Source organism: Burkholderia sp. B10, assembly GCF_004368385.1.
In the GTDB taxonomy this organism is placed as follows: Bacteria; Pseudomonadota; Gammaproteobacteria; order Burkholderiales; family Burkholderiaceae; genus Burkholderia; species Burkholderia vietnamiensis.
The window spans coordinates 1-56,278 of the sequence record NZ_PQMX01000043.1; the positions used below are offsets into that span (position 1 = coordinate 1).

The 56,278-nt window shown below is 67.1% G+C and carries 52 protein-coding genes, 1 tRNA gene and 2 pseudogenes; 21 read left to right on the forward strand and 34 right to left on the reverse strand.

Annotated features, from left to right (window positions below):
• The 3 genes and pseudogenes from C3Y15_RS20625 to C3Y15_RS20635 all read right to left on the reverse strand — a co-directional run.
• A pseudogene (locus tag C3Y15_RS20625) lies at nt 1-235 on the reverse strand (multidrug transporter); the annotation flags it as partial.
• Nucleotides 235-3,435 (reverse strand): efflux RND transporter permease BpeB, encoded by a 3,201-nt coding sequence (gene bpeB / locus C3Y15_RS20630; protein ID WP_011885889.1) that lies wholly within the window; start codon nt 3,433-3,435, stop codon nt 235-237. The gene bpeB and the pseudogene C3Y15_RS20625, both read right to left, overlap by 1 nt.
• A gap of 15 nt (nt 3,436-3,450) precedes the next feature.
• Complete coding sequence (locus C3Y15_RS20635; protein ID WP_011885890.1) at nt 3,451-4,707, reverse strand: efflux RND transporter periplasmic adaptor subunit; 1,257 nt, start codon at nt 4,705-4,707, stop codon at nt 3,451-3,453.
• A gap of 403 nt (nt 4,708-5,110) precedes the next feature.
• Between C3Y15_RS20635 and C3Y15_RS20640 the strand changes: the two genes are divergently transcribed.
• Nucleotides 5,111-5,752, forward strand: coding sequence for a TetR family transcriptional regulator (locus C3Y15_RS20640; protein ID WP_011885891.1), 642 nt, complete (start codon nt 5,111-5,113; stop codon nt 5,750-5,752).
• Between the two features lie 116 nt (nt 5,753-5,868).
• Here the strand turns inward: C3Y15_RS20640 and C3Y15_RS20645 are convergent, their stop codons facing one another.
• The gene (locus C3Y15_RS20645) at nt 5,869-6,528 is read right to left on the reverse strand and encodes a cysteine hydrolase family protein (protein ID WP_059475766.1); all 660 of its coding nucleotides are present in this window, start codon (nt 6,526-6,528) and stop codon (nt 5,869-5,871) included.
• Nucleotides 6,529-6,680: 152 nt separating this feature from the next.
• On the opposite strand from C3Y15_RS20645, the gene C3Y15_RS20650 reads away from it, so the two are divergent.
• On the forward strand, nt 6,681-7,682 hold the full coding sequence (locus C3Y15_RS20650) for a helix-turn-helix domain-containing protein (protein ID WP_011885893.1): 1,002 nt from the start codon (nt 6,681-6,683) through the stop codon (nt 7,680-7,682).
• On the opposite strand, the gene C3Y15_RS20655 is transcribed toward C3Y15_RS20650, so the two are convergent.
• From C3Y15_RS20655 to C3Y15_RS20685, 7 genes are all read right to left on the reverse strand, one after another.
• Nucleotides 7,637-7,900, reverse strand: coding sequence for a hypothetical protein (locus C3Y15_RS20655; protein ID WP_059461454.1), 264 nt, complete (start codon nt 7,898-7,900; stop codon nt 7,637-7,639). The genes C3Y15_RS20650 and C3Y15_RS20655 overlap by 46 nt on opposite strands.
• Before the next feature lie 126 nt (nt 7,901-8,026).
• Nucleotides 8,027-8,719 carry an SRPBCC domain-containing protein gene (locus C3Y15_RS20660; RefSeq protein WP_014723561.1) on the reverse strand — a complete coding sequence of 231 codons (693 nt, stop codon included), beginning with the start codon at nt 8,717-8,719 and terminating at the stop codon, nt 8,027-8,029.
• 28 nt (nt 8,720-8,747) lie between these two features.
• Complete coding sequence (locus C3Y15_RS20665; protein WP_011885896.1) at nt 8,748-9,107, reverse strand: DUF427 domain-containing protein; 360 nt, start codon at nt 9,105-9,107, stop codon at nt 8,748-8,750.
• A gap of 129 nt (nt 9,108-9,236) precedes the next feature.
• Nucleotides 9,237-9,674 carry a carboxypeptidase-like regulatory domain-containing protein gene (locus tag C3Y15_RS20670; protein ID WP_011885897.1) on the reverse strand — a complete coding sequence of 146 codons (438 nt, stop codon included), beginning with the start codon at nt 9,672-9,674 and terminating at the stop codon, nt 9,237-9,239.
• Nucleotides 9,675-9,782: 108 nt separating this feature from the next.
• Nucleotides 9,783-11,267 (reverse strand): DegQ family serine endoprotease, encoded by a 1,485-nt coding sequence (locus tag C3Y15_RS20675; RefSeq protein ID WP_011885898.1) that lies wholly within the window; start codon nt 11,265-11,267, stop codon nt 9,783-9,785.
• Nucleotides 11,268-11,367: 100 nt separating this feature from the next.
• The gene (locus tag C3Y15_RS20680) at nt 11,368-12,708 is read right to left on the reverse strand and encodes an ATP-binding protein (protein ID WP_011885899.1); all 1,341 of its coding nucleotides are present in this window, start codon (nt 12,706-12,708) and stop codon (nt 11,368-11,370) included.
• Nucleotides 12,709-12,711: 3 nt separating this feature from the next.
• Complete coding sequence (locus C3Y15_RS20685; RefSeq protein WP_011885900.1) at nt 12,712-13,374, reverse strand: response regulator; 663 nt, start codon at nt 13,372-13,374, stop codon at nt 12,712-12,714.
• A 183-nt stretch (nt 13,375-13,557) separates the two neighbouring features.
• Here C3Y15_RS20685 and dacB point away from each other — a divergent pair, with 183 nt between their 5' ends.
• From dacB to C3Y15_RS20700, 3 genes are all read left to right on the forward strand, one after another.
• On the forward strand, nt 13,558-15,099 hold the full coding sequence (gene dacB, locus C3Y15_RS20690) for a D-alanyl-D-alanine carboxypeptidase/D-alanyl-D-alanine-endopeptidase (RefSeq protein ID WP_011885901.1): 1,542 nt from the start codon (nt 13,558-13,560) through the stop codon (nt 15,097-15,099).
• Between the two features lie 576 nt (nt 15,100-15,675).
• Nucleotides 15,676-16,590, forward strand: coding sequence for a sterol desaturase family protein (locus C3Y15_RS20695; protein WP_011885902.1), 915 nt, complete (start codon nt 15,676-15,678; stop codon nt 16,588-16,590).
• A gap of 95 nt (nt 16,591-16,685) precedes the next feature.
• Nucleotides 16,686-17,822: an SGNH/GDSL hydrolase family protein gene (locus tag C3Y15_RS20700; protein ID WP_014723565.1), complete on the forward strand. Its 1,137-nt coding sequence runs from the start codon at nt 16,686-16,688 to the stop codon at nt 17,820-17,822.
• Between the two features lie 99 nt (nt 17,823-17,921).
• On the opposite strand, the gene C3Y15_RS20705 is transcribed toward C3Y15_RS20700, so the two are convergent.
• From C3Y15_RS20705 to pyk, 6 genes are all read right to left on the reverse strand, one after another.
• On the reverse strand, nt 17,922-18,959 hold the full coding sequence (locus C3Y15_RS20705) for an L-threonylcarbamoyladenylate synthase (RefSeq protein ID WP_011885904.1): 1,038 nt from the start codon (nt 18,957-18,959) through the stop codon (nt 17,922-17,924).
• Nucleotides 18,960-18,970: 11 nt separating this feature from the next.
• Nucleotides 18,971-20,167: a 5-(carboxyamino)imidazole ribonucleotide synthase gene (locus tag C3Y15_RS20710; protein ID WP_011885905.1), complete on the reverse strand. Its 1,197-nt coding sequence runs from the start codon at nt 20,165-20,167 to the stop codon at nt 18,971-18,973.
• A gap of 84 nt (nt 20,168-20,251) precedes the next feature.
• Nucleotides 20,252-20,773, reverse strand: a complete 522-nt coding sequence (gene purE, locus C3Y15_RS20715) for a 5-(carboxyamino)imidazole ribonucleotide mutase (RefSeq protein WP_011885906.1) — start codon at nt 20,771-20,773, stop codon at nt 20,252-20,254.
• 16 nt (nt 20,774-20,789) lie between these two features.
• Nucleotides 20,790-21,680, reverse strand: a complete 891-nt coding sequence (locus C3Y15_RS20720) for a phosphoribosylaminoimidazolesuccinocarboxamide synthase (RefSeq protein WP_014723567.1) — start codon at nt 21,678-21,680, stop codon at nt 20,790-20,792.
• Nucleotides 21,681-21,909: 229 nt separating this feature from the next.
• The gene (gene fba, locus C3Y15_RS20725) at nt 21,910-22,974 is read right to left on the reverse strand and encodes a class II fructose-bisphosphate aldolase (RefSeq protein ID WP_014723568.1); all 1,065 of its coding nucleotides are present in this window, start codon (nt 22,972-22,974) and stop codon (nt 21,910-21,912) included.
• A 297-nt stretch (nt 22,975-23,271) separates the two neighbouring features.
• Nucleotides 23,272-24,708, reverse strand: a complete 1,437-nt coding sequence (gene pyk / locus C3Y15_RS20730; protein ID WP_069246311.1) for a pyruvate kinase — start codon at nt 24,706-24,708, stop codon at nt 23,272-23,274.
• Between pyk and C3Y15_RS32555 the strand changes: the two genes are divergently transcribed.
• A complete protein-coding gene (locus C3Y15_RS32555) occupies nt 24,707-24,835 on the forward strand; it encodes a hypothetical protein (RefSeq protein WP_257785811.1) in 129 nt (42 codons plus the stop codon). The genes pyk and C3Y15_RS32555 overlap by 2 nt on opposite strands.
• Before the next feature lie 157 nt (nt 24,836-24,992).
• Here the strand turns inward: C3Y15_RS32555 and C3Y15_RS20735 are convergent, their stop codons facing one another.
• The 3 genes from C3Y15_RS20735 to C3Y15_RS20745 form a co-directional block, all read right to left on the reverse strand.
• On the reverse strand, nt 24,993-26,189 hold the full coding sequence (locus tag C3Y15_RS20735) for a phosphoglycerate kinase (protein WP_011885910.1): 1,197 nt from the start codon (nt 26,187-26,189) through the stop codon (nt 24,993-24,995).
• Nucleotides 26,190-26,468: 279 nt separating this feature from the next.
• Nucleotides 26,469-26,792 carry an AzlD domain-containing protein gene (locus C3Y15_RS20740; protein WP_011885911.1) on the reverse strand — a complete coding sequence of 108 codons (324 nt, stop codon included), beginning with the start codon at nt 26,790-26,792 and terminating at the stop codon, nt 26,469-26,471.
• Nucleotides 26,789-27,544 (reverse strand): AzlC family ABC transporter permease, encoded by a 756-nt coding sequence (locus C3Y15_RS20745; RefSeq protein ID WP_011885912.1) that lies wholly within the window; start codon nt 27,542-27,544, stop codon nt 26,789-26,791. The genes C3Y15_RS20740 and C3Y15_RS20745 overlap by 4 nt, the downstream gene beginning before the upstream one ends.
• A 207-nt stretch (nt 27,545-27,751) precedes the next feature.
• Here C3Y15_RS20745 and C3Y15_RS20750 point away from each other — a divergent pair, with 207 nt between their 5' ends.
• From C3Y15_RS20750 to C3Y15_RS20775, 6 genes are all read left to right on the forward strand, one after another.
• Complete coding sequence (locus C3Y15_RS20750; protein WP_034192665.1) at nt 27,752-28,675, forward strand: branched-chain amino acid transaminase; 924 nt, start codon at nt 27,752-27,754, stop codon at nt 28,673-28,675.
• A 50-nt stretch (nt 28,676-28,725) separates the two neighbouring features.
• The gene (locus tag C3Y15_RS20755; RefSeq protein ID WP_006749970.1) at nt 28,726-28,920 is read left to right on the forward strand and encodes a zinc-finger domain-containing protein; all 195 of its coding nucleotides are present in this window, start codon (nt 28,726-28,728) and stop codon (nt 28,918-28,920) included.
• 139 nt (nt 28,921-29,059) lie between these two features.
• Nucleotides 29,060-30,097, forward strand: coding sequence for a lipopolysaccharide heptosyltransferase II (waaF, locus tag C3Y15_RS20760; RefSeq protein WP_011885914.1), 1,038 nt, complete (start codon nt 29,060-29,062; stop codon nt 30,095-30,097).
• A gap of 115 nt (nt 30,098-30,212) precedes the next feature.
• The gene (locus tag C3Y15_RS20765; RefSeq protein ID WP_006749968.1) at nt 30,213-30,659 is read left to right on the forward strand and encodes a nuclear transport factor 2 family protein; all 447 of its coding nucleotides are present in this window, start codon (nt 30,213-30,215) and stop codon (nt 30,657-30,659) included.
• 34 nt (nt 30,660-30,693) lie between these two features.
• Entirely contained in the window at nt 30,694-31,731 is a 1,038-nt protein-coding gene (locus C3Y15_RS20770; RefSeq protein ID WP_069246312.1) for a hydrolase, read from the forward strand.
• The gene (locus C3Y15_RS20775; RefSeq protein WP_011885916.1) at nt 31,724-32,353 is read left to right on the forward strand and encodes a DUF2946 family protein; all 630 of its coding nucleotides are present in this window, start codon (nt 31,724-31,726) and stop codon (nt 32,351-32,353) included. The genes C3Y15_RS20770 and C3Y15_RS20775 overlap by 8 nt, the downstream gene beginning before the upstream one ends.
• A gap of 30 nt (nt 32,354-32,383) precedes the next feature.
• Here C3Y15_RS20775 and C3Y15_RS20780 read toward each other — a convergent pair whose 3' ends face one another.
• Nucleotides 32,384-34,078, reverse strand: a complete 1,695-nt coding sequence (locus C3Y15_RS20780; protein ID WP_014723571.1) for a M48 family metalloprotease — start codon at nt 34,076-34,078, stop codon at nt 32,384-32,386.
• 333 nt (nt 34,079-34,411) lie between these two features.
• Between C3Y15_RS20780 and moaC the strand changes: the two genes are divergently transcribed.
• The 4 genes from moaC (at nt 34,412) to C3Y15_RS20800 (ending at nt 39,891) form a co-directional block, all read left to right on the forward strand.
• Nucleotides 34,412-34,900: a cyclic pyranopterin monophosphate synthase MoaC gene (gene moaC, locus C3Y15_RS20785; protein ID WP_034192668.1), complete on the forward strand. Its 489-nt coding sequence runs from the start codon at nt 34,412-34,414 to the stop codon at nt 34,898-34,900.
• A gap of 117 nt (nt 34,901-35,017) precedes the next feature.
• Entirely contained in the window at nt 35,018-37,705 is a 2,688-nt protein-coding gene (locus C3Y15_RS20790) for a type VI secretion system Vgr family protein (RefSeq protein ID WP_045578817.1), read from the forward strand.
• Nucleotides 37,698-38,645 (forward strand): hypothetical protein, encoded by a 948-nt coding sequence (locus C3Y15_RS20795; protein WP_034192670.1) that lies wholly within the window; start codon nt 37,698-37,700, stop codon nt 38,643-38,645. Before C3Y15_RS20790 ends, C3Y15_RS20795 begins: the two co-directional genes overlap by 8 nt.
• 79 nt (nt 38,646-38,724) lie before the next feature.
• Nucleotides 38,725-39,891: a hypothetical protein gene (locus C3Y15_RS20800; protein WP_060091530.1), complete on the forward strand. Its 1,167-nt coding sequence runs from the start codon at nt 38,725-38,727 to the stop codon at nt 39,889-39,891.
• A gap of 170 nt (nt 39,892-40,061) precedes the next feature.
• On the opposite strand, the gene C3Y15_RS20805 is transcribed toward C3Y15_RS20800, so the two are convergent.
• From C3Y15_RS20805 to recA, 9 genes are all read right to left on the reverse strand, one after another.
• Nucleotides 40,062-40,412 carry a TonB family protein gene (locus C3Y15_RS20805; RefSeq protein ID WP_041493884.1) on the reverse strand — a complete coding sequence of 117 codons (351 nt, stop codon included), beginning with the start codon at nt 40,410-40,412 and terminating at the stop codon, nt 40,062-40,064.
• Nucleotides 40,413-40,821: 409 nt separating this feature from the next.
• Nucleotides 40,822-42,600, reverse strand: a complete 1,779-nt coding sequence (locus tag C3Y15_RS20810; protein ID WP_060081130.1) for a Wzy polymerase domain-containing protein — start codon at nt 42,598-42,600, stop codon at nt 40,822-40,824.
• Between the two features lie 153 nt (nt 42,601-42,753).
• The gene (locus C3Y15_RS20815; protein ID WP_011885922.1) at nt 42,754-43,350 is read right to left on the reverse strand and encodes a pilin; all 597 of its coding nucleotides are present in this window, start codon (nt 43,348-43,350) and stop codon (nt 42,754-42,756) included.
• Nucleotides 43,351-43,448: 98 nt separating this feature from the next.
• Complete coding sequence (locus C3Y15_RS20820) at nt 43,449-44,153, reverse strand: TerC family protein (protein ID WP_059458264.1); 705 nt, start codon at nt 44,151-44,153, stop codon at nt 43,449-43,451.
• 159 nt (nt 44,154-44,312) lie between these two features.
• A complete protein-coding gene (gene sucD, locus C3Y15_RS20825; RefSeq protein WP_010090788.1) occupies nt 44,313-45,194 on the reverse strand; it encodes a succinate--CoA ligase subunit alpha in 882 nt (293 codons plus the stop codon).
• A gap of 68 nt (nt 45,195-45,262) precedes the next feature.
• Nucleotides 45,263-46,429: an ADP-forming succinate--CoA ligase subunit beta gene (gene sucC, locus C3Y15_RS20830; RefSeq protein WP_011885925.1), complete on the reverse strand. Its 1,167-nt coding sequence runs from the start codon at nt 46,427-46,429 to the stop codon at nt 45,263-45,265.
• A 68-nt stretch (nt 46,430-46,497) separates the two neighbouring features.
• Nucleotides 46,498-47,106: a DUF2889 domain-containing protein gene (locus C3Y15_RS20835; RefSeq protein ID WP_011885926.1), complete on the reverse strand. Its 609-nt coding sequence runs from the start codon at nt 47,104-47,106 to the stop codon at nt 46,498-46,500.
• A 146-nt stretch (nt 47,107-47,252) separates the two neighbouring features.
• Nucleotides 47,253-48,110, reverse strand: coding sequence for a recombination regulator RecX (gene recX / locus C3Y15_RS20840; RefSeq protein ID WP_045578815.1), 858 nt, complete (start codon nt 48,108-48,110; stop codon nt 47,253-47,255).
• Entirely contained in the window at nt 48,110-49,180 is a 1,071-nt protein-coding gene (gene recA / locus C3Y15_RS20845) for a recombinase RecA (RefSeq protein WP_011885928.1), read from the reverse strand. The genes recX and recA overlap by 1 nt, the downstream gene beginning before the upstream one ends.
• Nucleotides 49,181-49,368: 188 nt before the next feature.
• Here recA and C3Y15_RS20850 point away from each other — a divergent pair, with 188 nt between their 5' ends.
• The 4 genes from C3Y15_RS20850 to C3Y15_RS20865 all read left to right on the forward strand — a co-directional run bounded on the left by C3Y15_RS20850 (nt 49,369) and on the right by C3Y15_RS20865 (nt 53,745).
• Nucleotides 49,369-50,100 (forward strand): response regulator transcription factor, encoded by a 732-nt coding sequence (locus tag C3Y15_RS20850; RefSeq protein ID WP_011885929.1) that lies wholly within the window; start codon nt 49,369-49,371, stop codon nt 50,098-50,100.
• A 17-nt stretch (nt 50,101-50,117) separates the two neighbouring features.
• Nucleotides 50,118-51,665 (forward strand): sensor histidine kinase, encoded by a 1,548-nt coding sequence (locus C3Y15_RS20855; protein ID WP_014723583.1) that lies wholly within the window; start codon nt 50,118-50,120, stop codon nt 51,663-51,665.
• Nucleotides 51,666-51,881: 216 nt separating this feature from the next.
• Nucleotides 51,882-53,540 (forward strand): MFS transporter, encoded by a 1,659-nt coding sequence (locus C3Y15_RS20860; protein WP_059458261.1) that lies wholly within the window; start codon nt 51,882-51,884, stop codon nt 53,538-53,540.
• A 128-nt stretch (nt 53,541-53,668) separates the two neighbouring features.
• Nucleotides 53,669-53,745, forward strand: a tRNA-Met gene (locus C3Y15_RS20865).
• Between the two features lie 81 nt (nt 53,746-53,826).
• Here the strand turns inward: C3Y15_RS20865 and C3Y15_RS20870 are convergent.
• Genes C3Y15_RS20870 through C3Y15_RS20880 form a run of 3 tightly spaced genes read right to left on the reverse strand, consistent with a single transcriptional unit; the run spans nt 53,827 to nt 55,016 of the window.
• On the reverse strand, nt 53,827-54,201 hold the full coding sequence (locus C3Y15_RS20870) for a DUF1493 family protein (protein WP_045578801.1): 375 nt from the start codon (nt 54,199-54,201) through the stop codon (nt 53,827-53,829).
• A complete protein-coding gene (locus C3Y15_RS20875; protein WP_045578800.1) occupies nt 54,201-54,632 on the reverse strand; it encodes an STM2901 family protein in 432 nt (143 codons plus the stop codon). Before C3Y15_RS20875 ends, C3Y15_RS20870 begins: the two co-directional genes overlap by 1 nt.
• A gap of 15 nt (nt 54,633-54,647) precedes the next feature.
• Nucleotides 54,648-55,016, reverse strand: a complete 369-nt coding sequence (locus C3Y15_RS20880; protein ID WP_045578799.1) for a hypothetical protein — start codon at nt 55,014-55,016, stop codon at nt 54,648-54,650.
• A 414-nt stretch (nt 55,017-55,430) separates the two neighbouring features.
• On the opposite strand from C3Y15_RS20880, the gene C3Y15_RS20885 reads away from it, so the two are divergent.
• Entirely contained in the window at nt 55,431-56,009 is a 579-nt protein-coding gene (locus C3Y15_RS20885; protein WP_045578798.1) for a hypothetical protein, read from the forward strand.
• Between the two features lie 39 nt (nt 56,010-56,048).
• Here C3Y15_RS20885 and C3Y15_RS31995 read toward each other — a convergent pair.
• A pseudogene (locus C3Y15_RS31995) lies at nt 56,049-56,190 on the reverse strand (IS256 family transposase); the annotation flags it as partial.
• Nucleotides 56,191-56,278 lie beyond the last annotated feature (88 nt).

The window sequence follows — 56,278 nt, forward strand, 5'->3', positions numbered from 1 at the left end:
TCTCGATCAGCCGCTGCAGGCGCGGATCGGCGAAGAATTCGCGCCAGCCGATGGCGCTCGCCGCCTGGCCGTTGGCGCTGCGCGTGCCGGCCGCAGCGGGCTGCGTCGCGTAGACGCCGCCGGCCGGATACGCCTGCGCGACGGGCGCGTCGGGCCGCGTGTAATGCGGCGCCATCGTGCAGCCCGTGGCAAGCAGCGCGACCGCGATTGCAGTCAAAGCGTGTTTTTGCATCATCACTGTCCCTTGTTGCCTTCGTCGCCGGTGCCCGGCGTCTCTTCGTGGTGCGAGTGCTCCTGAGCCAGACGCAGCGCCTCGTCGGCGTCTTCCTTCTCGCCGCTGAAGATCGCGCGGATCTTCACGAAGAACATCGGGATCATGAAGATCGCGAGGAACGTCGCGGTGATCATCCCGCCGATCACGCCCGTACCGATCGCGTGCTGGCTCGCCGAACCCGCGCCGTTGCTGATCGCGAGCGGCATCACGCCGAGAATGAACGCGAGCGACGTCATCAGGATCGGACGCAGCCGCAGACGCGCCGCTTCCAGCGCGGCCTCGATCGGCCCCATCTTCTCCGTCATCTGCAGTTCGCGCGCGAATTCGACGATCAGGATCGCGTTCTTCGCCGACAAGCCGACCGTGGTCAGCAGACCGACCTGGAAGAACACGTCGTTCTCGAGGCCGCGCAGCGTCGCCGCCAGCAGTGCGCCGATCACGCCGAGCGGCACCACCATGATCACCGAGAACGGGATCGACCAGCTTTCATACAGCGCCGCGAGACACAGGAACACGACCAGGATCGAGATCGCGTACAGCACCGGCGCCTGCGAGCCCGACTGGATTTCCTGGAACGACAGGCCGGTCCACGAGTAGCCGATACCGACCGGCAGCTTCTTCGCGAGCCCTTCCATCGCGGTCATCGCCTGACCGGTCGACTTGCCCGGCGCGGCCTGACCCTGGATCTCCATCGCCGACACGCCGTTGTAGCGCTCGAGCTTCGGCGAACCGTAGGTCCAGTGACCGGTCGCGAACGCGCTGAACGGCACCATCCCGCCCGAACCGTTGCGCACGTACCAGATGTTCATGTCTTCCGGCGTCATCCGGAACGGCGCGTCGGCCTGCACGTACACCTTCTTGATCCGGCCGTCGGTGTCGAGGAAGTTGTTCACGTACTTCGACGCCCACGCGATCGAGAACGTCTGGTCGATCGCATCGGCCGTCACGCCGAGCGCGTTGGCCTTCTCGCGGTCGATGTCGACCTTGTACTGCGGCGTATCGTTCAGCCCGTTCGGACGCACGCCCTGCAGCGTCGGATCCTTCGCGGCCATCCCGAGCAGCTGGTTGCGGGCGGCCATCAGCGCGTCGTGGCCGAGACCGGCGTTGTCCGTCAGCTCGAAGTCGAAGCCGGCGGCCGTACCGAGTTCCGGAATCGACGGCGGGTTGAACGGGATCACCAGCGCGTCCTTGTAGCTGCCGTAGCGCCCGAACATCCGGCCGATCAGCGCCTGGACCTTCTGGTTCGCGTGCTGACGCTGCGAGTAATCCTTCAGCCGCACGAACACGAGACCGGAGTTCTGGCCGCGGCCGGCGAAGCTGAAGCCGTTGACCGTGAACGCCGACTCGACGATGTCCTTCTCGTCCTTCAGCAGATAGTCGGAAATGTTCGCAAGCGTGCGCGCGGTCGTTTCCTGCGTCGAGCCCGACGGCGTCTGCACGATCACGAACATCAGCCCCTGGTCTTCATCGGGCAGGAACGACTTCGGCAGGCGCACGAACAACAGGCCGACCGCGACGATCACGACCAGATAGATGATGAGCCAGCGGCCCGAGCGCTTGATCACGTGGTGCACGCCGACGTGATACTTGTCGCGGCTGTTGTTGAACGTGCGGTTGAACCAGCCGAAGAAGCCCTTCTTCTCTTCGTGATGGCCCTGCGGGATCGGCTTGAGGATCGTCGCGCACAGCGCCGGCGTCAGAATCAGCGCGACGAGCACGGACAGCACCATCGCGGACACGATCGTCAGCGAGAACTGCCGGTAGATGGCGCCGACCGAACCGCCGGAGAACGCGACCGGCACGAACACCGCCGACAGCACCAGCGCCACGCCGACGAGTGCGCCGGTGATCTGGCCCATCGCCTTGCGGGTCGCCTCCTTCGGCGACAGGCCCTCTTCGGCCATCACGCGCTCGACGTTCTCCACCACCACGATCGCATCGTCGACCAGCAGGCCGATCGCGAGCACGAGGCCGAACATCGACAGCGTGTTGATCGAGAAGCCCACCAGCGACATGATCGCGAACGTGCCGAGCAGCACCACCGGCACGGCGATGGTCGGGATGATCGTCGCGCGCAGGTTCTGCAGGAACAGATACATCACGAGGAACACGAGCACGATGCCTTCGAGCAGCGTCTTGACCACTTCCTCGATCGACAGCTTCACGAACGGCGTCGTGTCGTACGGATACTTGACGACGAGGCCGTGCGGGAAGAACGGTGCGAGCTCGTCGATCTTCGCGCGCACGGCCTTCGCGGTCGCGAGCGCGTTCGCGTTGGTCGCGAGCTGGATACCGAGCGCGGCGGTCGGCTGACCGTTGTACTTGGTGTCGAAGTTGTAGTTCTCGCCGCCGAGGCCGATCTGCGCGACGTCCTTCAGGCGCACCTGCGAGCCGTCCTGGTTGACCTTCAGCAGGATGTTGCCGAACTGCTCGGGCGTCTGCAGCAGCGTCGATTCGGTGATCGTCGCCTGCAGCACGGTGCCGGGCTTGGCCGGCGTGCCGCCGATCTGGCCGCCCGCGATCTGCACGTTCTGCGCGGTGATCGCGCTCGACACGTCGACCGGCGTGAGGCCGTAGTTCGTCAGGCGGTTCGGATCGAGCCAGATCCGCATCGCGTACTGCGAGCCGAACAGCGTGACGGTGCCGACGCCGTTCAACCGGCTGATCGGATCCTTCACGTGCGACGCCACGAAGTTCGCGAGGTCGTACTTGCTCATGCTGCCGTCTTCGGAGTTGAACGCGAGCACCAGCAGGAAGCTGCTGCTCGACTTCGTCACCGACAGACCGAGCTGCTGCACGACCTGCGGCAGAACCGGCGTCGCGAGCGACAGCTTGTTCTGCACCTGCACCTGCGCGATGTCGGCGTTGGTGCCCGGCGCGAAGGTCAGCGTGATCGTCGCGTTGCCCGAGTCGTCACTCGTCGACGACATGTACAGGAAGTTGTCGAGGCCGCTCATCTGCTGCTCGATCACCTGCGTCACCGTGTCTTCCACCGTCTTCGCGGAAGCGCCCGGGTAGTTCGCGGTGATCTGGATCGATGGCGGCGCGATCGTCGGATACTGCGCGATCGGCAGCGAGAAGATCGCCGCGACCCCGGCCAGCATCAGGATGATGGCGATCACCCACGCGAAGATCGGGCGATCGATAAAAAACTTTGCCATGAAGCAGGCTCCCTGTTATTGCGCGCTCGACGCAGCGGCGGCGCTGGCCGGCGCGGCGCCCGACGCGGCTGCGGCACCGGAACCGGCGGCGGCCGGCGCGGCGGATGCGGCTGCACCCGATGCGGCATCGGCTGCCGGCAGCTGCGCGGCGACCGTCTTCACCGTCGTGCCCGGACGCGCCTTGTCGCCGCCCTGGACGATCACGCGGTCGCCCGCGTTCAGCCCGCCTTCGACGATCCAGTTCTGACCGTTCATGCCGGTCGTCTTCAGCGGACGCGGCTCGACCTTGTTGCTCGCGTTCACCACCATCGCGATCGCCTGGCCCTTCTGGTCGTGCGTGACGCCGATCTGCGGCACCAGGAACGCGTTCTCGTTCACGCCTTCCTCGATGCGGGCGCGCACGAACATGCCCGGCAGCAGCACGCGGTTCGGGTTCGGGAACACCGCGCGGATCGTGACCGAGCCAGTCGTCTGGTCGACCGTCACGTCGGAGAACTGCAGCTTGCCGGGCACCGGGTAGGTCTTGCCGTCCTCGAGGATCAGCGACACCTTCGCCGCGCCGGGGCCGCTCGTCTTCAGGCGGCCGCTCTGCACGTCCTGGCGCAGCTTCAGCCCCTCAAGGCTCGATTGCGTCAGGTCGACGTAGACCGGATCGAGCTGCTGCACCGTCGACATCAGCGTCGCCTGGCTCGCCTGCACGTAAGCGCCCGGCGTCACCTGCGAGATGCCGACGCGGCCGCTGATCGGCGACACGACGTCCGTATAGCCGAGGTTGATCTGCGCGGTTTCGACCGCTGCCTTGCCGGCTGCGACGTCGGCCGCGGCCTGGCCCTGCGTGGCCACCGCGTTGTCGTAGTCCTGCTTGCTGACCGCGTTGGCGGCCACCAGCACCTTGTAGCGCGCGACCAGCGCGTTCTGCGTGACGAGGTTCGCCTGCGCCTTCGCGAGCGTCGCCTTCGCGCTGTTCAGTTGCGCGAGATACGGCGCCGGATCGATCTTGTAGAGGCGCTGGCCGGCCTTGACGTCGCTGCCTTCGACGAATTCACGGCGCAGCACGATGCCGTCGACCCGCGCGCGGACCTGCGCGACGAGGAACGCACTGGTGCGGCCCGGCAGTTCGGTGTAGATCGGTACGGCTTGCGGTTGGACGGTGACGACGCCGACTTCCGGCGTTTGCGGCGGCGGTGCCGATTCTTTTTTCCCGCACGCGGCCAGGAAAACGGCGGCCGTCGCGACAGTGAGTAAGCGGTATGGAACCCGTTCGACGCGCATGGAGCGACCTCTGTGTATAACCATTGGAATGAGTGCGGCGCCCGGACCGAGCGTCACACGGATGCGCCTTGCGGCGCTGATCGAACACCTGAATTACGGGACTACTGGACTACTGGATACGGTACGTCGGCACGAGGCTTCCGGGCCGACGCGATGCCGCAATGCGGCCTGGTACTTTGGCGGGAATCAGCAGAGTGGGATATTAACTGATTGCCCCTTGGGTCATTCGATCGTAGGGTGGTATTGTATATACATTCACGGATGTATGTAAAAAAGCCCCTACGCTCGTCACGCATGCTGAGTCTTACGAAACATTACGAATTGTGAGCATGGCGGCCGCCGCAGCGGCAACGGGGGCGCAGCCCCCTATTCACACCTACGATCGATCCATTCAGGCCTGCACATGGTCAGACGCACCAAGGAGGAGGCACTCGAGACGCGCAACCGCATTCTCGACGCCGCCGAACACGTGTTCTTCGAGAAAGGCGTGTCGCACACGTCGCTCGCGGACATCGCCCAGCACGCCGGCGTCACGCGCGGCGCGATCTACTGGCATTTCGCCAACAAGAGCGAGTTGTTCGACGCGATGTTCGACCGCGTGTTCCTGCCGATCGACGAGCTGAAGCGGATGCCGCCCGATGCGCCGGGCGCCGATCCGCTGGAAAAGATCCGCAAGATCCTGATCTGGTGCCTGCTGGGCGTGCAGCGCGACCCGCAGTTGCGGCGCGTGTTCAGCATCCTGTTCATGAAGTGCGAATACGTGGCCGACCTGGAGCCGCTGCTGCAGCGCAATCGCGCGGGCATGAGCGAGGCGCTGCACGCGCTCGACGCCGATCTCGCGCTCGCCGTGCAGCTCAAGCTGCTGCCCGAGCGGCTCGACACGTGGCGCGCGACGCTGATGCTGCATACGCTCGTCAGCGGCTTCGTGCGCGACATGCTGATGCTCCCCGACGAGATCGACGCCGAACAGCACGCGGAGCAGCTGGTCGACGGCTGCTTCGACATGATGCGTTATAGCCCGGCGATGCTGAAGACGGGGGGATGACGGGGCGCGCGGAGACCGCGCGGTTCATCGCCCCATCGCGATCTGCGACTGAATCGATCGCGAGCGCATACCGGCGCACCGCGCCGTCCGATCGACTTTTCAACTACCTCATCCGCTCAGGCCGCCTGCGCGCGCCGCGCCCGCCGGTTCGACGCCGCCACCGAATCGCGCGCAGGCATCGCCGCGCCGCCGAGGCCCGCGATCCACGCGTCGGTCGACATCACCGCCGCGAAATTCGACTGGAACACGACCGTGTACGCACGGTGTATCTCCTCGGCGCTCGCCGCCCCCGCTTCGTTCTCGTACGGCAACGCGCCGGTCGCATCGGAGAGGTACTCGACGCCGAGCCCCGCGTGCGCCGCGTGCAGGACGGTCGCCGCATTGCAGTTGTGCGTCATGTAGCCGACGACCGCCAGCGTGTCGATGCCGCGCGCGTCGAGCCATGCGGCGAGGTCGGTCGCGGCGAACGCGCTGGCCTGCGCCTTCACGATCAGATGCGCATACGGACGCTCGGCCACGACCGGGTGGAGCGCGACGCCGTCGGTGCCGGGCGCGAAGATCGGCGCGCCGGCCGGCGCGACGTGCTGGACCACGATCACCGGCACGCCGGCCGCATGCGCGGCGTCGATCGCCCGGCCGATGTTCGGCAGCGACACGTCGAGCGGCGGATACTCGATCGGCAGATTGCCGCTCACGTATTCGTTCTGCACGTCGATCACGATGAGGGCACGGCGGGAAACGACTGACGACGGGGACGACGGCGTGGCGTTCGACATGGGAAGCTCCAAAATCGGCCGCGCCGCGCTGCTCCGGAGCGGAGCGGCCAGCGACGCGATGCGAGGCATTGTCGGGTCGCGCCGCGCGGCCGGACAGTGGCCCGTTTGCCATTCTTCGATAGAATCGGGCCATCGCCATTCCGGAGCCCGTCATGCCCGCCGCCGCGTCGCCCGCCGCCCTCGCCCCGACCGTCGTCGCCGTGATCGCGTACGACGGCATCAGCCCGTTTCACCTGTCGGTGCCGTCCGTCGTGTTCGGCAACGAGCGCGATGCCGCCGCGACGCCCGTATTCGATTTCCGCGTGTGTTCGGCCGAGCGCGGCCCGCTCGCGACCACCGGCGGCTTCACGATCACCGCGCCGCACGGTCTCGACGCGCTCGCCGACGCCGACATCGTCATCGTGCCCGCATGGCGCGACCCCGATGAAGCGCCGCCCGACGTGCTGGTCGACGCCGTCCGCGCGGCCGCGGCACGCGGCGCGCAGGTCGTCGGGCTGTGTCTGGGCGCGTACGTGCTCGCCGCCGCGGGTCTGCTCGACGAGCGCCCGGCCACCACGCACTGGGCCTGGGCCGACGATTTTGCACGGCGCTTTCCGCGCGTGAAGCTCGACCCCGACGTGCTGTACGTCGACGACGGCAACCTGATGACGTCGGCCGGCACGGCGGCGGGGCTCGACTGCTGCCTGCACGTCGTGCGGCAACGCTTCGGCGCCGACGCGGCGAACCGCATCGCGCGCCGGCTCGTGATCCCGCCGCATCGCCAGGGCGGCCAGGCGCAATACGTGCCGCAACCGGTCGCCGCGCATCCGCGCGACGCGCGGCTCGCGGAACTGCTCGACTGGGTGCGCGCGCATCTCGACGTCGCGCACAGCGTCGATTCGCTCGCGGCGCGCGTGCTGATGAGCCGGCGCACCTTCACGCGCCGCTTCCGTCAGGCCACGGGGACGACCGTCACGGCGTGGCTGCACGCCGAACGGCTCACCCACGCGCAGCATCTGCTGGAAACCACCGGACAATCGATCGACGCAATCGCGCAGGCGGCCGGCTACGGGTCGAGCGTGTCGTTGCGCCAGCATTTCGCGGGCACGCTCGGCACGTCGCCGTCGGCCTATCGGCGGGAATTTCGCGGCGCGGCGCCCGGCGGGCGGCGGTAGGGCCGACCGCCGAAAAGCGCCGCGGCTGCGGCCGCGGTTTCGCCGGGGTTAGGTTCGTCGATCGTCAGCCGCCCTGCGTGCACGGTGAAGCCCGGCACACCGAGCCACAGCAGCAGTGTCGTGCCGCGGCGGCCGATGCTCGCCGCATCGTGCAGCGCGAGGATCGGCGCGGGATCGACGATGACGATGTCGTAGCGCCGCGCCGCGGCGTCGAGCACCGTCTTGAAGCGGCCGTCGTTGAACGGCGCGGACGTGCATATGACGGAGGGGAAAAGTCGCGGTCATCGCGCGGCCTGAGCGCCGGGCTGCCGGCGCGCAGCCCACGCTCCCTGCGACGCAACGGCTCAGGCGCCGTTGATCCAGCGCGCCGCGTACAACAGCACCGCAACGAACAGGATGATCGCGGCCCACGCCCACAAGGGCAGCGGCCCCGATGCGCGCGGTTGCACCGCGCTGGCCGCGCGGCCGCTCAGCGCGCCGCCGAGATGAGGCAGCGGCCGCTTCGCGGCGGCCATCAGCGACGCGGGCCGCAGGAACACATGCTGGCGACGCGGCGCGCTCGACGCCGCACGGTTCGGCACGAGGCCATGCTTGGCCTGCACGACCGCACCGAATTCGCGGAAGAAATCGTCGGTCCACTGGTGCAGCGCGCGCTCGATCTGCCGGCCCGGCAGCTCGGCGAGCGGCCCGCTGGCGGTCGCCCACACCACGTAGTCGATCTGCGTCGTGGTTGCGTCATCGCCCGGCAGCAGCGCGAGCTCGACCTGCCCGCGCAGCGCACCGAGTCCGTCGGCCCGCGCCTTGAAGCTGATCACGCGCCGCGCGTCGTCCTGCTCGCTGGCCGAATGCGCGCGCACGTCGTAGCGCGCGCGCAGCGGGCCGAGCGGCACCGTGATCGTCAGCGCGAACTCGCCGTGCGCGAGCTTCGCGAACGATTCGCAATGGTCGAAGCTCGCGCGCAGCAACGCGAGATCCTCGAGCGCGTCCCGCACGACCGCCGGCGCGAGCGGAACGCGTAACGTGTCGTTCAGTTCCATGATGCCTCCCCGATGACCACACGTCGCATCAGGACGTCTCGACGAGACTGTCGATCCGTGCGACATCGAAGGCGACGTAGTGCGCGAGCGCGAACGCCGTCTCCCCTGGTTCCTCGTAACTCCATGCGGCGCTGCGGATCACGCCGTCTTCTGTCTGCAGATCGAAATACACGGCCAGGCCGCGCAGCGGGCAGGCCGTCGTGACGCTCGACTTCACCAGCCGATGCATGTTGACGTCGCCGCGCGGCAGGTAATGGGTGTCCGGCGCACCGGTTTCGCGCACCGTCAGCGCGCCGAGCGAATCGGCATAGGTGATGCCGCGGTGAATCACGCGCACGCGATGGCGGTTCGGCACGATTTCGAGGCGACGGTCGGCGGCATCGGACATCGTTGTTCCTCCGGGCGGCCGCGGCATCGAGGCCGGGCGCAGGAAACGAAAAAGCCACGGCACGCGGCCGTGGCTTTCATTATCGGCGAAACTCGGTCCGATTGCGCGCCCCGCGACGGGGCCGCCGCGCTACTGCGCGCTCCACTGGAACGCCGCCTTCGTGCCGCCCTTCGCGCCCACCGTGACCGCGCGCGATTCGTCGCTGCCCTGGTACGACGCATGGACGGTGTAGCGCCCCGGCGGCAGCTTCACCAGCATGTACGGCCCGCGCGCGTCGGTCCTCAGCACCTCGGCGCCCTTCGCGTCGACGATCCGCACATGGACGTCGGCCAGATATTCGCCGCCCTTGCCGGTGAAGCGCAGCGCGAGCGGCCACGCCGATTCGTTGTGCTCGAAGGCCGTCGACTGATCCTTGCCGATGCCGCCCGACACATAGCTGACATCGCCCTGCTGGCTCGCCTCCGGCAAACCGTCCGACTGCGCGTAGGCGCCGGGCGCCGCGACGGCGACGCCCGCGGCCAGCGCGACGGCCACCGCGAATCGGGATACGTTGCGTAGATGTTGCATGGCTCTCTCCTTTCGGGTCGGAACACTGCATCACGGGTGCCGGGGACGCCGGACGCCCGGCGACGCCCGCCCAGACCGGTCGAGCCGGCCTGAGGCGGCCGCCGCCGGTCAGCTCAGATCGACCGGCACGAAGATCTGTGCATTATCGCGCTGGATCAGCAGAGCAAGACTGTTGCCCGCTCCCTTGACGGCGTCGCGCAACTGCTCGGGGTTCGTGACCGGCCGGCCGTTCACCGCGAGGATCACGTCGCCCGGCTGGATGCCCGCGCTGGCCGCGGGGCCGCCCGCCTGCTGCACCATCAGCCCGTGCGACAGGTTCGTCGCGCTGCGCTCCTGCGGCGTCAGCGGCCGCACCGCGACGCCGAGGCGCCCCTGCTCGACGGGGCCGCCGTCGTTCGACGCCAGCTTCGCATCGGTCATCGCGCCGAGCGTCACGCTGATCGACTTCTTCGACTTGTCGCGCCAGATCTGCAAGTCGGCCTGCGAGCCGGGCTTCAGGCTCGCGATCTGCGCGGGCAGCGACGTCGAATCGGCCACCGGCGAACCGTTGACCGCGAGGATCACGTCGCCCGGTTGCAGGCCGGCCTTCGCGGCCGGGCCGCTCGGATCGACCGAGCTGACCAGCGCGCCGTCCGGCTTCGGCAGCCCGAACGAGCTTGCGAGCGTCTGGTTCAGCCCCTGCACGGCGACGCCGAGGCGGCCGCGGCTCACGTGGCCCGTCTTCACCAGTTCGTCCTTGACCTTGATCGCCTCGTTGATCGGGATCGCGAACGACAGGCCCTGGAAGCCGCCCGTCTGCGAATAGATCATCGAGTTGATGCCGATCACTTCACCCTGCAGGTTGAACAGCGGGCCGCCCGAGTTGCCGGGGTTGACCGGCACGTCGGTCTGGATGAACGGCGTGTAGTTCTCGTCCGGCAGCGCGCGCGACTTCGCGCTGATGATGCCGGACGTGACCGTGTTGTCGAAGCCGTACGGCGAACCGATCGCGACGACCCACTGGCCGACCTTGCTGCGCGCCGGGTCGCCGATCTTCACGGTCGGCAGGCCGCTCGCGTCGATCTTCAGCACCGCGACGTCGGACTGCTTGTCGGAGCCGACGACCTTCGCCTTGTACTCGCGCTTGTCGGTCAGCTTGACGGTGACGACGTTCGCGCCGTCGATCACGTGCGCGTTGGTGAGGATGTAGCCGTCGGGACTGACGATGAACCCGGAGCCGAGGCTCGCGCTCGGCTGGTCGTCCGGCTGCGCGTCGCCGCCCATGCCCGGCACCTGGCCGTAGAAGTGCTTGAAGAACTGGTAGAACGGGTCGCTCGGATCCATCGGCAGCTGCGGCTGCTGCACGCGGCGCGACACCTGCTTGACCACGTGCTTCGCGCTGATGTTCACGACCGCCGGGCCGTAGGTTTCGACCAGCCCGGAGAAATCGGGAATGCCGGTCTTGGCCGCGGCCTCGGCCGGCATCAGCGCGGCGGCCTGCGCGGGCGTGATGATCTGCGGATCGGCATGGCGGGTGCCCGCGACGTAGCCGGCGGACAGCGCAGCAGCGACGGCGACCGCAACGGCGCCACGCGCAAGGAATCGGGTGTTCATCGTGAGACCTCCTCGTTGTTAGGTCGCAGCGTAACGACCCTGACTTAAAGGAGGCTTAATCGCCCTTAAGCGGGGCTTAAGCAGCCCCGCGCGAGAACGGTTACGCAGATGCCGACCGTGCCTGCGCCCCCGTGTCGGCCTCGCGGAACACGACGCTCACGAGCAGGCCGCCGGCGGCCGCATCGCCGAGCGACACCGTCGCGCGCTGCTGCGCCGCGACGCGCTTGACGATCGCGAGCCCGAGCCCGCTGCCCGACACGTCCGCCCGCGCGCGCGCCGAGCTGTCGCGATAGAAGCGGTCGAACACGCGCTCGCGCTCGTCGGCCGGGATGCCGGGGCCGCTGTCGGCGATCTGCACGCATGCGCGGCCGGCCGCGTCCTGCGTCAGCGACACGTCGATGCGCCCGCCGTCGGGCGTGTACTTCACCGCGTTGTCGAGCAGGTTGCCGAACATCACGCGCAACGCGCCGACGTCCGCGACGACGGTCGCCGCGCACGCCTCCTCGAAGCCGAGGTCGATGCCGCGCCGCTGCGCGAGCGGCGCGTGCGCGGCCACGCATTCGGCCAGCAGCGCGTGCAGGTCGATCGGCTCGCGCACCGACGCGCCGTCGGGCTCGGCGCGGGCGAGCGCGAGCAGCTGTTCGGTCAGGCGCGTCGCGCGCGTGACGCCGTCCTGCAGATCGGCGACCGCCTCGCGGCGCGCCGCGTCGTCCTTCGCGCGCGCGACGAGCTGCGCCTGGATCTGCACGGCGGCGAGCGGTGTGCGCAGCTCGTGCGCGGCATCGGCGACGAACGCCTTCTGCGTGTCGAGCGCGGCCGACAGCCGCGCGAGCAGCCCGTTCAGCGCGCGCACCAGCGGCTGCACCTCGAGCGGCAGCCCCGCGTCGGGCAGCGGATCGAGCGCTTCCGGGCGGCGCGCCTCCACCGCGCGCGTCACGCGGCCGAGCGGCGCGAGGCCGCGCCCGACGATCATCCAGACCGCAGCACCGAGGAACGGCAACAGCACGATCAGCGGCCACAGCGTGCGCAGCGCGACGTTCGCGGCGAGCCGGTTGCGCACCGACAGCGGCTGCGCGAGCTGCACGACGTTGTCGCCGACGATCGCGCCGTACACGCGCCATTCGCCGCGATCGGTGCGCTCGGTCGAGAAGCCGAGCTCCGCGCGCGGCGCGATCGGCGCGCGCGGATGCGAGAAGTACATCAGCACGCCGTTGCGATTCCAGATCTGGATCACGATGCCTTCATCGCCGTTGGTGCGCGAGCCGAACACCTGCGAGAACGGTTCGGACGGCAGCGCCGCCGCGATTTCCTGCAGCTGGTAGTCGAACAGCTCGTTCGCTTCGGCGAGCGCCTGCCGGTAGATCAGCCAGCCGGCACTGCCCACGCCCGCGACGACGATCGCGAGCAGCCAGATCAGCAATTGATGACGAATCGACCTCACGCGTCAGCTTTCCTTGACGACCATGTAGCCGAGGCCGCGCACGTTGCGGATCAGGTCCGAACCGAGCTTCTTGCGCAACGCATGGATGTAGACCTCGACCGTGTTGCTGCCGATCTCTTCGCCCCAGCCGTACATCTTCTCCTCGAGCTGGCTTTTCGACAGCACCGCGCCGGGCCGCACGAGCAGCGCCTCGAGCAGCGCGAATTCCCGCGCGGACAGCGCGACGGGCGCGCCGTCGAGCGTCACCTGGTGAGACGCCGGATCGAGCGTGAGCGGGCCATGGCGAATCAGCGATTCGCTGCGGCCGGCCTGGCGGCGGATCAGCGCGCGCATGCGCGCGCCGAGTTCGTCGAGATCGAACGGCTTGACGAGGTAGTCGTCGGCGCCCGCGTCGAGGCCCTTCACGCGATCGGCGACCGCATCGCGCGCGGTGACGATCAGCACCGGCAGCGCCAGGCCGCGCGCGCGCAGCGTGCGCAGCACGTCGATGCCGTCGCGCTTGGGCAGGCCCAGGTCGAGCAGCAGCAGGTCGTACGTCTCGCCGCCGAGCGCCGTGAGCGCCGCGTCGCCGTCCTGCACCCAGTCGACCGCGAAGCCGTCGGCGCGCAGCGCCTTGCGCACGCCGTCGGCGATCATGCGGTCGTCTTCAACAAGCAGAATGCGCATCGGAACCGGAACCCATGGGACGAGTGAAACATGGCGACCATTGTAGCGCCGCGGCTCGCTTGCGCCGTCTGCAATGCAACAGTAAGGCGACACGCGTGTGGCGCATGCGCACTTGTCTCTACAATGTGCGCTCCGGCGCCGCGCGCCCCTGCTCGAAGCCTCGTGTCTTTCCCGTATTCGCCCATGCCGATTTCCGCTCTGTCCGCCCGGTTCGTCAGCCGCACCCGTCTGTGTGCGCGCACGGCCGCCGTCGTCGCCGCCTGCACCGCGCTTGCGTTCGCGCCGCCCGCGCATGCCCGCAAGAAACTCCACAAGGACGCTCGCAAGACCGTCGTCGTGTCGCCCGCCGCGCGCGCGGCCGGCCTGCCGGCGTCCGTGCTGGTCGCGCTGCAGCGCGCGAACGTGCCGGCATCCGCGATCAGCGTCGTCGTCGAGCGCGTCGGCGACCCCGAGCCGCTGATCGCGTGGAACGGCAGCCGGCCGATGCTGCCGGCGTCGACGATGAAGCTGGTCACGACGTTCTCCGGCCTGTCGATCCTCGGCCCCGACTACCGCTGGCGCACCACCGCGTACGCGGACGGGCCGATCGACCCGGACGGCACGCTGCAGGGCAACCTGTACATCAAGGGCACCGGCGACCCGAAGCTCGTGCCCGAAGAGCTGATCGACCTCGTCGACAAGATCCGCAAGGCCGGCGTGCGGCGCGTGGCCGGCCGCCTCGTGCTCGACAAGAGCTATTTCGCGGCGTCGACGCGCGACCTGCCGTCGTTCGACGACGACGTGAGCGCGCCGTACAACGTCGGCCCCGATCCGCTGCTGTACGCGTTCAAGGCCGTGTCGTTCACGGTCACGCCGGGCGACGACGGCAAGGTGGCCGTCGACGTGCTGCCGCCGCTCGCGAACCTGTCGATCGACAACCAGCTCGTCGAAGGCGGCGGATCGTGCGGCGCGGCGGCCGCGGCCGCACGCCCGACGCTGTCGGGCGCGGGCACGGCGGGCGGGATCATGACCGCGTCGTTCTCCGGCGACTATCCGCTGCGCTGCGGCGCGCACACGACCAATCTCGCGATCCTCGACCACACGGCGTTCTTCGCGCGCGGCTTCCTCGCGCTGTGGCAGCAGGACGGCGGCACGATCGCGGGCCCGGTCGACGAAGGCAAGGTGCCGAACACCGCGCGGCCGCTCGCCGTGCACCACAGCCCCGTGCTCGGCAGCATCGTGTACGACATCAACAAGTTCAGCAACAACGTGATGGCGCGCAACCTGTTCCTCACGATCGGCGCGGTGGCCGGCAAGCCGCCCGCGACGCCCGAGCAGTCGAGCCGTGCGATTCACGCGTTCCTGCAGAGGAGCGGAATCGCGATGCCCGAGCTGGAACTGGAGAACGGCTCGGGGCTGTCGCGCGACGAGCACGTGAGCGCGCTGTCGCTCGCCGCGCTGCTGCAGGCCGCGAACGCGAGCCCGGTCGCGCAGACGTTCATCGATTCGCTGCCGATCGCCGGCATCGACGGCACGATGAAGAACCGGCTCACCAACGCGGGCGTGCTCGGCAATGCCCACATCAAGACCGGCACGCTGCGCGACGTGCGCGCGATTGCCGGCTACGTCGCGGGCGCCGACGGACAGAGCTACGTCGTCGTGAGCTTCATCAACGACGAGCACGCGGAAGCCGCGCGCGCCGCGCACGATACGCTGCTCGAATGGATCTACGCGGGCGCGCATTGACGGTGTCATGCGGGGCGGTGCTGTAGCTTGGGTTCGGTTGAGCTGCGGCCTGCTCCGTTGATCCGTTGCTCGGCCTGCGGCGCTGCATGGGCGGCTGGCGGCATGTGGTGTCAGCCGGCGGCTACCGATGGCTGCCGGTGTCCTCTTTCTGCTACCTGAGTGCTCCCTCTGACGCGTGCTTCGTGCTGCCTGCTGTTGCCTACCGGCGCCCGCTGCACGCGCTAGTGCCGCACTAGCCGCCACGTACGAAAGCGCGCTGCGACACGCCTCACCCTCGCCCGCCAATAACCCCATCCCGCATCCTCCGCGCGACCGTCGAAAGCACCGGCCGCGGTTTGAAACGGCCACGGCCACAGGCACGCCGCGCACCGCCCGCACGCCATGCCGGCAAAACGGTGCCACACCGCCCGGCCCCGTGCGACGCGGCTTCCGTAGAAACCCTGTCCTCTGAGGGAACCCTCTACGCTGCCCCCTCGCCTAGCGCGTGGCGATTGCGTAGGCTGTTGGCCTGACGATATCTACAACGGGCCACGTGCCCGGCCTGACGGCCTGCAGGGGAAAGGAGGAGACACGCCCATGCGATTCGACGTCGAATTGCTTCTGCTCGCGCTGGCGCCCGTCTTCCTGCTGTGCATCGCGTGGGAAGCCTGGCACCTCGCCCGCACGCGCGCACAGGACCACGTCTATGCGTGGCGCGACACGCTGTGCAACGCGGCGCTCGCGCTGATGCACCAGGGCGCCGACAAGCTCGCATGGTTGTTCGTGATCCCCGTTTATGCGTACTGCTACGCACATTTCCGGCTGTTCACCTGGCACGACGGCTGGCTGTCGTTCGCCGTGCTGTTCGTCGGCCAGGACTTCCTCTACTACGTGTTCCATCGCGCGAGCCACCGCGTGCGCTGGCTGTGGGCCGCGCACGTCGTGCATCACTCGTCCGAACGGATGAACTTCTCGACCGCGTTCCGCCAGAGCCTGATGTATCCGGTCGCGGGCATGTGGGTGTTCTGGCTGCCGCTCGCGTTCGTCGGCTTTCCGCCGCAGCAGATCGTCGGCATCGTGCTGATCAACCTCGCGTTCCAGTTCTTCGTCCATACGCAGGCGATCGGCAAGCTCGGCTGGCTCGAATACGTGCTGAACACGCCGTCGATCCATCGCGCGCACCACGCGCGCAACCCGCGCTACATCGACCGCAATTACGCAGGTGTGCTGGTGATCTGGGATCGCCTGTTCGGCAGCTACGTCGACGAATCGGCCGACGATCCGCCGCAATACGGAATCGTCGAGCCGCTCGGCTCGAACAACCCGCTCGTCGCGACGTTTCACGAGTGGGTGTCGATGGCGGCCGACGCGTTGCGCGTACACGGATGGCGCAACCGGCTGCGCGCGATTTTCGGCCCGCCCGAATGGGCGAGCGCTTATCATGCGCAGATCGCCGAGGCCGCAAACCATGATCCGCGCACCGTGCCGCTTGCGGCCGTGCGCGACCAATAAACCGCTTCAGCCAACGGCCGCCGTGCCGCCCGAACCTGAGCGGGCACACGGCAGATGCACAACACATCGGGCCATATCTACGAGGAGATCCATCGATGCAGTCACGACAATCCACTCCGTCGCGTAACCGTCAACGCCTGCTGCGCACCGCCCAGGTCGCGATCGCGGGCGCCGCGCTCGCGCTGCTCGCCGCCTGCGGCGGCGGCGACGACAACAGCAGCAGCGCATCGAACACGCCGCCGTCCGGCGTGAAAATGCAGGTCGTGTCGTTCGGCGACAGCCTGTCGGACGTCGGCACCTACTCGCAGATCAAGCTCGGCTTCGGCGGCGGCCGCTTCACGACCAACCCCGGCCAGGTGTGGACGCAGAACGTCGCGCAGTACTACGGCGACACGCTGCAGCCGGCGAACCAGGGCGGCTTCGGCATCCCGTTGCAGGCGACCGGCGGTCTCGGCTACGCGCAGGGCGGCTCGCGCGTGACGCTGCAGCCCGGCATCGGCCATGCGGACGCCAGCGTGCCGAACCCCGACTATGCGCAGGCCACCACCACGCCGATCGCCGATCAGGTCAAGCAGTACCTGGCGCAGCACGGCAGCTTCAACGCCGGCCAGATCGTGCTGATCAACGGCGGCGCGAACGACATCTTCTATCAGGCGCAGGTCGCGCAGGCGCAAGGCAACACGCCGGCCGCGCAACTGGCGGCCGCGCAGGCGATCGGCCTCGCCGCGCAGCAGCTCGGCGGCCTCGTCCAGCAGATCGTCGCGGCCGGCGCGACGCACGTGTTCGTCTCGAACGTGCCGGACATCGGCGGCACGCCGCTTGCGCTGCAAGGCGGCACGCAGGCCGCGCTCACGCAACTGTCGGGCCTCTTCAACCAGACGCTGGCCGGCACGCTCGCCGCGCTGCAGGTCGATCCGACCAAGTACGCGTTGGTCGATACGTTCACGTGGCAGGACGGCATCGCGGCCAACTACCAGGCGAACGGCTTCAGCGTGAAGAACACCGACACCGCGTGCAACCTGAAGGCGATGGTCCAGGCGGCCACGCAGTACGGCGTCGCGAACGCGACCGCGTTCGGCTCGTCGCTGTTCTGCTCGCCGCAGACCTACACGGTCCCGAACGCGGACCAGACCTACATGTTCGCCGATACCGTGCACCCGACGACGCGCCTGCATGCGCTGTTCGCGCAGTACGTCGAGCAGCAGATCGCGAAGTCCGGCGTCGGCAAGTAACGCGCTCGCGGCACGCCGATACGAAAACGCCTGACCGGCGAGTCGCCGGTCAGGCGTTTTTCATTGCAGTGCGCGTCGAAGCGGCCGAAGCGAGCCGGGTCAGTCGGCCGCGTCCCCCGCATCGAACGCCGCGGCCGCGCGGCCGAGCCGGTCGTTGACCGCGATCCACTCGACGGTCTCGGGCAGCTTCTCGACGAGAATGCGTGCGACCTGCGCGCGATCGAGCGCGCGCAGCATCCCGTACAGATCGCGCGCATATGCGTGCGGATCTTCGGGCGCGGCGATGAAGTGCACGCCGTCCGCCTGCGCCCAGCGCCCCGCACGCGACGCGCGTGCGACGAGCGCGACGCGTTCGCCGTCCGCCTGCGCAGCCGCGAGCAACGGCTCGAGGGCGTCGAACGGCAGCAGCGCGAGCGGCGTGCGCGGCGCGTAATGCGCCTTCAGCGTGCCGGACGCGCGCGGCGCGGTCGCGTCGCTGCCATCGGGCAGACGCGGCGCGCGGCCGAGCACGTCGGCGATCTGCTGCGGCGTCACGTGACCGGGCCGCAACAGCGCGGGAAAGCCGCGCGACAGATCGACGATCGTCGATTCGATCCCGACTTCGGACGCACCGCCGTCGAGCACGTGCACGGTGTCGCCGAATTCGTCGCGCACGTGCTGCGCCGTGGTCGGGCTCACGTGGCCGAAACGGTTCGCGGACGGTGCGGCCACGCCGCCGTGGCCGCCGCGGCGCGCGCTGAACGCGGCCAAGAGCGCCTGCGCGACCGGATGCGACGGACAGCGCAGACCGACCGAATCCTGGCCGCCGCTCACGGCATCCGGGATGCGCGGATGGCGCTTCAGGATCAGCGTCAGCGGGCCCGGCCAGAACGCGTCGATCAGTGCCCGCGCATCGGCCGGAACGTCGGCGGCCCAGTAGCCGGGATCGCCGCCGGGCGGCAGATGCACGATCACCGGATGGTTCGCCGGACGCCCTTTCGCCGCGTAGATGCGCGCGACGGCTTCCGGATTCGCCGCATCGCCGCCGAGCCCGTACACGGTTTCGGTCGGGAACGCGACGAGCTGCCCGGCGTCGAGCAGCGCCGCGGCCGCGTCGATCTGCGCGGGCGTCACCGTGTTCGGGAGCGCGATGGACATCGGCCGGCGCCTCAGTCGAGCGGCACGCGCAGCAGCTGCGCACACGCGTTGGCGGCCGCGACCGCGTCGTCGCGCGTCTCGGCCGTGAAGTTCACGTGACCCATCTTGCGGCCGACGCGCGCCTCTTCCTTGCCGTACAGATGCAGATGCGCGGCCGGCATCGCCGCGACCGTGTCCCACGGCGGCGTGACCGGCTCGGCATCGGCGCCGTTCGGGAACCACACGTCGCCGAGGATGTTCAGCATCGCGGCCGGCGAATGCTGGCGCGGGTTGCCGAGCGGCATGCGCGTCATCGCGCGCACCTGCTGCTCGAACTGGCTGGTTGCGCACGCATCGACCGTGTAGTGGCCGGAGTTGTGCGGGCGCGGCGCCATTTCGTTCGCGACGAACGAGCCGTCTTCCAGCACGAAGAATTCGACGCACAGCACGCCGACGTAATCGAGCTTGTCGGCGATCCGGATCGCGGCCTGCTGCGCCTCTTCGACACGCGCGGCATCGGCGGCCGGCGCCGGCACCACCGTCAGTGCGAGGATGCCGTCGTGATGCACGTTCTGCGCGAGCGGGAACGCGGCCGAGCGGCCGTCCACGCCGCGCGCGATCAGCGCCGACACTTCGTATTTCAGCGGCAGGCGCTTTTCGAGCACGCACGGCACGCCGCCGAGCGCCGCGTGCGCGTCGCGCGCTTCGCGGGCGGTGCTCACGCGCACCTGCCCCTTGCCGTCGTAGCCGAGCCGCGCGGTCTTCAGGATGCCGGGCAGCACCGCATCGAGCGCGGCATCGTCGAGGGCGGCGAGCGCGGCCGGCGACTCGATCACGACGTGCGGCGCGACCGGCACGCCGGATGCCTCGATGAAACGCTTCTCCGCGATGCGGTCCTGCGCGACTGCCACGCAGCGGCCGGCCGGCGCGACGAACGTCGTGCGCGCGAGGAAATCGAGGCTCGCGGCCGGCACGTTCTCGAATTCCGTCGACACGGCTTCGCACAGCGCGGCCAGCTCGGCGAGCGCGGCTTCGTCGTCGTAGGCCGCGCGCAGATGGCGGTCGGCTACCGACCCGGCCGGGCTCGCCGGATCGGGATCGAGCACGGCGACGCGATAGCCCATCGACTGGGCGGCAAAGCAGAACATGCGGCCGAGCTGGCCGCCGCCGACCATGCCCAGCCACGCGCCGGGCAGGATCGGGGAAACGGAATCAGGAGTTGCGGTCATGTCAGTGATCGATCGCGGCGGGCGCGGCCCGCCGCAGTGGGGAAAGTCAGGCGGCGCGCGCGACGCGCGGCCGCCGGCGCGCCGTCAAGCGAGCGGCGGCAGCACCATCGCGTGCGCGGCTTCGTTCTGGCGCACGCGGAACGCGGCGAGCCGGTTCGCGTAGTCGACCGACGTGCCGGACAGGATCGACACCGCGAACAGCGCGGCGTTCGCGGCGCCGGCCTCGCCGATCGCGAACGTCGCGACCGGCACGCCCTTCGGCATCTGCACGATCGAGTGCAGCGAATCGACGCCCTTCAGGTACTTGCTGGCGACCGGCACGCCGAGCACCGGCACCGTGGTTTTCGCGGCCAGCATGCCGGGCAGATGCGCGGCGCCGCCGGCGCCCGCGATGATCGCACGCAGCCCGCGCTCGCGCGCCTTCTCCGCATAGTCGAACATCTCGTCGGGCATCCGGTGCGCGGACACGACCTTCGCTTCGTACGGCACGCCGAATTCCTGCAGGATCGCGACCGCGTTCTTCATCACGTCCCAGTCGGAACTCGAACCCATCAGCACGCCGACGAGCGGCGCGCTGTGCGTGTGGGCAGTCTGGACTTCAGTCATGTCGATGTGTCCTTGCTTACGCGAGCGGCTGGCCGGTGATGCGCTCGAGCGCTTCCTGGTACTTCGCGGCCGTCTTCGCGACGACGTCGGCCGGCAGCGCCGGCGCCGGCGCCGTCTTGCCCCACGGCTGCGCCTCGAGCCAGTCGCGCACGAACTGCTTGTCGAACGACGGCGGGTTGGTGCCGACCTGGTACTGGTCGGCCGGCCAGAAGCGCGACGAATCGGCGGTCAGCACTTCGTCCATCAGGTACAGCTTGCCGTGGTTGTCGAGGCCGAACTCGAACTTCGTGTCGGCGATGATGATGCCGCGCGTCGCCGCGTAGTCGGCCGCTTCCTTGTACAGGCGGATCGAGATGTCGCGGATCGTCGCGGCCAGCTCGGTGCCGATGCGGCGCTCGGTTTCCTCGAACGTGATGTTCTCGTCGTGCTCGCCGAGCTCGGCCTTCGCGGCCGGCGTGAAGATCGGCTCCGGCAGCTTCTGCGCGTTCTGCAGGCCGGCCGGCAGCGCCACGCCGCACACCGCGCCCGAGGCCTGGTATTCCTTCCAGCCGCTGCCGGCCAGATAACCGCGCACGACCGCTTCGATCATGATCGGCTCGAGACGCTTGACGACCGCCGCGCGGCCCTTGACCTGCTCGACTTCATCGGCCGCGACGACCGCTTCCGGCGCGTCGCCGGTCAGGTGGTTCGGCACGATGTGCGCGAGCTTGTCGAACCAGAAGTTCGCCATCTGGTTCAGCACGCGGCCCTTGTTCGGAATCGGCTCGCCCATGATCACGTCGAATGCCGACAGACGGTCGGTCGTGACGATCAGGAGCTTGTCGTTGCCGACCGCGTAGTTGTCGCGGACCTTGCCGCGACCGAGGAGCGGCAGCGAGCGGAGCGTGGATTCGTAAAGGGTAGACATCGTCTTTTCGCAGATAAGGAGCCAAACAAAAAGGGAAACGCCGTTCCCCGCGGCAGGCGGGAACGGCGGTCTTGCAATGCGTCGGCGAACCGCCGGCGCGAGCGCGCCGGGCGGTTGCCGGCCGGCCCTCGTTCGGCCGGACGGAACGGCTGCCGGGGCCGGATCAGGTCCGCCGCGGGCAGCCGCCGCGCCCGGCGACCACGCCGGGCGGGGCAATCGTACTACAGTCTCAGCGCACGACCTGCGCGAGCGCGCCGGACTTGTACTGTTCGGCGATCTTGTCGAGCGACACCGGCTTGATCTTCGCAGCCTGGCCTTCGCAGCCGAACGCGAGGTAGCGATCGACGCAGACCTTCTTCGCGGCTTCGCGCGCGGGCTTCAGGTAGTCGCGCGGATCGAACTTGCCCGGGTTCTCGAACAGGTAGCGGCGGATCGCGCCGGTGATCGCGAGACGCAGGTCGGTGTCGATGTTGACCTTGCGCACGCCGTGCTTGATGCCTTCCTGGATTTCCTCGACCGGCACGCCGTAGGTTTCCTTCATGTCGCCACCGAATTCGCGGATCTCGGCCAGCAGCTCCTGCGGCACCGACGACGAACCGTGCATCACGAGGTGCGTGTTCGGAATGCGTGCGTGGATTTCCTTGATGCGCTGGATCGACAGGATGTCGCCGGTCGGCTTCTTCGAGAACTTGTACGCGCCGTGCGACGTGCCGATCGCGATCGCGAGCGCGTCGCACTGCGTGAGCTTCACGAAATCGGCAGCCTGCTCCGGATCGGTCAGCAGTTGCTCGCGGGTCATCGTGCCTTCCGCGCCGTGGCCGTCTTCCTTGTCGCCCTTCATCGTCTCGAGCGAGCCGAGCACGCCGAGTTCCGCCTCGACCGTCACGCCGATCGAGTGCGCCATCTCGACGACCTTGCGCGACACGTCGACGTTGTACTCGTACGAGGCGACCGTCTTGCCGTCGGCTTCGAGCGAACCGTCCATCATCACGCTGGTGAAACCGCTGCGGATCGCGGCCATGCACACGGCCGGCGACTGGCCGTGGTCCTGGTGCATCACGACCGGGATGTGCGGATACGACTCGACCGCCGCTTCGATCAGGTGGCGCAGGAACGGCTCGCCCGCATACTTACGCGCGCCGGCCGATGCCTGCATGATCACGGGCGCGCCGACCTGGTCCGCCGCCGCCATGATCGCCTGGACCTGCTCCAGGTTGTTCACGTTGAAGGCCGGCAGGCCGTAACCGTGCTCTGCCGCGTGGTCCAGCAATTGACGCATTGATACGAGAGGCATTGTGGAACTCCTTGGAATGAAAACCGGTGCGCCCTGACGCCGGCGCGGCGCTCGCTCCCGCCTGAAACGGGGCGGCACGGCACGGCTGAGCGTCGAATAGCGGCATTTTATCGCGAAGCGCCGCCGATTCCGACCGCGCCGGCGCGCCCGCTCGCAATTTGTTACCTTCGCACGGCACAATCCGCCAAAAAACAGAAAAAAAGCCGCGCGGGGCATCCGACCCCACGCGGCTTTTCGGTCCAAACGGTGCCGGATCGACCGGGCCGACGGCCCGACGCAACCCGGCCGGCCCGGCGCTCAATAGTGCTCGCCGACCCGCACGATCTTCAGCGTATTGGTGCCGCCCGCCTGCCCCATCGGCTCGCCGACGGTCAGCACGACCATGTCGCCGTGCTGCACGTAGCCCTGCTTGACGATCATCTCGAGCGCCGCCTGCAGCGCGGCGTCGCGGTCGCTGTTGAAGTCGACGTGCAGCGGCGTCACGTTGCGGTACAGCGCCATCGTGCGCTCGCTGCCGACGCGCGGCGTCAGCGCGAAGATCGGCACGTGCGTGTAGTGGCGCGACATCCACAGCGCGGTCGCGCCCGATTCGGTCAGCGCGACGATCGCCTTCGCACCCAGGTGATACGCGGTGAACAGCGCGCCCATCGCGATCGACTGGTCGATCCGCGTGAACGTGCGGTCGAGGAAATCCTTGTCGAGCTCGACGTGCTCCGATTTTTCCGCTTCGACGCACACCGCCGCCATCGTCTCGATCGTGACGACCGGATGCTTGCCGGCGGCCGTTTCGGCCGACAGCATCACCGCGTCGGTGCCGTCGAGCACCGCGTTCGCGACGTCCGACACTTCGGCGCGCGTCGGCACCGGCGCGTGGATCATCGATTCCATCATCTGCGTCGCGGTGATCACGAGCTTGTTCGACTCGCGCGCCATCCGGATCATCCGCTTCTGCAGCGCCGGCACGGCCGCGTTGCCCACTTCGACCGCGAGGTCGCCGCGCGCGACCATGATCCCGTCGGACGCATCGAGGATGCTCTGCAGCGCCGGAATCGCCTCGGCGCGCTCGATCTTCGCGATCATCTTCGGCTTGATGCCGTACGGCGCGCCCGCGATGTTCGCGAGCTGGCGCGCCATTTCCATGTCGGTTGCATTCTTCGGGAACGACACCGCGACGAGATCCGCGCCGAGCGACATCGCGGTGCGGATGTCCTCCATGTCCTTCGCGGTCAGCGCGGGCGCCGACAGGCCGCCGCCCTGACGATTGATGCCCTTGTTGTTCGACAGCTCGCCGCCCACCTTGACGATCGTGTGGATCTCCTCGCCGAGCACGCGCTCGACGGTCAGCACGATCAGGCCGTCGTTCAGCAGCAGCAGGTCGCCCGGCTTCAGGTCGCGCGGCAGTTCCTTGTAGTCGAGGCCGACGCGCTCGTCGTTGCCGAGTTCGCAACCCGCGTCGAGGATGAACGCCTGGCCCGGCGCCAGCGTGGTCTTGCCGTTCTCGAACTTGCCGACGCGGATCTTCGGACCCTGCAGGTCGGCCATGATCGCGATCTCGCGGCCGACCTTGCGGGCGGCCTCGCGCACCATCTCGGCGCGCTGGCGATGATCGTCGGCCGTGCCGTGCGAAAAATTGAGCCGCACGACGTCGAGGCCCGCCTGCATCATCTGCAGCAGAATCTCCGGCGAACTGGAGGCCGGACCGATCGTGGCGACTATCTTGGTGGCGCGCTGCATGAAACTCCTCATCTGGATCAGGGTTGATGCGCTGGGTGAAACGCTGCGAGAGCCGGAATCGGCGAGCCCAGCGGCGGCCGTCCCGGGGAGCGTGCCGGTGCTTGCGCCCGGCATCGCTTTGTTCTGAATCTCATGGTGCTGCACGACCGCGTCGCCGGCGGCCGCCGCTGCGCGCGGGGTGGTGTCCGCCCGCGCGGGCGCGCGTTTGCGCTTGCCCGCGCCGGCCCGCTGCTCCGCTGTCGCGGAGCGCGCGGCCTTCGTCACCCCTGCGCGCACCGCCACGCTCAGGCCGCCCGCGTTTCCAGCACTTCCACCGCCGGCAGCTTCTTCCCTTCGAGGAACTCGAGGAATGCGCCGCCGCCCGTCGAGATGTAGCTAACCTGGTCGTGGATGCCGTACTTCGCGATGGCCGCCAGCGTGTCGCCGCCGCCCGCGATCGAGAACGCGGACGACTTGGCGATCGCGTCGGCGAGCGTCTTCGTGCCGTTGCCGAACTGGTCGAACTCGAACACGCCGACCGGGCCGTTCCACACGATCGTGCCGGCCTTCTCGAGCTGGCTCGCGAGCGCGCGGGCCGTATCGGGACCGATGTCGAGGATCATGTCGTCCGCTTCGATGTCGGCGACCTGCTTCACCGTGGCCGCGGCCGTCGGCGAGAATTCCTTGGCCGTCACGACGTCGGTCGGGATCGGCACCGACGCGCCGCGCTCGCGCGCCTCGTCGATGATCGCCTTCGCTTCGGCGACCAGATCGGCTTCCGCGAGCGACTTGCCGATCGACAGGCCGGCCGCGAGCATGAACGTGTTCGCGATGCCGCCGCCGACGATCAGCTGGTCGACCTTGCCGGCCAGCGACTTCAGGATGGTCAGCTTGGTCGACACCTTCGAGCCCGCGACGATCGCGACGAGCGGACGCGCGGGGTTGCCGAGCGCCTTGCCGAGCGCATCGAGTTCGGCAGCAAGCAGCGGGCCCGCGCAGGCGACCGGCGCGTACTTCGCGATCCCGTGGGTGGTGGCCTCGGCGCGGTGCGCGGTGCCGAACGCGTCGTTCACGTAGATATCGCAGAGCTTCGCCATTTTTTGCGCGAGCTCGTCCGAATTCTTCTTCTCGCCCTTGTTCACGCGGCAGTTCTCGAGCAGCACGACCTGGCCCGGCGCGACGTTCACGCCGTTCTCGACCCAGTTCGACACCAGCGGCACGTCGCGGCCGAGCAATTCGGCCAGACGCTTCGCGACCGGCGCGAGCGAGTCTTCCGGCTTGAATTCGCCTTCGGTCGGGCGGCCGAGGTGCGACGTGACCATCACGGCCGCGCCGGCGTCGAGCGCGGCGCGGATCGCCGGCACGGACGCGCGCACGCGCGTGTCTTCGGTGATGTTGCCGTGATCGTCCTGCGGGACGTTCAGGTCGGCGCGGATGAACACCCGCTTGCCGGCGAGCTGGCCGGCGGCGATCAGGTCGGTAAGACGCTTGACTTGGCTCATGGTGGACAGATTGAAGTAGTGGATGGGGAAAGGGGCTTCACGCTGGACGTGCGCGGGCTGCCGCGAAAGGGCGCCGGATGCGGCCGTGGCTGGCGGTTCGCATGACGCGCACGGGTAAAAATCTCGAACGGGCATTCTAGCCGATCCACCCGGCAGACTGACCGTGCGCGGCCGAATTCCGCCTATTTGGGAGCGCGGGCGGCCGGCGGCATGCTGCTGCAATGCAGCAATCCGCTGGCGCCGGCGCACCGGGCGCCGGCCGGCCGCCGCCGCGATTCATCAGAACAGGATCCGCAGCACGGTGAACACGAGCATGCCGCTGACGATCGTGCCGAGCATGCTGCGGCGCCACAGGAACCAGCCGAGGCCGGCGAGCGCCGCGTAAAACGGATGATTGGTCAGCGCGAACGACAGGCCGGCCGGCGTCTCCAGCACGTCGGGCAGCACCACGGCAACCAAGGCGGCGGCCGGCGCATAGCGCAGCGCGCGCTGCGCGCGCTCGGGCAGCACGGTGCGCTCGCCGCCGATCAGGAACAACGCGCGCGTGACGGCCGTGACGATGGTCATCCCGACGATCACGAGCCAGATTTCGGTCGCACTCACTCGCTCTCCTTCTCGTGCACGATTTCGGTACGGATGCGCCGCCAGTCGGCGCGCTCGACGAAGAAATCGGCGGTGCAGCCGGCGGCCAGCGCCGCGAGCACCGCGATCGGCAGCGCGAGCCGGTACGGCAGGTCGAACAGCACGAGCGACACGATGCCGGCCACCGCGACCGCCACGAGCGTCGAGCGGTTCGCGACCGCCGACACCATGATCGGAATCAGCGCGAGCGTGCCGGCCAGCTCGAGCCCCCAGCTCGCCGGAAAGAAGCTCGCGAGCAGGATGCCGGCGAGCGACGACGCCTGCCACGACGCCCAGCTCGCGAGCGCCATCCCCCAGAAGTACGCCTCCTTGCCCGGCACGTGGCCGTAGGCGAAGCCCTGCTTCTGGAACAGCAGGTAGATCACGTCGCCGTTGAAATAGCCGATCGCGACGCGCCGCCACAGCGGCAGGTAGGAGAAATGGGGAGCGAGGCCGGCGCTGAAGATCACGAAGCGCATGTTGACCATCGTGGCGGTGAGCAGGATCGTCCAGAGCGGCAGCTTCGCGACGAGCAGCGGCAGCACCGCGAGTTGCGACGAACCCGCGTACACCAGGATCGACATCGCGCTCGCCTGCCCGAGCGTCATCACCGACTTGCTCATCGCGATGCCGGTGACGAGCCCCCAGGAGAGGATCGCCATCAAGGTCGGGGAATAGTCGCGCGCGCCCTGGATCAGCGCGAAGCGGTCGGTGGCGGACAAGCGAGCGAGCATGGGGAGGCGGGCCGCAGCGGGCGGTTCGTCCGGGCTCCGGCGTCTCCTGCCGGCACGGCCCGTCGTCGTTGGAATCGGTACCGGACGATTATAGCCCCGGCCCCATGGCGACCGACCGGATCGGCGCCAAATGACGCTAAAATAAGCGTCTTTCCGGTTCAACGCTGCACAACCACCGCAGCACCCCACTGCTTCCAGGAGAATCCTATGTCAATGGCCGACCGCGACGGCAAGATCTGGATGGACGGCAAGCTGATCGACTGGCGCGACGCCAAGATCCACGTCCTGACCCATACGCTGCACTACGGCATGGGCGTCTTCGAGGGCGTGCGCGCATACAAGACGGCCGACGGCAGCACCGCGATCTTCCGCCTGCGCGAGCACACGAAGCGGCTGCTGAATTCGGCGAAGATCTTCCAGATGGACGTGCCGTTCGACCGGGAAACGCTCGAAGCCGCGCAGCTCGAAGTCGTGCGCGAAAACAAGCTCGAATCGTGCTACCTGCGCCCGATCATCTGGGTCGGCTCGGAAAAGCTCGGCGTGTCCGCGAAGGGCAACACGATCCACGTCGCGATCGCGGCCTGGCCGTGGGGCGCCTACCTCGGCGAGGATGGCCTCGCGAAGGGGATCCGCGTGAAGACGTCGTCGTTCACGCGCCACCACGTCAACGTGTCGATGGTGCGGGCAAAGGCCTCGGGCTGGTACGTGAACTCGATTCTCGCGAACCAGGAAGCCACGGCCGACGGCTACGACGAAGCGCTGCTGCTCGACGTCGACGGCTACGTGTCGGAAGGCTCCGGCGAAAACTTCTTCCTGGTCAACCACGGCAAGCTCTACACGCCCGACCTGTCGTCGTGCCTCGACGGCATCACGCGCGACACGATCATCACGCTCGCGAAGGACGCCGGCATCGAGGTGATCGAGAAGCGCATCACGCGCGACGAGGTCTACACGGCCGACGAAGCGTTCTTCACGGGCACGGCCGCCGAAGTCACGCCGATCCGCGAGCTCGACAACCGCACGATCGGCAGCGGCGCACGCGGCCCGGTCACGGAAAAGCTCCAGTCGGCGTTTTTCGATATCGTGTCGGGCAAGAACGCGAAGTACGCGCACTGGCTGTCCAAGGTCTGAGCGCGCCGCGCCGCCGACCGCCCACAAAAAGAGTGATTAGAGAAAGTCTCATGAGCGAAATCAAGGAAATGCCGCTGGTCGAACTGACGGCCAAGGACCTCCCCGCGTATTGCCCGAACCCGGCCATGGCGCGCTGGAGCGCGCACCCGCGCGTGTTCATCGACGTCTCGCACGGCGAGGCACGCTGCCCGTACTGCGGCACGCGCTACAAGCTGCGCGACGGCGAGGTGGTCAAGGGCCACTGAGCCCGGCCGCGGGCCTGCGGGCCCGTCGCACGCGAGGCGGCGCCGCCGGAGTTTCCGGCGCGCCGCCCTTTTCCCTTTCTGACAACCCGAACGCGGTGCATGCGCGCCGTGCTTCATTACGACATCGGAAGTCGACCTGATGCGTCGAGCGCTGGTTATCGCACCGAACTGGATCGGTGACGCATTGATGGCGCAGCCGCTTTTTGCGCTGCTGAAGAAGCTCCATCCCCGCATCGCGATCGATGCCGTCGCACCCAGCTGGGTCGCGCCGGTGCTCGAGCGGATGCCGGAGATCCACGATGTCCACGCGACCGATCTCGCCCATGGCAAGCTGCAGCTGCTGCGCCGCTGGCAACTCGCGAGCGACCTGCGCGACGTCGGCTACGACGCGGCGTACGTGCTGCCGAATTCGTTGAAGTCGGCCGTGATCCCGTGGCTCGCGAACATCCCGCTGCGGATCGGCTACACGGGCGAGCACCGCTACGGCTTGCTGAACGTGCGGCACGCGAACCCCGACAAGTCGGCCGAGCGGCCGCCGATGACGACCCACTACGCGGCGCTCGCCTATGCGCCGGGCGCGAAGCTGCCCGAGTCGATGAAGACGCTGCCCGCGCCGCGCCTCGACGCCGATCTGAACGAGACGGCGCGCGTGTCGGCGCGTTTCAATCTCGATACGCGCAAGCCGCTCGTCGTGTTCTGCCCGGGCGCCGAATACGGCCCGGCCAAGCGTTGGCCGCCCGAGCATTTCGCGACGCTGGCGACGATCGTCCACCAGTCGTTCCCGTATACGCAGATCGTCGCGCTCGGCTCGCAGAAGGACGCCGCGGCCGCGCAGGCGATCGCCGACCACGCGCCGAACGTGCGCAACCTGTGCGGGCAGACGTCGCTGTCCGAGGCATGCGCGCTGATCGCGCGCGCGAACGCCGTCGTCACCAACGATTCCGGGCTGATGCACGTGGCCGCGGCGCTGCGCCGGCCGCTCGTCGCGCTGTACGGGTCGACGGATCCGCGCCACACCCCTCCGCTGTCGGAGCTGGCGAAGGTACAATGGCTGCATCTCGAATGCAGTCCCTGCTTCGAACGCGAATGCCCGCTCGGCCATCTGAACTGCCTGCGCGAGCTCGGCCCGGAGCAGGTATTCGGCGACTTGCGCGGCATGCTCGTCGGGCAGCGCTGACCCTGGCCGGCGGCGTCGCACGACGCGCCGGGCAATCCGATTCACCGGTGTACGGCGGCCTCATCCGGGCCGCCGTGCTGAATACGGCGCGCGACGCGCGCGAGAGACAACCCCGATGCCACGTTTTGCCCGCCTTTTCGAAGCCGCCGCCGATACGCTGAACGCTTACTACCAGGCCGTCGCCGACGCCAATCTCGACGCGCTGCTGGGGTTGTGGATCGACGAGGACTTCGCCAGCTGCGTGTGGGCCGACGGCGAGCATCTGCACGGCCTCGACCAGATCCGCAGCGGCCTCGCGAACCGGCTCGCCACCCGCCCGGTGACGATCGAGCCGCTCGACATCCGCGTGTACGACAGTCTCGGCACCGTCGTCTATACGATCGCCGAGGCCCATCAGCAGGCCGACCTGACGGCCGAACCCGACATGGTGTTCGCGACGTACGTGATGATTCACGAGCGTGGCGAGTGGCGCATCGCGCATATCCACGCGAGCCCGATTCCCGAACAGGCGGCCGGACAATTCGCCGCGAAGATCCGTCACGGGCAGGGTCCGCTGCACTGACGAAGCAACGTAGCAACGCACTAGCAGGGCGATCATGAGTACGGCCTCCCCGCCTACCTCGCCGCTGACCGGGGCCTCGGCCCCCGCCGACGACCTACTGCGCTATCGCGCACCGCGCTGGCTGCCGAACAGCCATGTCCAGACCATCGTGCCCGCGCTGTTCGCGCGGCGTCCGGCCGTCGCGTACCGACGCGAGCGCTGGGAAACCCCCGACCACGACTTCATCGATCTCGACTGGGTCGCGCACCTCGACAGCGCGGCGCCGGCACCCGATGCGCCGCTGTTCGTGCTGTTCCACGGCCTCGAGGGCAGCTCCGGCTCGCACTATGCGCTCGCGATGATGGCCGCCGCGCAGGCGAACGGCTGGCACGCGGTCGTCCCGCACTTTCGCAGCTGCAGCGGCGAGCTGAATCGCCGGCCGCGTTTTTATCATCTCGCCGACAGCGCCGAAGTCGACTGGATCCTGCGCCGGCTCGCCGCGCAGCATCGCGGGCCGATCGTCGCGGCCGGCGTGTCGCTCGGCGGCAACGTGCTGCTGCGCTGGCTCGGCGAGCATCGCAGCGACACGTCGATCGTGCACGCGGCCGCGGCGATCTCGACGCCGATCGACGTGCATGCGGGCGGCCGCGCGCTGTCGCAGGGCTTCGCGATGGTCTATACGCGCAGCTTCCTCAAGACGCTCAAGCGCAAGGCGCTCGCGAAGCTCGATCAATATCCGGGGCTGTTCGACCGCGACGCGATGCTGCGCGCCGTCACGATGCGCGACTTCGACGAAGTCGTCACCGCGCCGCTGCACGGCTTCGCGAACGCCGACGACTACTGGACCCAAGCCACCACGCGCCCGCTGCTGCGCGCGATCGACGTGCCGACGTTGATCCTCAATGCACGCAACGATCCGTTCCTGCCCGAATCCGCGCTGCCGAGCGCCGCCGACGTGTCGCCGGCCGTCGAGCTCGATCAGCCGGCGCACGGCGGTCACGCGGGATTCATGACCGGGCCGTTCCCCGGCCGACTCGACTGGCTGTCGGCGCGCGTGTTCGGCTATTGCTCGAAATTCGTCGACCATGGATGACATCGTCCGACAGGCCATCGCCAAATGGCCGAACGTTCCGCACTGCACCGGCTGGCTGCTGCTCGACCGGCGCGGCGCATGGCGGCTGCGCGACGACGCCGCGCAGGCCGCCGGCGAGCTCGGCTCGCCCGTGCGGCATGACGCGCTGAACGCATTCATCGCCCGCAACTACGCATGCGACGCGCATGGGCAGTGGTTCTTCCAGAACGGCCCGCAGCGCGTCTATGTCGAGCTTGCCTATACGCCGTGGGTCGTGCGCCTCGTCGAACGCGACGGGCAGCTCGAGCTCGTCGATCACACCGGCGCGCCGTTCGAGCCCGAGGCCGCGTGGCTCGACGATGCGGGCGGCGTGCTGTTTCGTGCGGCGGGTGCGGCGGGCGCTGCGAACGCGCCGCCGCGCGTCGCGGTGCTGCACGATCACGATCTCGGCCTCTTTGCCGATCACGCCGATTTCGACGCGACGCCGCCCGTGCTGCGCTGGCGCGACGGCCGCACGCTGCCGCTCGGCAGCATCGCTCGCGCCGACGTGCCCGCGACCTTCGGCTTCGTCGCGAGCCCCGCGCAGCGCGCACGCGACACCCCAGCCGCCGCTGCAGCGGATCCGGGCGGCGGCGAAGGCTGAAGCACGGTCGCCACATATGTGTGAAGGCCGTCAGCCGCGGCCGTTCTTCTCGTCTTCGCGCTCTTCCTTGTAGCGCGCCTCGAATTCCAGCAGCCGCGCGCCGATGATCGACTGATCGTAGAACGACACGTCCTTCGCGTCGCGCGCCTCCTTCAACTGCCGAATCGCCGACGGCCACGCGCCGTCGAGCGCCAGCTTCTCCGCGAGCGCGCGGCGCCGCGTGAGCACGTCGCCCTTGCCGTCGCTCGCCTTCGCGAGGTAGTCCCACCAGTCCGGCTGCTCGGGGTCCGCGTCCGCCTGCGTGCGGGCCAGCGTCTGCGCTTCGGCGAAGCGGCGCGCCGCGATCAGCGCCTGCAGGTGCGCGACGATCGCCGCATGCGACGCGGGCCAGCGGCGTTGCGCGAGCGCCGCCAGCCGCACCGCGTCGTCGTTACGACCCGCGCGGCGCGCGAGATCCGCGGCCAGCACGTCGAGGCTCGGCGAACTCGTCGTCGGATCGTCGGCGCGCCGTTCGCCGGCTTCGAATGCGCCGCGCGCCGCCGCGAGCGCGCGGTCCGCGGCGTCGTACTGGCCGAGCAGCGTGTTCGCGAGCGCGATGCCGTAGTGGTTCGCCGCGACGTTCGGCGCGGTGCGATCGTCGATCTCGAGCTGCATCCGGTGCGCCTCGGCGGCGATGTCGGTCGGCGCGCGGTTCTGCAGGACCCGCAGCCGCGCGCGCACGAAGCCGTATTCGGCCGACTGACGCGGTTGCCGGTACGGCGCGCGGCGGGCGCGATCTTCCATGTCGGCGATCCGTTCGCCCGTCAGCGGATGCGTGCGCGCGTAGGCCGGCACGCCCGCGTCGCCCATCGACGCGCGATCGAGCCGCTCGAAGAAGCCCGGCATCCCGTACGGGTCATAGCCGGCGCCCGCCAGCAGCTGGAAGCCGACGCGATCGGCCTCGCGCTCGGCCGAGCGCGAGAAACGCAGCTGGTTGTCGACCGCGTATGCCTGGCCGCCCATCGCGATCGCGCTGCCGAGATCGCCGCTGCGCGCGAGCACGCCGGCCAGCACGCCGAGCAGCATCGTCGCGAGCGCGGTGTAGCCGGTCTTTTCGTTCGCGCCGATCATGCGGGCGATGTGCCGCTGCAGCACGTGGCCCATCTCGTGGCCGACCACCGACGCGAGTTCGGATTCCGTCTGCGTCGCGACGACCAGGCCGCTGTTAACGCCGATGAAGCCGCCCGGCATCGAGAACGCGTTGATCTGCGGGTCGCGCACCGCGAACAGGTCGAAGTCGGGCATGTAGCCGCCGATGAAGCGCGCGGCCGCCGCGGCCGCGAGCCGCGCCGCCATCGCATTCAGGTAGTCGCGCACGAGCCAGTCGTCGAGATAGTCGGGGTCGCGCCGCACCTCGCGCATCACGCGCTCGCCGAGACGGCGCTCGGCCTGCGGCGTGAGCGAGCCGCCGGAGCCGTCGCCGAGATCGGGCAGTTCCAGTGCGCGCAACGGCGCGCGCAGGTTCGCGACGGGCGCGGAGGCGCCGTCGGCGCCGGAGAACCGGCTTTCCGCGCCGCCGTAGGTGCCGAACACGCCGGTCGCGATGCCGGACGGGACGGTGGAGATCGACGGCGACGCGCCGGCCGCCGACTCGAGCGGCGGCGCCGACGCGCGCTGCGCATAGCCGTTCGGCGGCAGCACGAGCGCCGCCGACAGCAACACGGCAAGCAACTGTTTGACACGCATGGCAGAGTGAAAGCGGCGCCTTCCGCGCGCCCGGCGCGCATCGCGGCGTGTGGTCCGAATAATCGGGTCATTGTACCGGGGCGATCGCGACGGTTCGTTGCGGCGCATCGGCCGCCGGTGCGCGCGGCGCCGTTGAGGGCGCGAAGGGCGCGAAGGCCGCGAAGGCCGCAGAGGCCGCAGAGGCCGCAGAGGCCGCTGCTATGATAGGCGCCCGTTGAAACGTTGGATCGGCGCGGAGAGCGGGAAGCGGATAGCGGATCGAACGCCCCGGCCGGCCGTGAAGCAGGATCGATGTACGCGCTCGCACGCGCGTGCGTTCCACTGGAGCCAGACATGTCAGGACTTACCCACTTCGACGCCGCCGGCCATGCGCATATGGTCGACGTCGGCGGCAAGCAGGAAACGCAGCGCGTCGCGGTTGCACGCGGCACGATCCGGATGTTGCCCGCGACGTTCGCGCTGATCCGCGACGGCAAGGCAAAGAAAGGCGACGTGCTCGGCGTCGCGCGGATCGCCGCGATTCAGGGCGCGAAACGCACGGCCGATCTGATTCCGCTGTGTCATCCGCTCGCGCTGACGCGCGTGGCGGTCGACTTCGAACTCGACGACGCGCTGCCCGGCGTGCATTGCGTCGCGCAGGTCGAGACGTTCGGGCGCACCGGCGTCGAGATGGAAGCGCTGACGGCCGTGCAGGTCGGGCTGCTGACCGTGTATGACATGTGCAAGGCCGTGGATCGCGGGATGGTGATCACCGATGTGAGCGTCAGGGAGAAGCGCGGCGGGAAGTCGGGGGATTGGACGGCGGAGGATGCGGGGGGTTGAGGGCGAGAAAGGCTGTCGGTCCGCGAGGGGAGATTCCAGCGCCTTTATCTCATACAATTGGTGGATTCCACACGAGAGAGCGTGTGACCAGCAGAACAAAAAGAGTGAGTCCTGGTAATGAATTCGAACATGTTGAGAAGCGCGATGCTGGGCAGGCCGGTCCAGCATGAGCGCCTTGTCAAACTAGATACGCCGCTTGGCCCCGACATACTGTTGCCGCACCGCGTCAAGGGGTGGTCGCGACTCGGGCGCCAATTCGAGTTTATCGTCGATGCGGTTTCCGTATCCGACAACATCGAGCTCAAGAAGCTGATCGCGCAGCCGGTGACGCTGTGGATACAGCAGAGCGATCAATCGTACGCGCCTCACCACGGCTACGTGCATTCCGCTCGCCGGCTCGGGTCGGACAGCGGTGTCACGTACTACCAGATTGCTTTTGCATCGTTCCTGCATTTCCTTAAGTTCCGCCGCGACCAGCGCATCTGGCAGGATCAGTCCGCGGAAGACATCATTGCCGACGTACTGAACCAGCATCCGCAGGCAAAGGGACGCTTCGCCTTCAGGCTCTACCAGCCGGTACCAATTCGCTCGTTCTGCATGCAGGACGAGGACGATTGGAATTTCGTGCACCGGCTGATGGAATCCGAAGGCCTGTACGGTTTCTGGGAACAGGACCGAGACGGCAAGTCGCACCGGTTCGTCATCGTCGACCGCCTCGACGCGCTGCCCGCGCTGTCGCCACGAGTAGTGCATTTTCATCGCGCGGGTACAAGCGACGAAGCCGACACACTCGTCCATTTCTCTGGCACTCGTACGCTGCGGAGCGTCGAGCGCGCCACGCGCACGTTCGACTACAAGCAGCCGCCCACCGCCGCGAATCCGAAGGCCACTCACACGCCGACGATCGCGAACCAGGGCGACCTCCCGCAGCAGCTGGAGGTCTATGAATACACGGGCGCGCATACGTATGCCGAGCAATCCCGCGGCGACCATCTGTCGAAGCTCTGGATGGAGGATCAGGAGTCGCGCGCGAAGCGTTTTCACGGCGTCGGCGGCGTGCGGCGCATGGACGCGGGGCGCACGTTCCAATTCGCCGATCACCCCGAACACGACAAGGACGATCCCGGCCAGCGCGAATTCGCCGTAATCGAGACGGCGTGGGTCATTGTCAACAACCTCCCCGTGGCGGACGAGCAGGCGGTTTTTCCTCATAGCCTGAAGGCGGAGATCGACAGCATCGTGCACGCGACAGATTCCGCCCTGTCGCGCGTCCGTCATTCCGATGGTAGCGAGGGCTTCTTTCAGATTCGCGTGGAAGCACAGCGCACGACCGTACCGTTTCGCAGCCCGTTCGAGCATGCGAAGCCGACGATGCATTTGCAATCGGCGATCGTCGTCGCACCGCAGGGCGAAGAGGTTCACACGGATGCACTAAACCGTGTCAAAGTCCGCTTTCATTGGGATCGCCTGAACGACGGTGACGAGAAGGCGTCGTGCTGGCTACGTGCCACGACGTCGGATTCCGGAAATGGCTACGGCGCCGTTCATCCACACCGCAGCGGCGAGGAGGTGCTGGTCGACTTCGTCGGCGGCGACTGCGATCGACCGATCATCGTAGGCAAGGTCTATAACGGCGCAACAAGTCCGCAATGGCACAGCAACGGCATCCTGTCCGGATATCGCTCCAAGGAATATGCGGGCGTCGGGTACAACCAGTTGGTCCTCGACGATGCGACGTCGCAGAATCGCGTACACCTGTATAGCAGCCAGACCAATGCGCATCTGCATCTCGGCTATTTGATCGAGCACGCAGGCAATAATCGCGGCAGCTATCTCGGCAGCGGCTTCGACCTGCGGTCGGACGCATATGGCGCAGTGCGCGCGAACCGCGGCCTGTACGTCACGACGCACGAGAAGCAGCCGGCAAGCCAACCGCTCGACGTTCAGGAAACGCAGCAACAGCTCGTTCGGGCGGAAGGCCTGATGGAAGCCATGTCGGATGTCAGCACGCAGCATCGAGCGGAGCCGCTCGAGTCCGGGCATTCGGCACTGAAGCAGTTCACCGATGCAACTCAACGCAGCGTGACCGGCAGCACGTCGGGCGGCAGAACCGCCGGCGGCGGCACGGGCATCGCCAATGCGTTCAAGGAACCTGTGATGCTGTTCGGCAGTCCGGCAGGCATCGGGATGTCGACACAACAATCTGTGCATGTTGCTGCGGACCGGCACATCAACGTCGTCAGCGGGCAAAGCACGCATGTCGCCGCGGGGAAATCGCTGGTCGCCAGCGTGATCGACCGCATCAGCCTGTTCGCCCAGAACGCCGGGATCAAGCTGTTCGCCGGCAAGGGCAGGGTTGAAGTGCAAGCACAGGCTGACAACATCGAGCTGACCGCCCAGAAAACGCTGAAGCTGATCGCGGCCACCGGGGCACTCGAAGGCGCTGCGGCGAAGGAGATCCTCTTGACGTCCGGCGGCGCTTACATCCGGATCGCGGACGGCAACATTGAAGTCCATGCGCCCGGCAAGATCGACGTCAAGGGTGCGCAACACGCATTCAGCGGGCCCACGCATCTGGCGCAAACGATGCCGACACTGCCCAACTCGACGGGCAACTACGATCAGGCCTTCATCGCGCACTGGGCCGGCACCGACATCCCGGTTGCGAACACTCGGTATCAGATGTTTTCGAACGGGAAGTTGATCTCAGAAGGCGTCACCAACGCGGCCGGTGAGACGGGGCTCACGCAGAGCCACGTGCCGCACGACGTCGTCGTCAAGTTTTTGGGGAAATCGAATGGCTGACGGGCAACCGGACAAGAACGTACTCGGCACCGGCTCCGGGATGCTGACGCCGACGGGCTACAAGGATCGTCCAAAGGTGGCGATCAATATCTGCGACAAGTACGCACCACCGGCCGCAGATTCCATTGTCGGCACGTGTCCCTTCTACTACCAGCCGCTGCACGGCGAGTACTGGGAGACGGTCGAAAAGGTCAGCAAATCGAGTGCATGGGAAACCGTGAAGAAATTCGCGACCTCGTGGGATCCATGGAAAGACAAGGAAGTCGCGCGCCGCCTGCTACATCGACGGGAAAAGCTGATCGAACTGAAAAGTACAGATTCCGACTGGTCGCGCCACGGCAATTTCATGATGCGCCATATCGGTTGCGGGCACAAACCGCCCGATTACTACGTGAGTTACGGCTATTACTATTGTTCGGACTACGGCAAGAATCTTTATCCCACTCTAACGGCTCAAGGAAAGAAATGGCTGGAAAACGCCCGGTGGTGGCTTCAGCGCTACATCGAAATCGGGCTGCAGCAAAACATGCAGGGAGACCAGATCGCATTCAAGAGTGCGAAGCCGGGCAACGGTGAGCTTTCAATGCAAGTGGAACGATACGAACTCGAACTCGAAAACAACGGGGACACGTTCAAGACTTTCGCCTTTGTCACCCACCCGTTGGCTTATCTGGACGGTGGGCTGGCCGGTCTACCGGTCGCGGATCTAACCAAGATCGGCATGCGGCCGAATCTTCAGGAATGGGGCGATGGCCGGACGCTCAAGCAAGCGTGGGACGCGGGTATCCCGGTCGCCAAACAAAAGGCGCACGATTGGAGTTCGGAAGCGGCCGACCAGGCGCGAGAGTGGGGCTCAGACGTGGCCAGGAAAGCACGCGAATGGAGTTCGGACACGTCCGACGAAGTCAGCCGGGCGCTGGAACGTTTGCTAAACAAGTGACATGCTAAAACTCAAACGATGGAAATGGATCGCCGGGAGCCTCGTTGCCCTGGCCATTGCAACATACGGGTACGTAAATATGGCAACGAGCTGGGAAACGATCTCGACCAACTTCATGCGGAACGACACACCGTATGGCGGCGGCAGCTTCCGCATCAAGGGCAACGACGTGATGAGCGTCAAGCTCGCCAATCCCGAGGTGACATTCAAGCCCACCGCTGAATCGAACGAACCGCAGCGGCCCGAGCCGACCGAAGCCTGGATGAACGACACAGGCGAGCTGCTGAACCGCATGACGATCAGCTTCCTTCGCGGGACCATCGACGGCGGGATGAAACGCCAGTTCCAGCAAGTCGGCCAGAATGCCGCATGGTGGTATTCGCCAGACTGGTCGGTTCAGTTCATCAGCACCTCATGGATGAACTACAAGGCACCGGAGGCACATGGCGGCGATGCGCCTCAGACGACGAAGCTGTGGAAATCGCTCAACGGCGGCCAAACGTGGTCGCAACTGCAATGGCCCGAAAACCAGAACATCGGCCGCCTGCTGTTCATCGATCCGCAGCGCGGCTACGCGATCGGCTGGGGCCCGCGAGTATGGCGCACCGCGGACGGCGGCAACACGTGGCAGGCGATCGACGTGCCGGTCGATGCGCGCGTCGCCGGCAAGACGCGCAAGAATTTCAATGCGGTGAGCCTCGGCCCTGACGGTGTGCTGCGTGTCGCCTACTCCATCGCTCCGACTGCAGAGACGCCGGCACACAGCGTGATCGGCCGGCTCGACTGGGAGCAGCACGCCTTCGTGACCGAAACCGAACTGCCGGGCCAGGTCATCACTGCGCTCGATACCACGCCGGGACCGGCGACACACTATTCGCTGTACGCGCTGTCACGTCTGGACAAGCCGCAGAACGGCGAGAGTCGCGACAACGGCCGCCGGGTGGGCGCCATTTCCATGTGGACGAACGACCATCCGGAGTCGGTGCACCAACTGCGCACGTTCGACGAGACGCTCAGGCTCGACAGCCTGAGCGTCGGCCGTGACGGCCTCCTGCTCGTCTATGCCACCGACCCGAACTCGGGCAGTCGCGGCGGTGCGCCGATCGACCTCACGTTCACCAGCACCGACGGCGGCAAGTCGTGGGATCAAACCGCCGACAAGGTTGCACAAGGCGGCTACTTCGACGCGCAGACCAACACGCTGTACTGGTTGCACGGATATACGCTGAAAAAGCGCACCTTCTGATCGCTGCATCGGCGCGCTCGCGCGCCGATAGAGCGAACCTGCTGCCGCGACACCGAGCGTAGGCCACTCGACGAAGCGGCGAAGCGCGACGTGGCCGCGGCGCGCCGGCAGGCAGTCAACGACCACAACCGGCCGGTGCGCCACACCACGATCACCCGCACCAGCCCCCACTACTCCCCGCGCCGCGGCTCGAACACGAATGGTTGCGTGAGCAGGAACGGATTCGCGGTCGCGCCGGTCTGCGCGCAGCTCGCATGCGTCATCGCGTCGACGGCCGCGCGGTCCGCCGCCGCGTTGCGGCTGCTCGTCGTCACGGTCACGTTCTGCGCTTCGCCGGACGTCGTCATCAGCGCGCGTACGAGCACGGTGACTCGGCGCGTAAGCGGCTTCGCATTGTCCGGATAGACGGCGCGCGGAATGTGGCAGGTCAGCTTGCTTTCCTGCGACGACGACAGCATCGCGCAGCCGGAAAACAGCACGGCGACGGCCGGCAGGATCAGAAGGGTCGAGCGAAGGGCCATGGTCGAATATCGTTCTTCAGTACTGTTCCAGGCGAGCGTCGCGCCGGCGGACATCGTCCGCCGCACCGCCAGCATCGCCCCGCGCCGCGGCCATCGGACCGGCGCCCCGCTACGGCCGCATGGCCGCGCGTGGCATCGGCCGCGATCGTTCCAGGCAGGCTCCCGGATCTGCGGACCTGCGCTCGCTCGTGCGGCCGACATCGCCGCGCGCACGCGAACGCTTCCGCGCATTGTGCACGTGCCGTCTTTCCCGTGGCGACGATTTGACAATGGTTGACGCGAATCGCGCGATTCCGTCGCTACCCGTTCGCGACGGGAAGCAATGTGCGCGCCGTCACGAGCCGCCACCGCACCGCCGCTTCACCACGATCCGGCGCGCGCCGGGACTTCCCGCCCGGCGCGGCGCGCGTTATTCCGAATCGTCTTCGGAGTCGTCGTCTTCCGCGTCGGCCGGCACTTCACCGTACTTCGCGACGACGGCTGCCTTGAACGTCTTCAGCCCCGGCTGCTCGTCGCACAGCTTGTACAGCAACGCCAGTTGCTGCGGCCAGTCCTTCAATTCCTTCGCGAACACATGCAGCCGCTCGACCGTATCGAGCGCGTCGGCTTCGCGACCGGCCAGCGCCTGCAGCGCCGCATAACGGCGCAGCACCGTCTCGCCGGGCAGCAGCGCGATCGCCCGCTCGTGCGCGGCAAGCTTCAGCGGCAGGTTGTCCGGCGAAATCGTCAACAGCGTCGCCGCCCCGTAGTCGCCCCACGCGCCGAACAGCAACGACGGCGCATCGCGATACTGCACGGCCGGCTCGGTGCCGTAATACAGCACTTCGGCGCGCTGGTAGTCGCGCAGCACCGGCACCGCCGCCAGCACGCCGCCGACCGACAGCACCGCGAACAGCGCGAACGCCGCGCGGCCGGGCAGCCAGCGCAGCGGCTTCACGTCGAGCAGCCCGATCACGAACATCGCCGGCAGCAGGAAGAACATGTACTGCTGCGGATACTCGACGAGCGCATGCATCAGCAGCACGCCGATCAGCGCGAAACCGAACACGCGCGTGCTCGACTGCGGCGCGCGCACCGCGCGCACGAACCACGCGACGAGCGCGAGGGCCAGCACGCCGAGGCCGACGAGGCCCGACTTCGCGAGCAGGTCGATGAAGATGTCGTGCGAGTTGTTCGCGATCTCGACGCCGCCGAGCGCGCGCGCAAGCGCGAACTGGTGCGACGGGAATTCGCCCCAGCCGACGCCGAGCAGCGGATGCTCGCGGAACATCGCGAGCCCGTACTTCCACAGCGCAAGGCGCGGCGCAATCTGGCCCGCGTCGCGCATGCGCTCGGCCGCCGATTCGGCGAGCCCCAGATGGAAATGCACGTTGGCCCAGCGCACCGCGACGTTCACCGCGACGAACGCCAGCGCCAGCACGACCGGGATCAGCCACGCACGGCGATTGCCCGGCGCACGGCGCGACTCGACCCATGCCATCCAGAAACCGGCGACGACCATCACCGCAACCTGCAGCCACGGCCCGCGCGACACGGTCAGCGCAAGCCCGGCCGACAGCACGATCGACAGCGCGAGCCATGCCCACACCGCGAGGCGGCGGGTCTGCACCAGATAAAGCGCGCCGGCGAGCGCGAACGCGATATAGGTCGCGAGGTGGTTCGCCTGCGCCATGTTGCCGTACGGCCGGCGGTCGACCGCGATGCTGTACACCACGACGAACGGCGACAGCGCGGACTCGAAATGGAACAACTGGACGATCTGGGTCGCAACCGCGAACACTCCGCCCACGAGCAACGCGCCCGCCATCATCCGGGCGGTGGCTTCGGCGAGCCCCCCGCGCGCGAGCGTGTAGCCGGCCTGCATCGCGACCAGCGCCGCGGCCAGATAGCCGAGCGCCAGCCAGTTCATCGACGGCACCTTCAGCGGCAACAGCGCGACCTGCGCGAGCAGCACCGCGCCAAACCCGAGCGGCGCGACGAATGCGGCCGGCGCCGCGAACGGTTCGGCCGGGCGGCCGGTGCGCGCGAGCAGCACGACGGAAACCCCGACCAGCAAATACAGCACCAGCGCGGCGAACTCGGAATAGAACGTCGGAATCGGATACGTATGGTTCGTGATCGAGTACGGCACGATCAGCGCGACAGCCAGCGCAACGAGCGACAACGAGCGGGAAAAAGTAGAAGGCATGAGCGAACCGGATGTCAGCAACCGGCGCACTATACAAAACTTTCCCCACTCTGTGCGGGAGCCGTCGCCCCGGCAGCCGCCGTGTGCGGCCGGCCCGGGCCGGCCGGCACCCCGCGATGCGTGCCGCCCGCACCATCCCGCGCATGCCTGCCGTTACGCGCGGCATTCCGCCGGTGCATATTTCGCAGGCAAGGTCGCCGCCTCGGCCGGCATCGGGCCTGCGCCGGGCGCCGGCAGCGACGAAGCGTCCTTGCCGCCGGCAAAACACTCCCACGCGATCGCGCCGGCCTGCATCGTCCCCTTTTTGAGCGGCACGCGTGCGGTCGGCGCGTCGGCCTTGTCCGGCGCCGACGGCACCAGCACCAGCGTATTCGCGCCCGCCGCGGCGACGCGGGCCGTGAACGCAACCGTGATCTGGCCGGTGTCGCCGTCGATCCGAACGGATTCGACGTTGCGGGTCGCGGCCGGCGCGCTGTAGCCGCCGTCGAGGGCCGCGCCGCTCGCGGCGTTGTCGGCCACCGCAAGGCGCGCGGACGACGCAAGGGCGAGCCCCTCGCCCACCCGCGAACGCGCGAGGTAATCCTGGTAAGCGGGTATCGCGTAGGCGGCGATCACGCCGACGATCGCGAGCACGATCATCAGCTCGATCAGCGTGAAGCCGGCCGGATGCCAGCGCGGCACCGGCCGGCGCGCGCGCCGCATATCGGCGGCAAAGCGACGAAACAGGGAAACGGAAAAGGCTTCGAACATGACTGGCTCCAGAAACGAAAAACGCCTGCCGAATCGGGCAGGCGTTTCGATCGTAGCCAGCGGGCCGCGCGGCCGACACTCGGCCTGACGGCCAACCGTCAATGCGCTTGCGGGACGCCGCGGCGGCGCCGCAGCAGGAAGCCGGCGGCGACGACGAACAGCGCGCCGGCAATGCTCGCGCCGTAGATCGCGGCCGGCGTATCGAGCACCGGCCAGCCATCGCCGACCGGATCGTGGATCATCAGGCCGCCCGCGATCCAGCCGAGCAGGCCGGCGCCGAACGCGACGATGATCGGGAAGCGATCGAGCAGCCGCAGCACCAGCGTGCTGCCCCACACGATGATCGGCACGCTCACGATCAGCCCGAAGATCACCAGCGCCAGCCGGTGCTGCGGATCGGCCTGCTCGGCCGCGCCGGCGATCGCGATCACGTTGTCGAGGCTCATCACGGCGTCGGCGAGCACGATCGTCTTCACCGCGTCCCACAGCCGATCGGCCGGCTTGACGTTGTCGTGCGCGTCGGCGGCCGGCGCCATCAGCTTGATGCCGATCCACAGCAACAGCAGGCCGCCGCCGAATTTCAGGAACGGCACGTCGAGCAGTGTGACTGCAAATGCGATCAGCGCGACGCGCAGCATGATCGCGCCGGCCGTGCCCCACACGACGCCGCGCAGCCGCTGATTGGCCGGCAGGTTGCGGCACGCGAGCGCGATCACGACCGCGTTGTCGCCGCCGAGCAGGATGTCGATGACGACGATCTGCAACACGGCGCCCCAGTGCAGCGACGTCAGGAATTCAGGCATGAGTGGCGGCAGGTGCAGGATGACGGCCGCCCGACGGGCGGCCCGGTTGGTCGTCGGCACACGCTGTGCGCATGCGCCCCGGCTTACAAATTAATTTCGCGAGCATAACAAAAAACGCCGGCTGGGCCGGCGTTTCTTGCAGGACGAACCCCGCGGAACTTACAGCGCCTTCTTCAGCAGACGGCCCATTTCCGACGGGTTGCGCGTGACGGTGATGCCGCACGCTTCCATGATTTCCAGCTTCGCTTCGGCCGTATCCGCACCGCCCGAGATCAGCGCGCCGGCGTGGCCCATGCGCTTGCCCGGAGGCGCCGTGACGCCCGCGATGAAGCCGACCACCGGCTTCTTCATGTTGTCCTTGATCCACTGAGCGGCGTTGGCTTCGTCCGGACCGCCGATTTCGCCGATCATCACGACCGCATCCGTATCCGGATCGTCGTTGAACATCTTCATCACGTCGATGTGCTTCAGACCGTTGATCGGGTCGCCGCCGATACCGACCGCCGACGACTGGCCGAGGCCGAGTGCCGTCAGTTGCGCAACGGCTTCATACGTCAGCGTGCCCGAACGCGACACGACACCGATGCGGCCCTTGCGGTGGATGTGGCCCGGCATGATGCCGATCTTGAGCTCGTCCGGCGTGATCGTGCCCGGGCAGTTCGGCCCGAGCAGCAGCGTCTTGCGGCCTTCGCGACGCATGCGGTCCTTCACTTCGATCATGTCGCGCACCGGAATGCCTTCGGTGATGCAGATCGCGAGATCGAGGTCGGCTTCGACCGCTTCCCAGATCGCTGCAGCTGCGCCTGCCGGCGGAACGTAGATGACCGACACGGTCGCGCCGGTTTCAGCCTTCGCTTCCTTGACGCTTGCGTAGATCGGAATGCCTTCGAAATCTTCGCCGGCCTTCTTCGGGTTCACGCCCGCGACGAACGCTTCGCGGCCGTTTGCATATTCACGGCAGGCGCGCGTATGGAACTGACCGGTCTTGCCGGTAATGCCCTGCGTGATGACCTTCGTGTCCTTGTTGATCAGAATCGACATGTATTTTGACCTCTGTTCGATTGGCGTCGCGTGCACACCGCGCCGCCATGCGTGTTCATTGAGCGCGCTTACTTGCCTGCCGCAGCCGCGACGACCTTCTGCGCAGCCTCTTCCATGCTGTCTGCCGAGATGATCGGCAGGCCCGAATCGGCCAGCATCTTCTTGCCGAGGTCCTCGTTCGTGCCCTTCATGCGCACGACGAGCGGCACGTTCAGGTTCACGGCCTTCGAACCGGCGATCACGCCTTCCGCGATCACGTCGCAGCGCATGATGCCGCCGAAGATGTTCACGAGGATCGCCTTCAGGCCCGGGTTCTTCAGCATCAGCTTGAACGCTTCGGTGACCTTCTCGGTCGTCGCGCCGCCGCCGACGTCCAGGAAGTTCGCCGGCTCGCCGCCGAACAGCTTGATCGTGTCCATCGTCGCCATCGCGAGGCCTGCGCCGTTCACGAGGCAGCCGATGTTGCCGTCGAGCGAGATGTACGCGAGATCGAACTTCGATGCTTCGATTTCAGCCGGATCTTCTTCGTCGAGATCGCGGTACGCGACGATTTCCGGGTGGCGGAACAGCGCGTTCGAGTCGAAGTTGAACTTCGCGTCGAGTGCGGTGACCTTGCCGTCGCCGGAAACGTTCAGCGGGTTGATTTCGGCGAGCGACGCGTCGGTTTCCCAGAATGCCTTGTACAGGCCTTGCAGGATCGTGCGCGCTTGCGGGATCGATGCAGCCGGCACGCCGATCTTCGCGGCGAGGTCGTCCGCCTGCGCGTCGAGCAGGCCCGTCGACGGCTCGACGATGACCTTGTGGATCAGTTCCGGATGCTTTTCCGCAACTTCCTCGATGTCCATGCCGCCTTCGCTCGAACCCATCAGAACGATCTTTTGCGACACGCGATCGACGACGAGGCTGACGTACAGCTCCTGCTTGATGTCGGCGCCTTCTTCGATCAGCAGACGGTTGACCTTCTGGCCTTCCGGACCCGTTTGGTGCGTAACGAGCTGCATGCCGAGGATCTGGTTCGCGTATTCGCGAACCTGCTCGATCGTCTTCGCGACTTTCACGCCGCCGCCCTTGCCGCGACCACCCGCGTGAATCTGAGCCTTCACGACCCACACCGGGCCGCCCAGCTCTTCTGCCACCTTGACGGCCTCGTCAACCGAGAACGCCGGCTTGCCGCGCGGTACCGCGACTCCGAATTTCCGCAGGATTTCCTTACCCTGGTACTCGTGAATCTTCATGCGTGATTCCCTTCAGTCTGAGAGATGGATGAAATGTCGCTTAAGACGCTTCTTCGAATGATTTCCGTTCATTCCTTCGTGCTGCCTTCAACGCGCATATCGGGCCGGATCGGACCATACCAGCGCGGGTAGTACTGCCGCACGACTTCGCCGTCGAACCGCAGCGCCTGGCAGCGGCCGAGCTGGAACGGCGGCTCGACGTGCTCCACGCCGTGGCCCGGCCCTTCGCCGCCTTCCTCGCGCACGTTCCACACGTCACCGGCGAACGCCTGGATCGCCGCCGTCGGCAGCACGGCGCACAGTTCGGTGAGATGGGAGCAGCCTGCGACGCCGGCGAGCAGCCGGTTCGCGTTACGGCGGAAATTGCGGAAGAGGTTGAGCCCGATGAGAGCCCGATAGGCGGGAGGAGCAGATTGGCAGTGACCGGGATAGGGAACCCATTCCGAGGACGCTTCGGCGTCGACGACATTGAGGTCACGATCGATGGTCACGCGCAGCCAGAGTTCGTGAATCGGCAAGCCCTGGGGCCGAATGCCCGACGCAAGCGCAACATCGCGCGGCTTGTGATCGGTCAGGCAGGCTTCGATGTCCCACAAGCCGTCGCCGCGCTCGTAGGCTTCCGCTCGGATTGCGCGTCGATGTCGCAACTGACGGGGCACGGGCTCGGATAGCGGCATGCTGGAGGTTGAGGCCGAAGAGGAAAACCCGTGGATTTTAGCATATTGGGTATCTGAGGCATGGGCGCGCGACGGCGGGTATTCCCGCCTGTCCGGAAGCGGTTGCGTTGCAGCAAAATCGCGCGCAGCGCGCGCGACGGAGCCCGTCAGTCGTCGATCGGGAGATCGTCGCCGGCCTTCAGCAACTTCACGATGGTCGCGCTCGAGAAGCCCCGCGCCGCGAGAAAGCGCGCCTGCTTCGCGCGCTCCGCCGGAGTTTGCGGCAGCGCACCGAATTTCTTGCGCCAGACGGCCTGCGCGCGGGTCAATTCGGTCTCGCGCAATTGAGCATTCACTTCTTCGACGAGCGTGTCGCCGACTGCATGGCGCTTCAGTTCGCTCACGATGCGCGCGACGCCGACACGCGATGCGCGACGATGCACGAGGCTCTCGGCAAAGCGCGCGTCGGACAGCCAGCCTTCCTGCTCCAGCGCATCGAGCACCGGCTCGACGGATTCGTCCTCGCCGACGTACGGTGCGAGCTTGCGGGCCAGCTCCGCGCGGCTGTACTCGCGCCGCGACAGATAGCCGAGCGCGCGGCCCTTCAGCGAGCGCGGCGGCTTCGACGATTTGCGCTCGGCAGTGGCGGAAGGCTCGCCGGCAGCACCGCCGGACGCGCGACGCGTGCGGCGCGGATGCTGACTGCTGCGCGTGTAGACATCTTCCGTGACCGGCGCCGCGGCATCGGCCGCGCGCGCGCCGAGGATGCCGATACCCGACACGCGCCGACGCGACCGGTCGTGCGCATCGAACGATTCGTCGTCGTCGAACGGATCGACCGGCGGCGCAATCTCAAACGAAACGAGGGCATCGTCGGATGCCCTCGTTTCGGTGCGATGCGCGGCACGACTGCCCGCGCTGCGCCGGTCGGTGCCCGAGGATGCGGCTCGCCGGCCGGAGCGCCCCGTCACGTCGGACGTGTCGCTCGCTTCCGGTTCGCCGGCCTGCCCTCGGCGCCCTGCCATCACTCTTCTTCGTCCATCGCCTCGGCTTCGTCGACCACGCCATCGGGCATCGCGACGACACCGAGCGACTCGCGAATGCGGTTCTCGATCTCGCGTGCGATTTCGGGATTCTCGCGCAGGAATTCACGCGCGTTGTCCTTGCCCTGACCGATCTTCTCGCCGTTGTAACTGTACCAGGCGCCGGCCTTGTCGACGATTTTCGCCTGCACGCCGAGATCGATGATCTCGCCCTGACGCGAAATGCCTTCGCCGTAGAGGATGTCGAAGATCGCTTCGCGGAACGGCGGCGATACCTTGTTCTTGACGACCTTCACGCGGGTTTCGTTGCCGATCACCTCGTCGTTCTTCTTGATCGAGCCGATCCGGCGGATGTCCAGACGCACCGACGAATAGAACTTCAGTGCATTGCCGCCCGTCGTGGTTTCCGGGTTGCCGAACATCACGCCGATCTTCATCCGGATCTGGTTGATGAAGATCACGAGGCAGTTCGTGCGCTTGATCGTGCCCGTCAGCTTGCGCAGCGCCTGCGACATCAGACGCGCCTGCAGGCCCGGCAGCGAATCGCCCATCTCGCCTTCGATTTCGGCCTTCGGCACCAGTGCCGCGACCGAGTCGATGACGATCATGTCGATCGAGCCCGAGCGCACGAGCGCGTCGGTGATTTCGAGCGCCTGTTCGCCGGTGTCCGGCTGCGAGATCAGCAGCTCCGGCACGTTCACGCCGAGCTTCGCCGCGTACTGGACGTCGAGCGCGTGCTCGGCGTCGATGAAGGCTGCCGTGCCGCCCAGCTTCTGCAGCTCGGCGATCACCTGCAGCGTGAGCGTGGTCTTGCCGGACGATTCCGGACCGTAGATTTCGACCACCCGGCCGCGCGGCAGGCCGCCGACGCCGAGCGCGATATCGAGGCCCAGCGAGCCCGTGGAGACGACCTGGATGTCTTCCTTCACGTCGCCGTCGCCCATCCGCATGATCGACCCTTTGCCGAACTGCTTCTCGATCTGCGCGAGTGCGGCCGCCAGCGCCTTGCTCTTCTCGGCGGTCATCCCGGAGCCCTTCTTGCTATCTTCCATGAATCGTCCTTTGCTATGATGAGCAGCGTCTGTCAGAGGCGCGCCCGCTTCAAGCGCTGCCCACGAATGCAGACACTGTATAAAAAAACAGTGTTTTATGCAAGCCCGCAATGCAGGCTGCGTTGTACACGGATCAGTTCGGAGACAGCCGCGCCGGCGCGCCCGCCCGCCGGCCATCGGTCAGCAACATGCGAATTCTCATCGCCGAAGACGACAGCATACTCGCGGACGGCCTCACCCGGTCACTCCGCCAATCGGGCTATGCGGTCGACCACGTGAAGACCGGCGTCGACGCCGATACCGCCCTGTCGATGCAAAGCTTCGACCTCCTGATCCTCGATCTCGGGTTGCCGAAAATGTCCGGGCTCGACGTGCTCAAGCGCCTGCGCGCGCGCAATTCCAACCTCCCCGTGCTGATCCTGACGGCCGCCGACAGCGTCGACGAGCGCGTGAAGGGGCTCGACCTCGGCGCCGACGACTACATGGCCAAGCCGTTCGCGCTCAACGAGCTCGAGGCGCGCGTGCGCGCGCTGACCCGGCGCGGCGCGGGCGGCGGCCCGACCGTCGTGCGCCACGGCTCGCTCGCGTTCGACCAGGTCGGCCGCATCGCGTATGCGAACGAGCGCGTGCTCGACCTGTCCGCGCGCGAGCTCGGGCTGCTCGAAGTGCTGCTGCAGCGCATCGGCCGGCTCGTGTCGAAAGAGCAGCTCGTCGACCATCTGTGCGAATGGGGCGAGGAAGTCAGCAACAACGCGATCGAAGTGTACGTACACCGGCTGCGCAAGAAGATCGAGCCGAGCGGCGTGCGCATCTCCACCGTGCGCGGCCTCGGCTACTGCCTCGAGAAAGCCGCGCCCGCGGCGCCGGCCGACCCGGCTGCCGCTGCGCCGCCCGCGGCGGCCGGCACGCCGCTGCGCTGAGCCCGGCCGTCGCCGCGATGGCCTCGCCGGTCCATTCCCGCCCTTCGGCCGGCGAGCAACCGTCCGCCGCCGACGCCGCGCGCGATGCGCGCTACGAGAACCCGTTTGCGCCGCCCGACGAAACCGAGACGCCCGAGGCCGCGCGCCCGCGCTCGCTGTTCGGCGAGATCCTCGACTGGATGCTCGCGCCGCTCCTGTTGTTGTGGCCGATGAGCATCGCCGTCACCTATCTGGTCGCGAAGACGATCGCGAACGGCCCGTTCGATCGCGCGCTGGAGACCAACGCGTACGTGCTCGCGCGGCAGATCCACCCGGTCAACGGCGTCGCCGAGCTGACGCTGCCGCAGCAGACGCGCGACTTCCTGCGCGCGGACAACGTCGACAGCGTGTATTTCCAGGTGCTCGGCACGCGCGGCGAGCTGGTCGCGGGCGAGGCCGACATGCCGCTGCCGCGCGAAGAAGACCGGCCGCCGCCGGGCGTCGTCGTGTTCCGCGACGATCTGCTGCGCGGCAACGACGTGCGCGTCGCGTACACGACCGTCGCGTTGCCGACGCCGGGCGGCCCGCAGCCGGTGCTCGTGCAGGTCGGCGAGACGCTCGACAAGCGCAACGCGCTCGCGAACGACATCATCAAGGGCGTGATCCTGCCGCAGTTCGTGATCCTGCCGCTCGCGATCCTGCTCGTCTGGTTCGGGCTGTCGCGCGGGCTCGCGCCGCTCAACGCGCTGCAGGCGCACATCCGCGCGCGGCGGCCCGACGACCTGTCGCCCGTCGAGGCGCAGCGCGCGCCGCCCGAGATCGAGCCGCTCGTCACGTCGTTCAACGATCTGCTGGCGCGCCTCGAACAGAACATGGCGCTGCAGAAGCGCTTCATCGCCGACGCCGCGCACCAGATGAAGACGCCGCTCGCCGGGCTGCGCACGCAGGCCGAATTCGCGCTGCGTCATCCGGTGCCGCCCGACGTGCAGCGCTCGCTCGAGCAGATCGCGACCAGCTCCGAGCAGGCCGCGCGGCTCGTCACGCAACTGCTCGCGCTGGCGCGCGCCGAGAACCGCGCGAGCGGGCTGACGTTGGAGCCGGTCGAGATCGCCGAGCTCGCGCGCCGCACGGTGCGCGACTGGGTGCAGGCCGCGCTCGCGAAGGGGATGGACCTCGGCTACGAAGGCCCGGACGACGACGCGCCGCTCAACGTCGACGGCAACCCCGTGATGTTGCGCGAAATGCTCGGCAACCTGGTGGACAACGCGATCCGCTACACGCCCGACGGCGGCCGCATCACGGTGCGCGTGCGCGCCGAGCGCGACGCGCAGCGCGTCCACCTCGAAGTGGAGGACACCGGCCCCGGCATCCCGGCGGCCGAACGCGGCCGCGTGGTCGAGCGCTTCTACCGGATCCTCGGCCGCGAAGGCGACGGCAGCGGCCTTGGGCTGTCGATCGTGCGCGAGATCGCCGCGCAGCACGGCGGCACGCTGACGCTCGACGATCACGTGTACCAGCAGACGCCGCGCCTCGCGGGCACGCTGGTGCGCATCAGCCTGCCGCTGTCAGGCAGCGCTGCGGATTAACCCTGACAGGCGCGTGACGAATCGCGGCGAAACCGGTGTTTTACCGCCCGTTTGCGGCACGATCGGACCGCGAAACCGCCGATTCGTCGCGGGTTAACGCGCAGTCAATTTGTGCATGCGAGTCAGTGCGCCGTAAGTTTCCGTGCCAATAATCGTCGTCAGGCCCGCCCTCCCAAAGCGGCCGCACATCTATATCAAGGGACTTGGAGACGATTCATGGCAACGCTAGGCGAGCAAATTTCGCACTCGCCGATGACGGGCGAAGAAAAGAAGGTGATCTTCGCGTCGTCGCTCGGCACCGTGTTCGAGTGGTACGACTTTTATCTGGCCGGATCACTCGCGGCCTACATCAGCAAGAGCTTCTTCTCCGGGGTCAACCCGACTGCCGCGTTCATCTTCACGCTGCTCGGCTTCGCGGCCGGCTTCGCGGTGCGCCCGTTCGGCGCGATCGTGTTCGGCCGCCTCGGTGACCTGGTCGGCCGCAAGCACACGTTCCTCGTGACGATCGTGCTCATGGGCATCTCGACCTTCGTGGTCGGCTTCCTGCCCGGCTATACGTCGATCGGCATTGCTGCGCCGGTGATCTTCATCGCGATGCGGCTGCTGCAGGGCCTTGCGCTCGGCGGTGAGTACGGCGGCGCGGCGACCTACGTCGCCGAGCATGCGCCGGCCAACCGCCGCGGCTTCTACACCGCGTGGATCCAGACCACCGCGACGCTCGGCCTGTTCCTGTCGTTGCTCGTGATCCTCGGCGTGCGCACCTTCATCGGCGAGGAAGCGTTCGGCAACTGGGGCTGGCGCGTGCCGTTCGTCGCGTCGATCCTGCTGCTCGCGGTGTCGGTGTGGATCCGGATGCAGCTGAACGAGTCGCCGGTGTTCCTGCGCATCAAGGCCGAGGGCAAGACGTCGAAGGCGCCGCTGACCGAAGCGTTCGGCCAGTGGAAGAACCTGAAGATCGTGATTCTTGCGCTCGTCGGGCTGACCGCCGGCCAGGCCGTCGTCTGGTACACGGGCCAGTTCTACGCGCTGTTCTTCCTCACGCAGACGCTGAAGGTGGACGGTGCGAGCGCGAACATCCTGATCGCGATCGCACTGCTGATCGGCACGCCGTTCTTCCTGTTCTTCGGCTCGCTGTCGGACAAGATCGGCCGCAAGCCGATCATCCTCGCCGGCTGCCTGATCGCGGCGCTCACGTACTTCCCGCTGTTCAAGGCGCTCACGCACTACGCGAACCCGCAGCTCGAACTCGCGACGCAGAAGGCGCCGATCACGGTGCTCGCCGATCCGGCCACCTGCTCGTTCCAGTTCAACCCGGTGGGTACGTCGAAGTTCACGAGCTCGTGCGACATCGCGAAGAGCGCGCTCGCGAAAGCCGGCCTGAACTACGAGAACGTCGCGGCGCCGGCCGGTACGATGGCGCAGATCAAGGTGGGCGACACGGTGATCCCGGCCTATGACGGCAAAGCCGCCGATGCGAAGGCGCAAGGCGCGGCGTTCGACAAGACGCTCGCGTCGACGCTGAAGGGCGCCGGCTACCCGGCGAAGGCCGATCCGGCGCAACTGAACTGGCCGATGACCATCGTGATCCTGACGATCCTCGTGATCTACGTGACGATGGTGTACGGGCCGATCGCCGCGATGCTGGTCGAGATGTTCCCGACGCGGATCCGCTACACGTCGATGTCGCTGCCGTATCACATCGGCAACGGCTGGTTCGGCGGCTTCCTGCCCGCGACCGCGTTCGCGATCGTCGCGGCGAAGGGCGACATCTATTCGGGCCTCTGGTATCCGATCGTGATCGCGCTGGCGACGTTCGTGATCGGCGTGCTGTTCGTGAAGGACACGAAGAACTCGAACATCTACGCGCAGGATTGACGACGGGTGCGCGGGCGGTGTTTCGCCCGCGCGGTCGGCGCCGGCATGAGACGGTCGGCAACTTTTTTCAGGGAAGATCGAAAAAGGTGTTGACAGCCGGGCGGTAGATCTACATAATTCAAGTCTTCGGCGAATTAGCTCAGTCGGTTAGAGCGACGGAATCATAATCCGCAGGTCCGGGGTTCGAGTCCCTGATTCGCCACCAAATGCAAAAAAGGCTCAGCGCAAGCTGAGCCTTTTTTCTTTTCAGCGGTTCAACGAAGATTCAACCGCGCATCCCTCTCTCTCATCCGCCCCCTCGGGCAGCCGCAGCCTCGATCACCGACGTATCCCACCGTCCGTACTGCATTGCCTCAGCGAGCATCCCGAGCGTCAACGGAACGACAGCCGGCCGGCGATACCGCTTCGAAAACAAGCCGAGGAACCCCGACAACATTTCCTGACCTTCTGGCCGGAAATAGCGTCGATACGGAAAATCCCGCACCTGGACGCTGAACGTCTCAGCCCACTTGTCGATGAATTCGACAGCATCCTCCCCCGTCAGCCCCAAGTCCTCTTCAAGACGTGACGTGGGCAGCAAATCCAGCCGTCCACCGAACAACGGCCGACCCAGCTCTTCCCGAGCAAACGTCTCAAGACGTTCCCAAACATCACTTTCCATCACAACACCCTATCTTCCGGCTTAACGACACGGTTATAGGCCATCACCGTGTTGCGCATGATCAGCACCACATCCACTGCCAAGAACATCTCCCCGGCAACAGGAATCAAACGCCCGACCCAAGCACCAAGGTTCCGAGTAAACGCAACACGAATCCCGGAAAGCCCCACGCCGGTAATCATCGGCAGCCGCACCGCAACCTTGAAAGGCAACAGCTTGCGCGCAGCCAACGAGGCTACGGATGTACCTGCCGTAGCCCCGACAAACTTGCCCGGCGCAGGCACGTCAGCCTGACCGAGCAACACGGCCGCAGCAGCCCCCAAATCATCCAGTCCAAGCTGTTTCTGCGTCTCATCCAACGCCACGTAGACGAACAAATCCACCGGCCTCAGGTTCTGATGGATACCGAATCTATATCGATTTTCGCTCATTGCTGTCCATCCACCTCAGATCGCCGACTGACGACTGTTACGAACATACAGGTACAGAAGCCCGACCGGTGCAATAAAGATCGCGCAACTCCAGCAGAGCGCCATCGTCATCCACTTAAAGAACAACACAACTAGCGCAGGCAGGAAGAAAACATTCCGCCCAACGATGTAGTCAACGATGCCCTCGTAAACGAATCGCGAATAAGGATAAAGAAAGCAGTTAACCGCGAAGAACAGCAACGCACCCACCGGTATAGCCACCGGCTTCGACCCACGACTCAGAACAAAAAGAAGAAGTGCCGGGAAAATCAGCCCAAACAGAAACTGACGAACGTAATACTGCGTTGATAGACCGCCGAACGATTTTGCAAGAATCGGATGCATAACTATTCCATTGTTTATTTTTCGAACACAAATCGAGACCCTCACCCGATTTGTCCGATTTTAACGTATCCGCACCCTACATCCAAAATGCATATCGCATCCAACATCAGCGCCAAGTCGCACGGCCTTTCGACGTTCTGCTACCTCCGCCCTCGCCTCAGCAGCACGTGGACGTCCTACCTTGCACGTACGCAGCCATCGTCTCCCAATCTGCCGCGAAGCCAGATTGGTAGCGCCGCATCCTGCTCCTGAAACGCACGGACATGTGTCAACGGGTGGTCCGTCGCCCAATGCCCGAAGCGACCTAACTCATTGAGCATCGCTCGCAGATACACGCACTTGCGTGCCGAGGACGTTGCCGGCAAGCTAGATGCCATCAAAACGGCGCCGCCGATCTAACGGAGTTCACGACCTATGCCCGCTAACGAGCAATGGGAACAGTTGCTGACGCCAGCGGTGATGCAAGAAAAGCTCATCTCGGCGTCGCTCTACATCACCGCCTTTGAGCTTCTGAGGCAATCAATCGTCGGGCGTATCCGCGATTTCTACAACATTGAAAGCATTGGTCTCGAGCCTGGTACATACCAGTTCAGCGGCGAATATCGCTCGAAAGTTCTCGCTCGCAACAAAAGCACCCTGTACGCATCGCTCGATTGGTTGACCGAGTATGGCGCAATCGATCTTGGCGATCTTGCGACCTTCGAACGCATCAAGTCGATTCGGAACAAGCTAGCTCACGAACTGCCATCGATTGTGACGGGCACGGTGGATTTCGACCACATAGAGATTTTCCATGATTTGATCACAATCTTAAGAAAAATCGAGGTCTGGTGGGTGGTGAACGTTGAGATTCCGACCAATCCCGATTTTGACGGGCGGGAGATCGATGAGGCGGCAATCGTCCCGGGACCAGTCTTGATGCTTCAAATGATGGTGGAGGTCCTTTCCGGGAACGAAGATCTGCTAGAGCACTATCGAATGGGCAAGGCCTAAATCATTTCAAACTCAAAAGCCGCGTTTTTCCGCAGAGGCTCGTTCGGCCAGTTGCTGCTTCTTGAGCTGGCCGGCAGCTCAATTCGCCCGGAAGCACCCCGGCATCCTTGCCCTGAATCTGGGCAAGCAACTGATCGATCAGTTCATTGAGAAACAGCTTTGGCGCCTTCGGGTTCTTGATCTTCTTGGCTACTGTAGTGTTGCATCGGTCATAGAACGGTAGTTCCGTTGCCCCCCGCGAATCAAACCACCGCCGCCCCCCTCTGCAC

Coding starts and splice junctions, on each gene's coding strand:
- bpeB (WP_011885889.1), bottom strand. CDS start 3,435: ATGGCAAAGTTTTTTATCGATCGCCCGATCTTCGCGTGGGTGATCGCC.
- C3Y15_RS20635 (WP_011885890.1), bottom strand. CDS start 4,707: ATGCGCGTCGAACGGGTTCCATACCGCTTACTCACTGTCGCGACGGCC.
- C3Y15_RS20640 (WP_011885891.1), top strand. CDS start 5,111: ATGGTCAGACGCACCAAGGAGGAGGCACTCGAGACGCGCAACCGCATT.
- C3Y15_RS20645 (WP_059475766.1), bottom strand. CDS start 6,528: ATGTCGAACGCCACGCCGTCGTCCCCGTCGTCAGTCGTTTCCCGCCGT.
- C3Y15_RS20650 (WP_011885893.1), top strand. CDS start 6,681: ATGCCCGCCGCCGCGTCGCCCGCCGCCCTCGCCCCGACCGTCGTCGCC.
- C3Y15_RS20660 (WP_014723561.1), bottom strand. CDS start 8,719: ATGGAACTGAACGACACGTTACGCGTTCCGCTCGCGCCGGCGGTCGTG.
- C3Y15_RS20665 (WP_011885896.1), bottom strand. CDS start 9,107: ATGTCCGATGCCGCCGACCGTCGCCTCGAAATCGTGCCGAACCGCCAT.
- C3Y15_RS20670 (WP_011885897.1), bottom strand. CDS start 9,674: ATGCAACATCTACGCAACGTATCCCGATTCGCGGTGGCCGTCGCGCTG.
- C3Y15_RS20675 (WP_011885898.1), bottom strand. CDS start 11,267: ATGAACACCCGATTCCTTGCGCGTGGCGCCGTTGCGGTCGCCGTCGCT.
- C3Y15_RS20685 (WP_011885900.1), bottom strand. CDS start 13,374: ATGCGCATTCTGCTTGTTGAAGACGACCGCATGATCGCCGACGGCGTG.
- dacB (WP_011885901.1), top strand. CDS start 13,558: ATGCCGATTTCCGCTCTGTCCGCCCGGTTCGTCAGCCGCACCCGTCTG.
- C3Y15_RS20695 (WP_011885902.1), top strand. CDS start 15,676: ATGCGATTCGACGTCGAATTGCTTCTGCTCGCGCTGGCGCCCGTCTTC.
- C3Y15_RS20700 (WP_014723565.1), top strand. CDS start 16,686: ATGCAGTCACGACAATCCACTCCGTCGCGTAACCGTCAACGCCTGCTG.
- C3Y15_RS20705 (WP_011885904.1), bottom strand. CDS start 18,959: ATGTCCATCGCGCTCCCGAACACGGTGACGCCCGCGCAGATCGACGCG.
- C3Y15_RS20710 (WP_011885905.1), bottom strand. CDS start 20,167: ATGACCGCAACTCCTGATTCCGTTTCCCCGATCCTGCCCGGCGCGTGG.
- purE (WP_011885906.1), bottom strand. CDS start 20,773: ATGACTGAAGTCCAGACTGCCCACACGCACAGCGCGCCGCTCGTCGGC.
- C3Y15_RS20720 (WP_014723567.1), bottom strand. CDS start 21,680: ATGTCTACCCTTTACGAATCCACGCTCCGCTCGCTGCCGCTCCTCGGT.
- fba (WP_014723568.1), bottom strand. CDS start 22,974: ATGCCTCTCGTATCAATGCGTCAATTGCTGGACCACGCGGCAGAGCAC.
- C3Y15_RS32555 (WP_257785811.1), top strand. CDS start 24,707: ATGAAACTCCTCATCTGGATCAGGGTTGATGCGCTGGGTGAAACGCTG.
- pyk (WP_069246311.1), bottom strand. CDS start 24,708: ATGCAGCGCGCCACCAAGATAGTCGCCACGATCGGTCCGGCCTCCAGT.
- C3Y15_RS20735 (WP_011885910.1), bottom strand. CDS start 26,189: ATGAGCCAAGTCAAGCGTCTTACCGACCTGATCGCCGCCGGCCAGCTC.
- C3Y15_RS20745 (WP_011885912.1), bottom strand. CDS start 27,544: ATGCTCGCTCGCTTGTCCGCCACCGACCGCTTCGCGCTGATCCAGGGC.
- C3Y15_RS20750 (WP_034192665.1), top strand. CDS start 27,752: ATGTCAATGGCCGACCGCGACGGCAAGATCTGGATGGACGGCAAGCTG.
- C3Y15_RS20755 (WP_006749970.1), top strand. CDS start 28,726: ATGAGCGAAATCAAGGAAATGCCGCTGGTCGAACTGACGGCCAAGGAC.
- waaF (WP_011885914.1), top strand. CDS start 29,060: ATGCGTCGAGCGCTGGTTATCGCACCGAACTGGATCGGTGACGCATTG.
- C3Y15_RS20765 (WP_006749968.1), top strand. CDS start 30,213: ATGCCACGTTTTGCCCGCCTTTTCGAAGCCGCCGCCGATACGCTGAAC.
- C3Y15_RS20770 (WP_069246312.1), top strand. CDS start 30,694: ATGAGTACGGCCTCCCCGCCTACCTCGCCGCTGACCGGGGCCTCGGCC.
- C3Y15_RS20775 (WP_011885916.1), top strand. CDS start 31,724: ATGGATGACATCGTCCGACAGGCCATCGCCAAATGGCCGAACGTTCCG.
- C3Y15_RS20780 (WP_014723571.1), bottom strand. CDS start 34,078: ATGCGTGTCAAACAGTTGCTTGCCGTGTTGCTGTCGGCGGCGCTCGTG.
- moaC (WP_034192668.1), top strand. CDS start 34,412: ATGTCAGGACTTACCCACTTCGACGCCGCCGGCCATGCGCATATGGTC.
- C3Y15_RS20790 (WP_045578817.1), top strand. CDS start 35,018: ATGAATTCGAACATGTTGAGAAGCGCGATGCTGGGCAGGCCGGTCCAG.
- C3Y15_RS20795 (WP_034192670.1), top strand. CDS start 37,698: ATGGCTGACGGGCAACCGGACAAGAACGTACTCGGCACCGGCTCCGGG.
- C3Y15_RS20800 (WP_060091530.1), top strand. CDS start 38,725: ATGGCAACGAGCTGGGAAACGATCTCGACCAACTTCATGCGGAACGAC.
- C3Y15_RS20805 (WP_041493884.1), bottom strand. CDS start 40,412: ATGGCCCTTCGCTCGACCCTTCTGATCCTGCCGGCCGTCGCCGTGCTG.
- C3Y15_RS20810 (WP_060081130.1), bottom strand. CDS start 42,600: ATGCCTTCTACTTTTTCCCGCTCGTTGTCGCTCGTTGCGCTGGCTGTC.
- C3Y15_RS20815 (WP_011885922.1), bottom strand. CDS start 43,350: ATGTTCGAAGCCTTTTCCGTTTCCCTGTTTCGTCGCTTTGCCGCCGAT.
- C3Y15_RS20820 (WP_059458264.1), bottom strand. CDS start 44,153: ATGCCTGAATTCCTGACGTCGCTGCACTGGGGCGCCGTGTTGCAGATC.
- sucD (WP_010090788.1), bottom strand. CDS start 45,194: ATGTCGATTCTGATCAACAAGGACACGAAGGTCATCACGCAGGGCATT.
- sucC (WP_011885925.1), bottom strand. CDS start 46,429: ATGAAGATTCACGAGTACCAGGGTAAGGAAATCCTGCGGAAATTCGGA.
- C3Y15_RS20835 (WP_011885926.1), bottom strand. CDS start 47,106: ATGCCGCTATCCGAGCCCGTGCCCCGTCAGTTGCGACATCGACGCGCA.
- recX (WP_045578815.1), bottom strand. CDS start 48,110: ATGGCAGGGCGCCGAGGGCAGGCCGGCGAACCGGAAGCGAGCGACACG.
- recA (WP_011885928.1), bottom strand. CDS start 49,180: ATGGAAGATAGCAAGAAGGGCTCCGGGATGACCGCCGAGAAGAGCAAG.
- C3Y15_RS20850 (WP_011885929.1), top strand. CDS start 49,369: ATGCGAATTCTCATCGCCGAAGACGACAGCATACTCGCGGACGGCCTC.
- C3Y15_RS20855 (WP_014723583.1), top strand. CDS start 50,118: ATGGCCTCGCCGGTCCATTCCCGCCCTTCGGCCGGCGAGCAACCGTCC.
- C3Y15_RS20860 (WP_059458261.1), top strand. CDS start 51,882: ATGGCAACGCTAGGCGAGCAAATTTCGCACTCGCCGATGACGGGCGAA.
- C3Y15_RS20870 (WP_045578801.1), bottom strand. CDS start 54,201: ATGGAAAGTGATGTTTGGGAACGTCTTGAGACGTTTGCTCGGGAAGAG.
- C3Y15_RS20875 (WP_045578800.1), bottom strand. CDS start 54,632: ATGAGCGAAAATCGATATAGATTCGGTATCCATCAGAACCTGAGGCCG.
- C3Y15_RS20880 (WP_045578799.1), bottom strand. CDS start 55,016: ATGCATCCGATTCTTGCAAAATCGTTCGGCGGTCTATCAACGCAGTAT.
- C3Y15_RS20885 (WP_045578798.1), top strand. CDS start 55,431: ATGCCCGCTAACGAGCAATGGGAACAGTTGCTGACGCCAGCGGTGATG.